This window comes from Streptomyces sp. NPDC048442 (assembly GCF_040651475.1).
Taxonomy (GTDB): Bacteria; Actinomycetota; Actinomycetes; order Streptomycetales; family Streptomycetaceae; genus Streptomyces.
The window spans coordinates 276,894-322,606 of the sequence record NZ_JBEZKB010000008.1 but is presented as its reverse complement, the minus strand read 5'-3'; the positions used below and the strand labels follow the sequence as shown (position 1 = coordinate 322,606).

General features: G+C 70.6%; 36 protein-coding genes and 1 riboswitch (1 of these 37 only partly in view). Of the genes, 13 read left to right on the top strand and 23 right to left on the bottom strand.

Translation table 11 applies throughout. The annotated features are described in order from the left end of the window. Window positions 1–133 precede the first annotated feature (133 nt). Window positions 134–2,617 carry a DNA helicase PcrA gene (gene pcrA / locus AB0D18_RS15845; protein WP_362417543.1) on the bottom strand — a complete coding sequence of 828 codons (2,484 nt, stop codon included), beginning with the start codon at window positions 2,615–2,617 and terminating at the stop codon, window positions 134–136. A 227-nt stretch (window positions 2,618–2,844) separates the two neighbouring features. After that, window positions 2,845–3,013, top strand: a riboswitch (cyclic di-AMP (ydaO/yuaA leader). On the opposite strand from pcrA, the gene AB0D18_RS15840 reads away from it, so the two are divergent. Then, complete coding sequence (locus AB0D18_RS15840; protein ID WP_362417541.1) at window positions 3,011–4,273, top strand: NlpC/P60 family protein; 1,263 nt, start codon at window positions 3,011–3,013, stop codon at window positions 4,271–4,273. It overlaps the preceding riboswitch by 3 nt. Before the next feature lie 16 nt (window positions 4,274–4,289). On the opposite strand, the gene AB0D18_RS15835 is transcribed toward AB0D18_RS15840, so the two are convergent. Continuing rightward, on the bottom strand, window positions 4,290–4,643 hold the full coding sequence (locus tag AB0D18_RS15835) for a hypothetical protein (protein ID WP_362417538.1): 354 nt from the start codon (window positions 4,641–4,643) through the stop codon (window positions 4,290–4,292). Window positions 4,644–4,901: 258 nt separating this feature from the next. On the opposite strand from AB0D18_RS15835, the gene AB0D18_RS15830 reads away from it, so the two are divergent. Continuing rightward, the gene (locus AB0D18_RS15830) at window positions 4,902–5,984 is read left to right on the top strand and encodes an NlpC/P60 family protein (RefSeq protein WP_362417597.1); all 1,083 of its coding nucleotides are present in this window, start codon (window positions 4,902–4,904) and stop codon (window positions 5,982–5,984) included. 82 nt (window positions 5,985–6,066) lie between these two features. Next, window positions 6,067–6,231, top strand: a complete 165-nt coding sequence (locus AB0D18_RS15825; protein ID WP_362417535.1) for a hypothetical protein — start codon at window positions 6,067–6,069, stop codon at window positions 6,229–6,231. 35 nt (window positions 6,232–6,266) lie between these two features. Here the strand turns inward: AB0D18_RS15825 and AB0D18_RS15820 are convergent, their stop codons facing one another. From AB0D18_RS15820 to AB0D18_RS15810, 3 genes are all read right to left on the bottom strand, one after another. Beyond that, window positions 6,267–7,385, bottom strand: coding sequence for an alpha/beta hydrolase-fold protein (locus AB0D18_RS15820; protein ID WP_362417532.1), 1,119 nt, complete (start codon window positions 7,383–7,385; stop codon window positions 6,267–6,269). Window positions 7,386–7,523: 138 nt separating this feature from the next. Continuing rightward, window positions 7,524–8,222 (bottom strand): response regulator transcription factor, encoded by a 699-nt coding sequence (locus AB0D18_RS15815; RefSeq protein ID WP_362417529.1) that lies wholly within the window; start codon window positions 8,220–8,222, stop codon window positions 7,524–7,526. Further along, window positions 8,219–9,520, bottom strand: a complete 1,302-nt coding sequence (locus AB0D18_RS15810; protein WP_362417526.1) for a PspC domain-containing protein — start codon at window positions 9,518–9,520, stop codon at window positions 8,219–8,221. Before AB0D18_RS15810 ends, AB0D18_RS15815 begins: the two co-directional genes overlap by 4 nt. A gap of 153 nt (window positions 9,521–9,673) precedes the next feature. On the opposite strand from AB0D18_RS15810, the gene AB0D18_RS15805 reads away from it, so the two are divergent. Together AB0D18_RS15805 and AB0D18_RS15800 are read left to right on the top strand one after the other, a co-directional pair. Continuing rightward, window positions 9,674–10,981, top strand: coding sequence for a PspC domain-containing protein (locus AB0D18_RS15805; protein WP_362417523.1), 1,308 nt, complete (start codon window positions 9,674–9,676; stop codon window positions 10,979–10,981). Continuing rightward, window positions 10,968–11,231: a hypothetical protein gene (locus AB0D18_RS15800; RefSeq protein ID WP_362417520.1), complete on the top strand. Its 264-nt coding sequence runs from the start codon at window positions 10,968–10,970 to the stop codon at window positions 11,229–11,231. Before AB0D18_RS15805 ends, AB0D18_RS15800 begins: the two co-directional genes overlap by 14 nt. Here the strand turns inward: AB0D18_RS15800 and AB0D18_RS15795 are convergent. From AB0D18_RS15795 to guaA, 5 genes are all read right to left on the bottom strand, one after another. Beyond that, window positions 11,138–11,659 carry a DoxX family protein gene (locus AB0D18_RS15795; RefSeq protein ID WP_362417517.1) on the bottom strand — a complete coding sequence of 174 codons (522 nt, stop codon included), beginning with the start codon at window positions 11,657–11,659 and terminating at the stop codon, window positions 11,138–11,140. The two genes, AB0D18_RS15800 and AB0D18_RS15795, sit on opposite strands and share 94 nt — an antisense overlap. Before the next feature lie 126 nt (window positions 11,660–11,785). Further along, the gene (locus AB0D18_RS15790; protein ID WP_362417514.1) at window positions 11,786–13,063 is read right to left on the bottom strand and encodes a hypothetical protein; all 1,278 of its coding nucleotides are present in this window, start codon (window positions 13,061–13,063) and stop codon (window positions 11,786–11,788) included. Window positions 13,064–13,227: 164 nt separating this feature from the next. Continuing rightward, window positions 13,228–13,758 (bottom strand): hypothetical protein, encoded by a 531-nt coding sequence (locus AB0D18_RS15785; protein WP_362417511.1) that lies wholly within the window; start codon window positions 13,756–13,758, stop codon window positions 13,228–13,230. Window positions 13,759–13,783: 25 nt separating this feature from the next. After that, window positions 13,784–14,581 carry a class II aldolase/adducin family protein gene (locus AB0D18_RS15780; RefSeq protein ID WP_362417509.1) on the bottom strand — a complete coding sequence of 266 codons (798 nt, stop codon included), beginning with the start codon at window positions 14,579–14,581 and terminating at the stop codon, window positions 13,784–13,786. A gap of 179 nt (window positions 14,582–14,760) precedes the next feature. Next, window positions 14,761–16,335, bottom strand: coding sequence for a glutamine-hydrolyzing GMP synthase (guaA, locus tag AB0D18_RS15775; RefSeq protein ID WP_362417506.1), 1,575 nt, complete (start codon window positions 16,333–16,335; stop codon window positions 14,761–14,763). Window positions 16,336–16,682: 347 nt separating this feature from the next. Here guaA and AB0D18_RS15770 point away from each other — a divergent pair, with 347 nt between their 5' ends. Then, entirely contained in the window at window positions 16,683–16,985 is a 303-nt protein-coding gene (locus AB0D18_RS15770) for a chorismate mutase (RefSeq protein WP_362417503.1), read from the top strand. Between the two features lie 337 nt (window positions 16,986–17,322). Here AB0D18_RS15770 and AB0D18_RS15765 read toward each other — a convergent pair whose 3' ends face one another. The 7 genes from AB0D18_RS15765 to AB0D18_RS15735 form a co-directional block, all read right to left on the bottom strand. Continuing rightward, the gene (locus AB0D18_RS15765) at window positions 17,323–19,209 is read right to left on the bottom strand and encodes a GMC family oxidoreductase (protein WP_362417500.1); all 1,887 of its coding nucleotides are present in this window, start codon (window positions 19,207–19,209) and stop codon (window positions 17,323–17,325) included. A gap of 72 nt (window positions 19,210–19,281) precedes the next feature. Continuing rightward, window positions 19,282–20,898, bottom strand: coding sequence for a succinic semialdehyde dehydrogenase (locus AB0D18_RS15760; RefSeq protein ID WP_362417497.1), 1,617 nt, complete (start codon window positions 20,896–20,898; stop codon window positions 19,282–19,284). A gap of 140 nt (window positions 20,899–21,038) precedes the next feature. Next, a complete protein-coding gene (locus AB0D18_RS15755) occupies window positions 21,039–22,670 on the bottom strand; it encodes a serine/threonine-protein kinase (RefSeq protein ID WP_362417494.1) in 1,632 nt (543 codons plus the stop codon). 125 nt (window positions 22,671–22,795) lie between these two features. Beyond that, window positions 22,796–24,706 carry a serine/threonine-protein kinase gene (locus AB0D18_RS15750; protein ID WP_362417594.1) on the bottom strand — a complete coding sequence of 637 codons (1,911 nt, stop codon included), beginning with the start codon at window positions 24,704–24,706 and terminating at the stop codon, window positions 22,796–22,798. A gap of 191 nt (window positions 24,707–24,897) precedes the next feature. After that, a complete protein-coding gene (locus AB0D18_RS15745; protein ID WP_362417491.1) occupies window positions 24,898–27,813 on the bottom strand; it encodes a protein kinase in 2,916 nt (971 codons plus the stop codon). A gap of 234 nt (window positions 27,814–28,047) precedes the next feature. After that, window positions 28,048–30,408 carry a serine/threonine-protein kinase gene (locus AB0D18_RS15740; protein WP_362417488.1) on the bottom strand — a complete coding sequence of 787 codons (2,361 nt, stop codon included), beginning with the start codon at window positions 30,406–30,408 and terminating at the stop codon, window positions 28,048–28,050. 195 nt (window positions 30,409–30,603) lie between these two features. Continuing rightward, a complete protein-coding gene (locus AB0D18_RS15735; protein ID WP_362417485.1) occupies window positions 30,604–32,310 on the bottom strand; it encodes a glycerol-3-phosphate dehydrogenase/oxidase in 1,707 nt (568 codons plus the stop codon). A 314-nt stretch (window positions 32,311–32,624) separates the two neighbouring features. On the opposite strand from AB0D18_RS15735, the gene AB0D18_RS15730 reads away from it, so the two are divergent. From AB0D18_RS15730 to AB0D18_RS15720, 3 genes are all read left to right on the top strand, one after another. Continuing rightward, complete coding sequence (locus AB0D18_RS15730; RefSeq protein WP_362417482.1) at window positions 32,625–33,887, top strand: nucleotide sugar dehydrogenase; 1,263 nt, start codon at window positions 32,625–32,627, stop codon at window positions 33,885–33,887. A 140-nt stretch (window positions 33,888–34,027) separates the two neighbouring features. Continuing rightward, entirely contained in the window at window positions 34,028–34,624 is a 597-nt protein-coding gene (locus AB0D18_RS15725) for a hypothetical protein (RefSeq protein ID WP_362417479.1), read from the top strand. Then, window positions 34,624–34,860, top strand: a complete 237-nt coding sequence (locus AB0D18_RS15720) for a hypothetical protein (protein ID WP_362417476.1) — start codon at window positions 34,624–34,626, stop codon at window positions 34,858–34,860. The genes AB0D18_RS15725 and AB0D18_RS15720 overlap by 1 nt, the downstream gene beginning before the upstream one ends. A gap of 80 nt (window positions 34,861–34,940) precedes the next feature. On the opposite strand, the gene AB0D18_RS15715 is transcribed toward AB0D18_RS15720, so the two are convergent. The 4 genes from AB0D18_RS15715 to AB0D18_RS15700 form a co-directional block, all read right to left on the bottom strand. Beyond that, window positions 34,941–36,068, bottom strand: a complete 1,128-nt coding sequence (locus AB0D18_RS15715) for a GuaB3 family IMP dehydrogenase-related protein (protein ID WP_362417473.1) — start codon at window positions 36,066–36,068, stop codon at window positions 34,941–34,943. A 105-nt stretch (window positions 36,069–36,173) separates the two neighbouring features. Continuing rightward, window positions 36,174–37,679 carry an IMP dehydrogenase gene (gene guaB / locus AB0D18_RS15710; RefSeq protein WP_362417470.1) on the bottom strand — a complete coding sequence of 502 codons (1,506 nt, stop codon included), beginning with the start codon at window positions 37,677–37,679 and terminating at the stop codon, window positions 36,174–36,176. Window positions 37,680–37,864: 185 nt separating this feature from the next. Further along, window positions 37,865–38,452 (bottom strand): sigma-70 family RNA polymerase sigma factor, encoded by a 588-nt coding sequence (locus AB0D18_RS15705; RefSeq protein WP_362417467.1) that lies wholly within the window; start codon window positions 38,450–38,452, stop codon window positions 37,865–37,867. A 287-nt stretch (window positions 38,453–38,739) separates the two neighbouring features. Continuing rightward, window positions 38,740–39,351, bottom strand: coding sequence for a response regulator transcription factor (locus AB0D18_RS15700; RefSeq protein ID WP_003948568.1), 612 nt, complete (start codon window positions 39,349–39,351; stop codon window positions 38,740–38,742). 341 nt (window positions 39,352–39,692) lie between these two features. On the opposite strand from AB0D18_RS15700, the gene AB0D18_RS15695 reads away from it, so the two are divergent. After that, the gene (locus tag AB0D18_RS15695; RefSeq protein ID WP_362417464.1) at window positions 39,693–40,070 is read left to right on the top strand and encodes a WhiB family transcriptional regulator; all 378 of its coding nucleotides are present in this window, start codon (window positions 39,693–39,695) and stop codon (window positions 40,068–40,070) included. A gap of 85 nt (window positions 40,071–40,155) precedes the next feature. Here AB0D18_RS15695 and AB0D18_RS15690 read toward each other — a convergent pair whose 3' ends face one another. Continuing rightward, a complete protein-coding gene (locus AB0D18_RS15690; protein WP_362417461.1) occupies window positions 40,156–41,052 on the bottom strand; it encodes a LysR family transcriptional regulator in 897 nt (298 codons plus the stop codon). 82 nt (window positions 41,053–41,134) lie between these two features. On the opposite strand from AB0D18_RS15690, the gene AB0D18_RS15685 reads away from it, so the two are divergent. The 3 genes from AB0D18_RS15685 (at window position 41,135) to AB0D18_RS15675 (ending at window position 44,203) form a co-directional block, all read left to right on the top strand. Further along, entirely contained in the window at window positions 41,135–41,806 is a 672-nt protein-coding gene (locus tag AB0D18_RS15685) for an MOSC domain-containing protein (protein ID WP_362417459.1), read from the top strand. Window positions 41,807–41,907: 101 nt separating this feature from the next. Beyond that, window positions 41,908–43,419 (top strand): multicopper oxidase domain-containing protein, encoded by a 1,512-nt coding sequence (locus AB0D18_RS15680; RefSeq protein ID WP_362417456.1) that lies wholly within the window; start codon window positions 41,908–41,910, stop codon window positions 43,417–43,419. Window positions 43,420–43,429: 10 nt separating this feature from the next. Further along, window positions 43,430–44,203, top strand: a complete 774-nt coding sequence (locus AB0D18_RS15675; protein WP_362417453.1) for an SDR family oxidoreductase — start codon at window positions 43,430–43,432, stop codon at window positions 44,201–44,203. 35 nt (window positions 44,204–44,238) lie between these two features. Here the strand turns inward: AB0D18_RS15675 and AB0D18_RS15670 are convergent, their stop codons facing one another. Beyond that, window positions 44,239–45,713, bottom strand: the 3' portion of a protein-coding gene (locus tag AB0D18_RS15670) for a right-handed parallel beta-helix repeat-containing protein (protein WP_362417450.1). Its footprint extends 109 nt past the window's final position; only the last 1,475 of its 1,584 coding nucleotides appear in the window; its start codon lies beyond the right edge, outside the window; the stop codon is at window positions 44,239–44,241.

The following is a 45,713-nucleotide window of genomic DNA, read 5'->3' as shown; positions in this document are numbered from 1 at the left end:
GGCCCGCACCCGAACCAGCCCTCTGGCAGCACTTCGCCCCACCGGATAAATCCGGTGGGGCGAAACACAGGGCCCACATTCGCCAACAGCGTCCGGACATCCGGTGCGGGCCCTCTCCCGTACGGAAGCGGAGCTACAGCTTCTCGACCGGCGCGTACCGCAGCAGCAGCTTCTTCGGGCGCTCGCCGCCGAAGTCGATCGTGGCCTGCGCGTCCGAGCCGGATCCGGTCACCGTCATCACCGTGCCGAGGCCGAACTGGTCGTGCGTGACACGGTCCCCGACCACGAGGTTGATCACCGGCTTGTCCGACGCACGCCGGGTGGCGAAGCCCGAAGGGCCGCCGCGGGAACGGGAGTTGGACAGCGAAGACGACAGCGAGGATGCCACCGAGCCCGCCTTGGAGCCGGAGACCGGGCCCGCCGGGATCTGCGCGCCGGTGCGCTTCCACTCCAGATGGGTGTCCGGGATCTCCTCCAGGAAGCGGGAGGCCGGGTTGTACGAGGGCTGGCCCCAGGCGCTGCGCATGGTCGAGCGGGTGAGGTACAGGCGCTCGCGGGCGCGGGTGATGCCGACGTACGCCAGGCGCCGCTCCTCCTCCAGCTCCTTGACGTTGCCCAGCGAGCGCATGTGCGGGAAGACGCCGTCCTCCATGCCGGTCAGGAAGACGACCGGGAATTCGAGGCCCTTGGCGGTGTGCAGCGTCATGAGGGTGATGACTCCGGAGCCGTCCTCGTCCTCGTCGGGGATCTGGTCGGAGTCGGCGACGAGCGCGACCTTCTCCAGGAAGTCGGAGAGGGTGGCGGGGGTCTCCTCCTCGTCGTTCTCCTGGCGCTCCTGCTCGAACTCCAGGGCCACGGCGGCGAGTTCCTGAAGGTTCTCGATGCGTGTCTCGTCCTGCGGGTCGGTGGACGCCTGCAGCTCGGCGAGATATCCGGTCCGCTCCAGTACGGCTTCGAGGACGGTGGCCGGTCCTGCCCCGGACTCCACGATCGTACGGAGCTCCTCCATCAGCGTGTTGAACCGCTTGACGGCGTTGGCCGAGCGGGCGGCCATTCCGTACGCCTCGTCGACGCGGCGCAGGGCCTGCGGGAAGCTGATCCGCTCGCGCAGCGACAGTGCGTCGATCATGGCTTCGGCGCGCTCGCCGATGCCGCGCTTGGGCACATTGAGGATGCGGCGCAGCGGGACGGTGTCCTCGGGGTTCGACAGCACGCGCAGGTAGGCCAGGATGTCCCGGACCTCCTTGCGCTCGTAGAAGCGGACGCCGCCGACGACCTTGTACGGCAGGCCGACCCGGATGAAGATCTCTTCGAAGACGCGGGACTGTGCGTTCGTACGGTAGAAGACGGCGACGTCGCCGGCCTTGGCGTCGCCCGCGTCGGTGAGGCGGTCGATCTCCTCGGCGATGAACTGGGCCTCGTCGTGCTCGGTGTCCGCGACGTACCCGGTGATCAGGGATCCGGCACCGGCGTCGGTCCAGAGGTTCTTCGCGCGGCGGTTCTCGTTGCGCTCGATGACGGCGTTGGCGGCGGTGAGGATCGTCTGGGTGGAGCGGTAGTTCTGCTCCAGCAGGATCGTCTTCGCGTCCGGGTAGTCCTCCTCGAACTGGAGGATGTTGCGGATCGTCGCACCGCGGAAGGCGTAGATCGACTGGTCGGCGTCACCGACGACGCACAGCTCGCCGGGGGCCTTGTCCTCGCCGGACGGGCCGACCAGCTCCCGTACGAGCGTGTACTGGGCGTGGTTGGTGTCCTGGTACTCGTCGACCATGACGTGCCGGAAACGCATCCGGTAGTGCTCGGCGACGTCGGGGAACGCCTGCAGCAGGTGCACCGTGGTCATGATGATGTCGTCAAAGTCCAGTGCGTTCGCCTCGCGGAGGCGGGACTGGTACATCGCGTACGCCTGGGCGAGGGTCTTCTCGAAACCGTCGGCGGCCTGGCCCGCGAAGGCTTCCTCGTCTATCAGCTCGTTCTTGAGGTTGGAGACCTTGGCGCTGAAGGACTTCGGCGGGAACTTCTTCGGGTCGATGTCGAGGTCACGGCAGACCAGGGCCATCAGACGCTTGGAGTCGGCGGCGTCGTAGATCGAGAAGGAGCTCGTGAAGCCGAGCTTCTTGGACTCGCGGCGCAGGATGCGGACGCACGCGCTGTGGAAGGTGGACACCCACATCGCATTGGCGCGCGGCCCCACCAGCTCTTCGACGCGCTCCTTCATCTCGCCCGCGGCCTTGTTCGTAAAGGTGATCGCGAGGATCTGGCCGGGGTGCACACCGCGGGCCGCGAGCAGGTGCGCGATGCGGTGGGTGAGCACGCGGGTCTTGCCGGAACCGGCTCCGGCCACGATGAGCAGCGGTGATCCGGCATGCACGACGGCGGCGCGCTGGTTGTCGTTCAGCCCGTCGAGCAGAGCGGCCGGGTCGACCACCGGGCGGGGGGCGCCGTCCCGGTAGTACGCGTCGCGGGGCGGCGGCGGACCGTCGAACGCGCCCTGGAAGAGGTCGTGCGGAACCTCCTCCTCAGGGGCACCGTCATCGGTGTCCTCCGGGGGAGGCGGGGCCGCGTCGTCCTTGTGCTGGAGGCCGGCCAGGAAGCTGTCGTCAAAGAGGCTGCTCATCGCCTACCGAGTCTAGGCGGCCCCACTGACAGCGGGCCCCGGATTCCGCCACACCGTCCGTGACCCCGCACTCACACCCCTTCCGAAGATCACGTCCCGAGGGTCACGCCCCGAAGGTCACGAAAATGTATCGGGCATATCGAACATCAGGCTTCCCACCCGTCACAGGGATTGGCTACGGTGCTGCGCGAGCGGCCCGTACCCCCCTCGGCGAACCGCGCCGGAACGGTCCCCTCACGCCGAATTCGCGCCGCCCGCAGGGTGGTTCGGAACCGGGGACCCACACGCATCACCGGGGTGAATCGGCCCGTACCCCCACATACGCGGGCCGTAGGGCGCGCCTTCCATGAGCCCGAACCCGACAGCTAACCCGGTAGGCGGTCCACGGAAGGAATGCCTGCTTTGGCATCGCATCGCAAACCGCGTACCCGCGCCACGTCGCTGATACGTTCCACCGCTCCCGGGGTCGGCGTCACCACCGCCGCCCTGGTCACCGTCGGTCTGGTCGCCCAGTCCGCACAGGCCACGCCCGCCTCGCCCAAGCCGTCGGTCGAAGAGGTGCAGAAGAAGGTCGACGACCTCTACCGGCAGGCCGGGACGGCGACCCAGAAGTACAACGCGGCCAAGGAAGCCACCCGGCAGCAGAAGGAGAAGGTCGGTGCGCTCCTCGACGACGTCGCGCAGCGCACCGACGATCTCAACGAGGCCAGGCGCTCGCTCGGCACCTTCGCCGCCACCCAGTACCGCAGCGGATCGGTCGGTCCCACGGCCGCGCTGCTCCTGGCGCACGACCCTCAGTCGTATTTCGATTCCAGACGGCTGATGGCGCGGGCCACCGACCGGCAGAAGAAGCTCGTCGCCGACTACGGCGCACAGCAGCAGGCCGCCGCGAAGCACCGGGCCGTGGCGACCCGGGGGCTGGAGCGGCTGACCACCTCGCAGGCCTCGCTGCGGGAGTCCAAGCAGGAGGTGCAGGACAAGCTCGGGCAGGCGCGCGGGCTGCTGTCGCGGCTGACCACCGAGGAGAAGGCCAAGCTCGCGGAGCTGGAGCGCAAGCGCGAGGCGGAGGCCAAGCACAAGGCGGACGAGCTGGCGCGGCAGCAGGCGGAGGCGGCGAAAGAGTCGGCCAGGGAGAAGGAGCGGGAGAAGGCAAAGGAGAAGACACCCGGGCAGGGGTCCGGATCCGGATCGGGGTCAGGCACGGGTACGGGCTCGGGTACGGGTACGGGTACGGGTACGGACACTGGCTCGGGGTCCGGCAACGGCTCCGGCTCCGGCTCCGGCTCCGGCTCCGGAAGCTCGTACTCCACCAAGGCCGCGAAGGTGCTGGACTTCGCCCGCGCCCAGATCGGCAAGCCGTACATCTGGGGTGCGACCGGCCCCTCCTCGTATGACTGCTCGGGGCTGACCCAGGCCGCCTGGCGGGCCGCCGGGGTGACCCTGCCGCGGACCACCTGGGACCAGGTGAAGGTCGGCACCCCGATCGCGACGAAGGACCTCAAGCCAGGTGACCTGGTGTTCTTCTACGACGACATCAGCCACGTCGGCATCTACAAGGGCAACGGGATGATGATCCACGCGCCGAAGCCGAACGCGAAGGTGCGCGAGGAGTCGATCTACTACATGCCGATCTACGGGAGCGTACGGCCGGCCTGACCGGCCCCGCCGGGACTCAGGTCCAGAGGACGGCGACGAAGATGTTGACGACCGTCAGCCCGCCGACCGCGCCGAACAGGGCCTTCTCCACCTTCTCGTCATCGCGCTTGACGTAGACGAGGCCCAGGATCACCACCAGGATCGCCAGCTTGATGCCGAGCTTGACGTTGTTGAGGGAGTGGTCCTGGGCCTGGTTGAGGCCGACCAGGGCGATGCCGGTGACCAGCATGGTCAGCGCACCGTGCAGCATCGGGGGCGTGAAGCGGGCGGTGCCCGCGCCCATCGCCTTCATCTGGGTCAGGAAGCCGCCGAGGAGCGAGGCGATGCCGATGATGTGCAGTCCTACGAAAACATTGATCAGTACGTCCATGGGGCGGAGCCTAGCCAGGCGTTAGCAGGGGGACGGTGGCAGGGCGGACCGTTCCGCCCCATCGGTCACAGTGGGCGCGGAATTGGTACCTCCGCATCCTTACTGTCGATCATCGGCGACCAGTAATCGACGTCTTCCTGCCATTAGCGCTCATTCGAAGGCTGTGCCGTGACGTCCAGGTTTAGCGTCCCTCCCCAGACGGCCGACTCCCCTCCCCCACCCGGCCGGACGGAACCGTGGAAGGACGTGAACGCCCTCGTGGCAGCGCACCGGAAGCCCAAGCAGCGCTCACTCACCGGCAGCACCGCTCGTACCGCCCGTACCACCGCGTTCACCCTCGCACTGGCAGGGGCCGCGGGCGCCACCGTGCTGGAGGGCACCGCGCAGGCGGAGCCGACGCTCACTCCGGCACAGATCAAGTCGAAGATCGACAAGCTGTACCACGAAGCCGAGGTCGCCACCGAGACGTACAACGGCGTGCAGGAGAAGGCCGAGCGGACGAAGAAGTCGCTCAACCAGCTGCGGGACGAGGCGGCACGCAGGACGGAGCGGCTCAACGCCGCACGCGGCTCGCTCGGCTCGCTGGCCGCGTCCCAGTACCGCACCGGGGGCATCGAGCCCGCACTGCAGGTCGTTCTGACCTCGGACCCCGACCAGTACCTGGAGCGGGCCTCGATCGCCGGGCGGGCGGGCGACCGGCAGGCCGCCAAGGTGCAGGGCGCACAGCGGCAGGTCGCCGAGATCGCCCGACTGCGCGGCAGCGCCGACCAGAGGTTCACCGAACTCGCCGAGCAGAAGGGCGAGTTGAAGAAGCAGAAGGCGAAGATCCAGGAGAAGATCTCCGGCGCCGAGCAACTGCTCTCCCGGCTCACCGCCGACGACCGCGCCCGGTACGCCGCCCAGGATGGGCACGGCGAGGCGGGTGGCGGCGGCGACCGTGCCAGTCGCGGGGATCGCACCGAGATGCCGCGCGGCAGCGTCCGGGCACCCAACGCCCGTGCCTCGCAGGCCGTTTCTTTCGCGTACTCCGCTCTGGGAAAGCCCTATGTCTGGGGTGCCACGGGCCCCGCCTCCTTCGACTGCTCGGGCCTGACCCAGGCCGCCTGGCGCTCTGCCGGGGTGGCGCTCCCGCGCACCACCTACACCCAGATCAACGCGGGAGAGCGTGTCTCGCGTTCCCAACTCGCGCCGGGAGATCTGCTGTTCTTCTACTCCGGCATCACCCACGTCGGGCTGTACATCGGCGAAGGCAAGATGATCCACGCCCCGCGGCCCGGCGCCCCGGTGCGGATCGCACCGATCGACGAGATGCCGCTGACGGGGGCGACACGGCCTGCGTGATCGACAGGGTCGGGCGCGCTTCGCGGGGTAACCGCCTCTATGAGGCCGTGGCCGCCACGGCCTCATAGAGGGAGGCACAGTCATGCCGGGCATCATCAACAAAATCAAGAGTTACGCGCGCAGCCCGCAGGGCCGCCGCACCATCGCCCGAGGCCGCCGCGAGGCCGCCGACCCGCGCCGGCGCTCACAGGCCAAGCAGCTCCTGAACCGACTGCGCGGCGGGCGCAGCCACGGCCGACGGTACTGAGGACCGGAGCCGCTACTTGCCGAACCGGAGCGTCGCTACTTGCCCAGCTGGTCCGACAGCCACCGGAAGACCTCCGGCACCTGCTGCTTCCACACGCTGGTGCCGTGGGGCCCGGTCAGCTTCATGACCCGCACCGTCGTCGGCGCCTTCGCCACCCCCTTCATGGCGTTCCCCGCCTCGAAGCCGTCGCCCGCCGCACCCGACATGAACAGGGCGGTGCGCGGCGGCTTCCCGCCCTTGGTCGCCGCCTTCAGCATCACGTACGGGTTGTTGGCGTGCCGCAGTTCGGGGGTCGCGGCGGTGAGGGCGGCGGGCTCGCCACTCGGGTCGTTGAAGCCGGAGAGGCTGACGCCCGCGCGGTAGCGGTCCGGGTGGGCGACGGCGAGCTTGGCGGCGCAGTGCGCGCCCGCCGAGTAACCGCCGACGGCCCAGTCCGCGGCCTTGTCCGAGGCGCGGAAGGTGTCGAAGACCATCTTCCGCACGTCGACGCTCAGCCAACTGTCCGCGTTGACCTTGCCGGGGATGTTGGCGCAGCCGGTGTCGGTCTGGTCGCCGAGCAGGGTGGTGCGCGGCGAGACCAGGATGAACGGCTTGACCTTGCCCTGCTTCATCAGGGGCCCCAGCTGCTTGTTCACCTCAAGGGTGCCGAACCAGGCCTTCGCGGATCCGGGGTAGCCGGGCAGCAGCTGGACCACCGGGAACTTCTTGTCCTCGTACGCCGGGTCGTCGTACTGCGGCGGCAGCCACACGTACACCTCGCCCTCGGCCCCGGAGATCCGGCCCTTGAGCTCGGTGACCTGGACGCCCGGCCCCATCCTGGCGTCGTCGACCGGCTTGAACTTCGCGACTTCCTTCGGCTGCTCGGACAGCTTCTGACCGCCCGTACCGTCGGGGCCGAGGTCCGTGGCCGTCCCCGCCCGGTCCGTCGTCCCGAGCAGGTCCTCCCAGGTGTCGTAGAGCCCGTTGGCGTTGTTCACCCCGACGAAGACCACCATGATGGCGGTGACCTGCGCGAACCCCAGCATCAGCAGCCGTACGAAGCCGCGCACGGCTGCGGGTCCGCGCACCCGGCTCCACAGGGCCAGCGGCAGGACGACCGCGACCACGAGCAGGGCTATCGCGGTCACGAAGAAGGGGGTCCCCGTCAGACTCATCACGTGGGTACTAGATGGCCTGATCGCCGCCGCGGTTGCCCGCTTTCACGTGTCTGTCACCTGACTCACACCCCTGCCGCACCTGAACGCCCGGTGAAGCCGCAGGTCAGACCAGCCGCCGGGCGATCGCCCAGCAGGTCAGACCAGCCGCCGGGCGGTCGCCCAGCGGGTCAGCTCGTGCCGGTTGGACAGCTGGAGCTTGCGCAGAACCGCCGAGACGTGCGACTCGACCGTCTTCACGGAGATGAACAGCTGCTTCGCGATCTCCTTGTACGCATAGCCGCGCGCGATCAGACGCAGCACCTCACGCTCCCGCTGGGTGAGCCGGTCCATGTCCTCGTCGGCCGGCGGCGCATCCGTCGACGCGAACGCGTCCAGGACGAACCCGGCCAGCCGCGGCGAGAACACCGCGTCCCCGTCCTGCACCCGGAACACCGAACTCACCAGGTCGGCGCCGGTGATCGTCTTGGTGACGTAACCCCGCGCACCGCCCCGGATGACGCCGATGACGTCCTCCGCCGCGTCGGAGACCGACAGCGCCAGGAACCGCACCGGCCGCTCGGCGTCCGACATCAACGGCGCACACCTGCGCAGCACTTCGACCCCGCCGCCGCCCGGCAGGTGCACGTCGAGGAGGACCACCTCGGGCCGGGTCGCCGTGATCACGGTGACGGCCTGGTCGACGTCGGCGGCCTCGCCGACCACCTCGACGCCGGTCGCCGCGGTCTGGCCGATCTCGGCCTGCACCCCGGTGCGGAACATCCGGTGGTCGTCGACCAGCACCACCCGTACGTGCCTGGCCTGTCCCTGCTCCGTCTGTGCGCTCTGCTCGGTCATGCGTCCGCCGCCCTCTCCGTCTCAAGCTCGACTTCCGTGCCCCCGTCGGGCGCGGAACGCAGCCGTGCCGTGCCGCCGTGCCGTTCCATCCGGCCGATGATCGATTCTCGTACGCCCATCCGGTCGTCCGGAATCGCGTCGAGGTCAAAGCCGGGTCCCCTGTCCCGCACGGACACGAAGACCGTGCGGCCCTCGACCTCCGCGAAGACCTGTACCGCCCCGCCCTCGCCACCGTACTTGGCGGCATTCACCATTGCCTCGCGTGCTGCCTGCATCTGTGCCGAGAGCTTGTCGTCCAGCGGGCAGTCGCCGACCACCACCACCTCAAGAGGCACTCCGTGCTTGTCCTCCACCTCGGCGGCCGCGCGCTTCACCGCTTCCGCGAGAGTGGTGGGTTCCTCGTCCTCGTCCTTGCCGGTGCCCTCCGGCTTGTACAGCCAGTTGCGCAGCTCCCGCTCCTGGGCGCGGGCCAGCCGCCGTACCTCCGAGCCGTCGTCCGCGTTGCGCTGGATCAGCGTCAGGGTGTGCAGTACGGAGTCGTGGACGTGGGCGGCGACCTCGGCCCGCTCCTGGGCGCGGATGCGCATCAGGCGCTCCTCGGACAGGTCCTGCGTCATACGGACGAGATATGGGCCGGCCAGCAGCCCGATGCCCGCGATCACGGCGAGCGCGGCCGTCAGTACGTTGCCGAGCTGGGCGGCCGAGCCGCGCACGACCAGGAAGACCGTGAGGCCGACCCCGACCAGGGCGACGCCCGCGAGACCGCGCAGCACCTGGAGCATCCGGCGGCGGCTGCCGCCCTCCGTCCAGTGCGCGCGGCGGGCGTTGTCGGCCTGCCGCCACACCAGTACGACACCGGCACCGGTCAGCAGCAGCGGCCACACGTACCGACCGGAGCCGGCCGTGTCCACGCTGCTGACGAAGATCGCGGCGCCGATGCACAGAGCGACCAGTGCGGCGATCTGCCCCTTGTCCGGGACCCGCAGCCTGCGCCGCCCGTCGGGGAGGGTCTCGAAGGCGCTGCGCGGCTCGGCGCCCACCCCTCCGACCCCCAGCGGCACGAAGAACCAGAACACCGCGTAAACCAGCGCGCCCAGCCCCTGCATCAGGAACAGGGCGAAGAACGCGATCCGCACCCAGGCGACCGGCAGCCCCAGGTGCCCGGCCAGACCTCGGGCGACCCCGCCGAGCATCCGCCCGTCCGCGCTGCGGTAGAGCTTGCGCGGGGGCGGGGCCGCCGAGTCCTGCTCGGCGGCGGGTGGGCGGGCCGCTCGGCGGCTCGGGGCGGTGGACGACATGCCTTGATGGTCACACGGTCGCAGGGCCCGGCACATGGGGGAAAACCCCAGAATCCCCTGAGGGAAACCGCAGGGTGGGGCCTGCGGAAATCAGGGATCAGCCAGGGTCGCCCCAGGTGCCGCGGGCGACGGATGCCGGTCACCATGGGTCGTATGACAGTCCACGACGAACCGGTGGCCACCGCGGCCCCGGGCCCGGCGGGTCCCGCGGATCCGGCCGACGGGCCGAAGCCCCAGCTGCGCCGCAGCCGCCGTCACAAGACGGTCGGCGGTGTCTGCGGCGGCCTCGGCCAGTACTTCGACGTCGACCCGGTGATCTTCCGAGTCGTGCTCGCGGTGACCGCCGTGACCGGCGGCATCGGACTGATCGCGTACGGCTTCGCCTGGCTGCTCGTACCGCAGGAGGGCGACGAGGAGAACGAGGCGAAGCGGCTGCTGACCGGCCGGGTCGACGGCCCGGCCCTGATCGCGGTGCTGCTCGCTCTGGTCGGCTGCGGCATGTTCCTGTCGATGCTGCACAACGGCGGCGTCTTCGGCTTCTCCGTCATGCTCATCCTGGTCGTCGGCGCCAGCGCCATGTGGTCCCGGCAGCGCCGGGCCACCGCTGCCTTCTCGGAGGAGCCGGGGGCGACCCAGGTCGCGGACGTGGCGGCACCCCCGGAGACCAAGGCGCCGCCGATTCCCGGCGCCCCGTCCTGGTGGCGCGACCCGATCGTCAAGGACGGCACGACCGGGCCCGTCCCGCACGGCTACCTCTGGGGGCCGTCCGCGGAGGCCGTCGACGTCCGCCCCTCAAAGAGGAACGGGTACGGGGTGCGCCGTGACCCGCGTCCCCGCTCCTTCGGCGGCCTGACCTTCTTCGCCGCGCTGCTCGCCGGTGCGGTGGGCACGGCCGCTACCTGGCACGCGGGGCCCCTGGGCACCAGCCTGGCGACCGGTCTGGCGTGTGCGCTCGCGGTGTTCGGGGTGGGCCTGGTGCTCGCGTCGTTCCTCGGCCGGGTGGGCGCGGGCACGATCTTCCTGGGCCTGCTCACGGCCGGTCTGCTGACGGCCGCTTCGGCCATCCCCAAGGACATCACCACCGACTGGGTCCGTAGCGACTGGCGTCCGGCGACGGTCGAGGCCGTCCAGCCCATGTACGAGCTCGGCGCCGGCGAGGGCCACCTCGACCTCAGCAAAGTGGTCGTGCCGAAGGGCAGCACCGTGACTACCAGGGTCGAGGTCGGTGCGGGCACCCTGCGCGTCGTCGTCCCCAAGAACGTGACCGTGCAGGTCGACATGGAGGTGGGGGTGGGCGACATCGAGCTGCCCGGACAGAGCCCGGAGGACATCGACATCCGCACCGATCAGCAGCAGGTCCGCACCCTCTACCCGCCGTCCGGCGGGAATCCCGCGGGCACGGTCTCCCTGCACCTCGAAGTCGGCGTCGGACAGGTGGCGGTGGAACGTGCTGCGTCATGACTTCCTGCCCGGACGCGCGGTCCTGGGCCTCACCTTCCTGACCGCGACCGTGCTGTACGCCGCCGACGCGAGCGGCACCTGGGACACCCCGTGGTGGACCCTGCTCCCGGTGATCTTCGGCGGCCTCTTCGTGTCGGCGGTCGCCGGCTGGATCGGCTACGGCATCCGGCGGCGCCGCAAGGCCCGCATCGCGTCCAGGGAGAACACCGACGCCCCGGCCAGCACCAACGGCAGCCACGCCATCAGATAGGCGAGGTCGTTGCCGTAGTAGTACGGCGTGGTCTGCCAGCTGACGGTGAGCCAGAGGCTGAGCGAGATCAGCGCCCCGCCGACGGCGGCGACGCGGGCGAAGAGGCCGAGCAGCGTGCCGATGCCGACGAGGAGTTCCCCGATCGCGATGGCGTGGCCGAAGCCTTCGGGGGCCTTCAGTGCCAGGTCGACGAGCCAGGGCACGGCGGAGCTGTCGCGCACCGACGTCATCAGGGCGCCGATCGAGCCGTCACCGCTCGCGGCGAGGAACGCGCTGTCGGTGAGCTTGTCGAGGCCCGCGTAGATGAAGGTGATACCGAGGAAGAGCCGCAGGGGCAGCAGCGCGAAGCGGCTCGCGCTGTGCTTCCAGCCCCGCGGTTCGTTCGTCCCGTACGCGCGTGTGCCGCCCGTCCCGTACCCGTATGCCATCGCCGGCCCCGCCTTCCCTCACGCCTCACGTCCCGTCACTTGACCATACGTTCGACGGGCGGGTGGGGCTCAGCAGCGGCCGCGGCGGTGTGGTGGTGCGCGGTCGGTGTGGTGGTGCGCGGTCGGTCAGTCGGTGACGTCGATCAGGCAGCAGTTCGTCTCCACGCCCGCCGCCGTCACCACCTGTACCTCGACCCGGCCCGGCTCCACCTCGACGGGGACCGGCACGGTCAGTGCGCTGTCGGTCGGATTGGCGAAACCGCCGGGCACCGGCACCAGCGGGACGTGCACATGGACCGTCCCGATCCGTACCACCATGCGGGCCAGCCGGTCCGGGGTCTGTGCCCCGGGCGGTACGAAGCCGGCGCCCCGGATCTCGATGTCGTCGCCCGTGCGGACGGGGCCGTCGAGGTCGCCCGCCTCCCTGGCACGGACCACGGACAGCACGACCGGACGCCCGCCCTCCGCGTACTTCCCGGCGAAGTACGTGGCCGCCGACACCACCACGAGGAGGGCGAGCCCCCACGGCAGGTCCGGCAGCTGCTCGGGCCGCCTGGCGAGTCGTACGGCGGAGAAGACGACTGCCACGGTCGAAACGAGAACGTACTGGACGTCGCCGAAGTTCCCCCGCCCCGAGTCGTCGGTCAGCAGGTCGGCGACGCGCGGCCGGTCGGCCCGTACCTTCTGGAGGGTCTGCTTCAGCACACGCACGCCCACCACCCGCCGTACGATCACGGCGATCGCGCAGGTCAGCGCGAGGACGGTCAGCACACCGGCGCCCCGAGCCAGTTCGAGCCCCGCGATCAGGGCGTCACGGTCGGCCGGGTTCGACGCGCCGGCCAGCTGCACGGCGAGCACCAGCACCGCGAAGACCGTGAGCAGCACCCAGGACGCGGCGACGGCGCGCGAGGTGGAGAGCCGGTTGTCCTCGCCGATCAGCGGGGCGAGCAGCCCGCCGCGCGCCCGGTGCGCCCTGGCGGCTCCCGTCAGCAATGTGGCGGTGACGAGCGCGGCGACAAGTCCGGCGGTACGGGCGACGGTCCACCCCGCGCCGATGGCGGTGAACGCCTCGACCAGTGCGAGGACCACCACGGCCCCCCACACCACGAACAACGTCCGGCGCCACAGCAGTCGCAGCCAGACCTCACCCGCCTCGCGGGAGCGCTCCGCGACGTCCCGTGCGGACTGGGTCAGTTCGTCGGACACCCACTGCCGGGACGCTCCCGCGGAGTGCGCGACGGCGGAGGGCAGCCCCTCCCCCGTCGCCAGTTCGTCGCGCTTGGCCAGGAAGGCGGCCACCGCGCGCCGGTGGCCCTCACGGGCGCCGTTCGGGCAGTCGCCGCAGACACAACCCCCGCCGTGCCCGCTGCCGTGCGTGCTCTGTCTTGCCTCTTGCACTGCCACGGCAGTTGCCGCCCTTTCCCCGTACATCTCACTATCAACGTGTGAACGCACATGTGTTGAAAGGAAATTGTGCCGTACGGAGGGGCAGGCGCGGCCCATGGGGAGGTGGGGTGGGGTGACGGCCGGGTCAGCGCCTTGACGCCGCGGGGTCAACGCCTTGCGGGTCAGCGCCTTGACGCCGACCGGATGCCGCGCCACACGAGCAGTGCGCCGCACAGGGCGACCAGTACGCCGCCGAGCACCCACCGCAGGGCGCCGTGCTTCACCGTGTCCGCCGTGTCCTGGTGCTTCCCCCGCGCCTCGACGTGCTGGACGTCACCGATCCAGCTCTGGAGGCGCACGGTGTCTCCCACCGAGACGGCACTGGACACGGGTCCGTCGTCCTTGAAGCGCACCGGCTCGTAGACGTCGTCGGGGAACTCGGGATCACGCACGTCCAGCCTGACCCCGCCCTCGTCACTCTTCGCCGTGACCACGGCATCGACCCGCTCGATACAGGACCCGATCGCCCTCGCCGAACCGGAGCTCTCGTCGCACACCTCGGCGTCGGCGTACCAGCGCTCCCATTTGAGGTCGTTCGACCACCACAGCGCCGTGTACAGGCCGATCGCGCCCACGAGGAGACCGAGCGTCACCGGCACCGGCCCGCGCCGCCACCCTGCCCGCCACACCGCACGCACCTCGGCGATCTTCACTCCCGAACCGTACCGACCTGCACCCTCACCCCAGAAGCTCGGGTTCCACCCGGCTGATCCGGCGCCACATCGACTGGTAGTTGATCCACGCGACGAGGTCGCTGCCGATCTGGTCGCGCGTCTCGACGGCCTCCTTGTGGCCGATCAGCACCGGCTTCCCGGCCGCCCGCGCCGCCAGCTGCACCTGGCAGGAGCGCTCCAGCGTGTGGAACCACCAGGCTGCCGCGTCCACCGAGTCCCCGACCGTCAGCAGTCCGTGGTTGCGCAGTACGACCGCTTTGTTGCTGCCGAGCGCCCCGGCGATCCAGCGGCCCTCGGTCGGGTCGACGGCGACGCCCGTGTACGCGTCGTAGAGCGCGTGCGACTCGTAGAAGGCGCAGGACTCCTGGGTGATCGGGTCGAGGAGTTCCCCGAGGGCGGCGAAGGCCCTCCCGTGCACGGAGTGGGTGTGCGCGACGGCGACGACGTCGGGGCGCGCCTTGTGCACCTGGGCGTGCACGGTGAAGGCGGCCTGGTTGACGTGCCGGCTCCCCTGCACGACCTGGCCGTCCCCGTTCACGAGGATCAGATCGCTCACGGTGACGTCGGCGAAGGCGAGCCCGAAGGGGTTCACCCAGTAGCAGTCGGCGTACTCGGGGTCGCGTGCCGTGATGTGCCCGGAGACGCCCTCCTCGTACCCGTACGAGGCGAACACCCGCAGCGCTCCCGCCAACCGCTCCTTGCGGTACCGGCGTTCGTCGGCCGGGTCGTCGTGGACGGGCGGCATCGCGAAGTCGAGCCGGTCCAGGGGTACGGGCGGGGGCGCGGGTATCTCGGCGGTCATGGGGCGGAAGCTACCTCCTGGTACGGCCGGAAACCAGGGGGTGCGTGCACGGCGGCCCGCCATTTCGAGCACGGCGGCCCGCGCCTCCATACACGGCGGCCCTGCGCCTCCGTACACAGCGACGCCGCCGCCACCTCATAGAGGCGACGGCGGCGTCGGCACGGTTCAGCGCGTGGGGACTACTCCCACTCGATCGTCCCCGGGGGCTTGCTCGTGACGTCGAGCACGACCCGGTTGACGTCCGCCACCTCGTTGGTGATCCGCGTCGAGATCTTCGCCAGCACCTCGTACGGCATGCGCGTCCAGTCCGCCGTCATGGCGTCCTCGGACGAGACGGGGCGCAGCACGATCGGGTGGCCGTAGGTGCGGCCGTCGCCCTGCACGCCCACCGAGCGCACATCGGCGAGCAGCACGACCGGACACTGCCAGATCTCGCGGTCGAGACCGGCCGCCGTCAGCTCCTCGCGGGCGATGGCGTCGGCCTCGCGCAGCAGGTCCAGGCGCTCCTTGGTCACGTCACCGACGATGCGGATGCCGAGGCCGGGGCCGGGGAACGGCTGGCGCTGGACGATCTCCTCCGGGAGACCCAGCTCCTGGCCGACCATCCGGACCTCGTCCTTGAACAGCTGGCGCAGCGGCTCGACGAGCTCGAACTCGATGTCGTCGGGGAGCCCGCCCACGTTGTGGTGGGACTTGATGTTGGCGGTGCCGGTGCCGCCGCCGGACTCGACGACGTCCGGGTACAGGGTGCCCTGGACCAGGAAGGCGACCGCGGGGCCCTCCTCCTGGAGGATCTCCAGCTGCGCCTGCTCGAAGACGCGGATGAACTCGCGGCCGATGATCTTCCGCTTGGTCTCCGGGTCGGAGACGCCCGCGAGCGCGTCGAGGAAGCGCTTCTCCGCGTCGACGACCTTGAGCTGCACGCCCGTGGCCGCGACGAAGTCCTTCTCGACCTGCTGGGTCTCGCCCTTGCGCATCAGACCGTGGTCGACGTACACGCAGGTCAGCTGGTCACCGATGGCCTTCTGGACGAGGGCCGCGGCAACCGCGGAGTCCACGCCGCCGGACAGGCCGCAGATGGCGCGCTTGTCGCCGACCTGCTCGCGGATCAGGGCGATCTGCTCCTCGACGACGTTGTGCGTCGTCCAGGTCGGCTCGATACCGGCGCCGCGGTACAGGAAGTGCTCCAGGACCTGCTGGCCGTGCGTGGAGTGCAGCACCTCCGGGTGGTACTGGACGCCGTACAGCTTCTTCTCGTCGTTCTCGAAGGCGGCGACCGGCACGACGTCCGTGGACGCGGTGACGGTGAAGCCCTCGGGGGCGGCGGAGCAGGCGTCGCCGTGCGACATCCACACCGACTGCTCGTCCGGCGTGCCCTCAAAGAGGGTGGAGCCGGACTTGGAGACCTTCAGCGGAGTACGGCCGTACTCGCGGGCACCGTTGTCGTCGACGGTTCCGCCGAGCGTGGTGGCCATGATCTGGAAGCCGTAGCACATGCCGAAGACCGGGACCCCGGCCTCAAAGAGGGCGCGGTCGATGGACGGGGCGTCTTCGGCGTACACCGAGGACGGACCGCCGGAGAGGATGATCGCCTTCGGGTTCTTCGCGAGCATCTCGGACACCGGCATGGTGCTCGGGACGATCTCGCTGTAGATCCGGGCCTCGCGGACACGGCGGGCGATGAGCTGGGCGTACTGCGCGCCGAAGTCGACGACGAGGACGACGTCGGGGGCGGCGGGGGGCGCTGCGGGCACGGGCGGCCTTCCGGCGGTGAAAGGGGGTCGGGAGTGTCGATTCTACCGGGAGCGACCGATTCCCCCTGCTGTACCACTGTCCGGGCCGCCCACCGGACCCCTCTCGTCTCATCATCCGGGCCCGCGTTGGCCCCTTGTGTGCGGGTGGGGCCATAATGCCTCCCATGCGCATGCACACGACCTTCGTCTTTACCTATGGCACCCGGCCCGTCCGGCTGCCACGGTCGTGCTGCTTGTAGCAACTGACAAGCGACTTCCCAGGCGCCCCGGGCCGACAGGCCCGGGGCGTTCTGTCGTTTCCGGACCTGGTGGCCGTACGGGCGCTCCCTCACCCCAGGAGTACGGACATGAGCACCGCGCCCACCACCGCCTCCACCACCGACGTCACCGGCGCCCGCACGGAGGACGCCGCCGCCCTCATCACCGGCGCCCGTGAGCGCATCGACGCCCTCGACGACCGCATCATCGGTCTCGTCCAGGAACGGATGGCCGTATCGGCGGTCATCCAGGAGGCCCGGATCACCTCGGGCGGCCGACGGGTCAACCTGTCCCGCGAGATGGACGTCCTCGGCCGCTACAGGGACGCGCTCGGCAAGCCCGGCACGTCCCTCGCGATGACGCTCCTGGAGCTGTGCCGCGGCCGCGTCTGAGGCCGGACGGCTCCCCCGGGCCACCTCCCGCCCCCTGGTCTGCCTGCCGCCGGGGGGCGCGTGCGTTCCTCCGGTCACTCGTACGGCGCGTGACCGGAGAGAAGGCACCTTCGTTGGTCCCGGTGCCACGCGTGGCCCCGGCTGGGGCGTGTGACGTACGGGCTTGAAGCCGGTACGTCGTGGGACCTCGCTCCAGCGTGTGCGACCGGACGGCAGGGGACAGCCGGACCGGTCGCCCCAGGCGGTCGGCTCCGGGGACGCCCGGAGCCGGTCGGCAGGGATTTCCCCCTCCACACCTTCTGTATGTCCGGGGCACACCTTCTGTGCGCCCGGACTCCTAAACCTTCTTCGGCTCAACCTTCTTCGGCGGGACCGCCGGAATCTCCAGCAGCGGGAGTGGCAGCCGCAGTGCGCCGAATGCCTCCGCCGGTACGGCCGGGGACTTCGGCTCGACCGGTGCCAGGCGTACGTACGCCGCACCCTGGGCGGGACGCGGGTCCTGCTCGCCCTTGTTGGGCCACAGCGACATCGCGCGCTCGGCCTGCGCGGTGATGGTGAGCGAGGGGTTCACACCGAGGTTCGCGGAGACCGCCGAGCCGTCGACGACCGAGATGCCCGGGTGCCCGTAGAGGCGGTGGTAGGGGTCGATGACGCCGTCGTCGGCCGTCGCGCCGATCGGGCAGCCGCCCAGGAAGTGCGCGGTGAGCGGGGTGCCCATCAGTTCACCGACGTTGCTGCCCGCGAAGCCGTTGATCTCCTCCGCCAGGAGGGACGCGGCACGGCTGGCCTCGGGGATCTGCTTGGGATTGGGGGCGCCGTGGCCCTGGCGGGCGGTCAGCAGGCCCTTCCCGATGCCGCCCGGCTTGCGGTACGTGGTCAGGGAGTTGTCGAGGGACTGCATGACGAGGCCGATGATGGTCTTCTCCGACCAGCGGTGGTTGGAGAGGGAGCGGGCGGCGAGCGTGGGGTGCCTGACCACGTTGACGGCCCAGCCCAGTGCGCGCGGGAACTTCTCCGCGTACGGCACCTGGAGGATCGACATCGCGCCCATCGCGTTGGAGCCCTTGCCGTAACGGACCGGCTCGATATGAGTGTTGGCGTCCGGGTGGATCGAGGAGGTGATGGCGACGCCGCGCGTGAAGTCGACCTTCCTGGATCCGTCGGAGATACCGGGCTGCGCGCCGTGCTTCCGGCGGTAGCGGCGGTCGGTGGTCTGGGAGCCCACCAGGGCCTCGGAGTTGGTACGGGTGAGCTCGCCGAGCTTCGCGGAGATGCGCGGCAGGTGGCCGCCGTCCTTCATGGTGTGCAGGAGGGTCTGGGTGCCGTACGTGCCCGCCGCGACCACTACCTGGCGGGCGCGAAGTACCTTGCGGGTCCCCTTGCGGCGCGCGTCGGTGGGTGCGGTGGCCACGCGGTAGCCGCCGTCGGGGTGGTCGGAGAAGCCGAGGACGGACGTCATGGGGTGGATGACGGCACCGGCCTGTTCGGCGAGGTGGAGGTAGTTCTCGTTGAGGGTGTTCTTCGCGCCGTGGCGGCAGCCCGTCATGCACTCGCCGCACTCGGTGCACCCCTTGCGAGCAGGGCCTTTGCCTCCGAAGTACGGGTCGGGAACTTCCCGGCCAGGACCGGCCGTTGGAGAAGGAGAAGCACAGTCGCCACCGGCGTCCCGTCCGTCGCCGTAGAAGACGCCCACCGGGGCGAGATGGAAGGTGTCGCCCACTCCCATCGCCTCGGCGGTCGACTTCAGGTGGACGTCGGACGGGGTCATGGTCGGGTTGATGCGCACGCCCAGCATCCGCTTGGCCTGGTCGTAGTACGGAGCGAGTTCGTCCTGCCAGTCGGTGATGCCCGCCCACTGCTGGTCCTCGAAGAAAGGAGCGGGAGGTACGTAGAGGGTGTTGGCGTAGTTCAGCGAACCGCCGCCGACACCCGCCCCTGCCAGGACCATGACATTTCCCAGCAGGTGCACGCGCTGGATCCCGAACAGGCCCAGCGCGGGAGCCCACAGGTAATTCTTCAGGTCCCAGGAGTTCTTGGGCAGGGTGTCGCGGGTGAAGCGGCGCCCGGCCTCCAGGACGCCGACGCGGTATCCCTTCTCCGTGAGCCGGAGCGCGGAGACGGCACCGCCGAAGCCGGAGCCGACGACGATGACGTCGTAGTCGAACTCCTCGCGGTCGAACTCCTCGACTGCGTTCTGGTTTTGGGCAGAGCTCTCCTGCGGCACTGGCACTCCTCGTTCTTTGAAAAGTGAAAAGTGAAAAGCGAAGGGTGAATGAGGGCGACGGGGCGGCCGCCGTCAGCGCAGGCGCAGTGCCTTCATCACCTTGAGGCTGGTGGTCATGAACGCGGCGTACTTCTCGTCGTCCATCCCGAAGGACGGCGCGAGCGGGATCAGCCGCTGCTGGGCGACGGTCTGTGCCTCGGTGTACTTGAGGATTCCCTCGGAGCCGTGCCTGCGGCTCAGTCCGGACTCCTTCATGCCGCCCATCGGGGCACGCACGCTGGCGTACGCGGGGCTGTACCCCTCGTTGATGTTGACGGTGCCGGTGCGCAGCTTGGAGGCGACGGCGTGACCGCGCTTGCCGTTCTTGGTCCATACGCTCGAATTCAGGCCGTACGGCGTGCCGTTGGCCTCCGCGACGACCTCGTCCTCGTCGCGGAACCGGTAGATCGAGACGACCGGGCCGAAGGTCTCCTCGGAGCAGACCGCCATCGGGGACTCGACGCCCTCCAGGATGGTCGGCTCGTAGAAGTAGGGGCCGACGTCGGGGCGGGCGGTGGCGCCGGCCAGGACGGTGGCGCCCTTGTTGACGGCCTCCTCGACGTGCCGGGACACGGTCTCCAGCTGGCGCGGGCCGACGAGGGAGCCCAGGTCGGCGCCGTACGCGAGGGAGTTGCCCAGCCGCATCGCCTTCGTACGGGCGACGAAGCGCTGCACGAAGTCGTCGGCGATCGACTCGTGGACGTACAGCCGCTCGATGGAGATGCAGAGCTGGCCGGCGGAGGCGAAGCAGGCGCGGACGGCTCCGGCGGCGGCCTTCTCCACATCGGCGTCCTCAAGGACCAGCATGGCGTTCTTGCCGCCGAGTTCGAGGGAGACGCCGACCAGGCGGGCGCCGGCGCTCTGGGCGATCTCACGGCCGGTGCGGGTGGAGCCGGTGAAGGAGACGTAATCGGCGTGCTTGACGACCTCGGGGCCGACGACGGGGCCCTCGCCGAGGACGACCTGGAAGACCTCGGGCGGCAGGCCCGCCTCGACGAGCAGGTCACGGCCCCACAGGGCGGACAGCGCGGTCTCGGTGTCGGGCTTCATCACCAGGGCGTTGCCCGCGACGAGGGCGGGCAGGCAGTCGCCGACCGACAGTTCGAAGGGGTAGTTCCACGGCGAGATCTGACCGACGACACCGCGCGGCTGACGCTGCTCGGTCACCTTGGTGAGGACCGGTACGGCGCCGGTGTGGTGCTTGGCCTTCAGGTACGCGGGGGCCTGGCGGCCGTAGTGCCGGGCGGCCATCGCGACGGCCTGGACCTCCTCGTGCGCATGGAGGCGGGCCTTGCCGGTCTCCAGCTGGACGAGGTCGAGGATCTCGGCCTGCCGCTGGAGGACCAGGTCGTGGAAGCGCAGCAGGACCGCGGCCCGCTGCTTGACGGGCACGGCCGCCCAGGCGGGCTGTGCGGTGCGGGCCCGTTCGAAGGCGGCGGCGACGTCCTCGGGCGTGGACTCGGGCAGGTCGGCCAGCTTCTCGCCGGTGAGCGGCGCATGGCTGGCGGTCCGTCCGGAACCGACCACTCCGCGCGTCAGCTGGGCGACCACTTCGGGAGTGATCACGTCGGCCGCGGTGCGGGCGCCTGCGGGCGCTTTGGCCACGGGGTTGGTGCCGAGGGATGCCGTGAGGGCCTGCGAGTCCGTCATACGAGCGAGCGTATGGCCCGGCGGACACTTTTGGTACCCGTCGGTAATGGCTTTTCACCGGCCCCTCACGACCGCGCCAGCAGTTGCTGGCACATAGCCCCTGATCAGGTGGCTTGCCGAGTGATCGACCGACTCGGAGCCTAGAGCTCCAGGATCTTCAAGTACTTCATGACGTCGTCGAACAGCTGCTCGCCCTCGGCCGTGAACTTGCTCGCCGACGGCGCGTTCACCTCGATCCGCCAGTACGCCTTCTTGTCCTTGCCGACCACGACCCGCTCGTGCCTGTGGCGGCGGGTCGGGTCGGCGCCGCTGTCGGAGTAGTCGGTGTAGTCCACGACCGCGTCGTACGCGGGGTGCTCCTGCTGCTTGCTCTCGAAGACGCGCACCTTGGCGTTCTTCATCTCGGTCTTGTCCTTGCCGCCCTGCGCGTAGTAGGTCTCGCGCGCCTTCATGGCCGGCGGCTGGTTGTCCTTGTCGATCTCGACCCGGACGATGTGGACCTGGAAGACGTTGCCCGGTTCGTAGTAGTCCTCGGTGTTGTCCGCGCTGTCGTCGTACGACTTGTAGTCACCGGGCAGGTGGAACTCCGCCGTGACGCTCTGCAGCGCCCGGTGCATCTTCCAGCCCTCCGGCGGTTTGTCGGCCGCGAAGGGGTTCACCAGGAGCAGTACGAGCGCGAGCGCGACCACCAGCGCACCGCCGAGCAGCCCGAACCGCGCCTTCTTGCTGCGCCGGAGCACCGGCGGCACCCAGTCCGCGGCGGTCCCCGGCTGGATCACCCGGGTCACGGCCGCCGGGGGCGGCGGCGCCTGCCCCGTGGCCTTCTCCAGCGCCTGGCGCACCTCCGCCGGGTTCGGGCGGGCCGCCGGGTCCTTGTGCAGGAGCCGCATCACCAGCGTGCCGAACGCCCCGGAGCCACGGGCGGGCGTCTGCGGGTCGGCGGACAGCACGGCCTGGAGGGTGGCGGGGGTGTTGGAGCGGCGGTACGGCGACATGCCCTCGACCGCCGCGTACAGCACGACGCCCAGTGACCACAGGTCGGAGGCGGGGCCCGGTCGCTGCCCCAACACCCTTTCCGGGGCGATGAATTCGGGCGAGCCGACGAACCCGCCGGTCTCGGTGAGTCCCTGCTCGCCCTCGACCTGTGCGATGCCGAAGTCGCTGAGCACCACCCGGTCGCCCTGCCCGAGCATCACGTTGTCGGGCTTGACGTCCCGGTGCAGCACTCCCGCCTGATGGGCGGCGGTCAGCGCGTCGAGCACGGCGAGCCCGATGCGGGCGGCCTCCCGTACGTCGAGGGTGCCCTCCTGCAGCCGGTCGGCCAGCGAGTGCCCCTGGACCAGCTCCATCACGATCCACGGCTTGCCGTCCTCGACGACCACGTCGTGCATGGTGACCACGGAGGGGTGCTCGATGCGGGCGGCGGCCCGTGCCTCGCGCTGCATGCGCAGGTAGACGTTCTGCCGCTCGCGGTCGGGCAGATGGTCGGGGACGCGGGGCTCCTTCACCGCGACGTCCCGGTCGACGACGTCGTCGTGGGCGCGCCAGACCGTACCCATGCCGCCGTGGCCGAGCCGGGAGACCAGCCGGTAGCGCCCGCCGATGGTGCGGCCGGCCTCCGGGTCGGTCAGCTGGGTCGCCTGGGTGGGCACATGTGCCTGGGTGGGGCCCTGCGGTGCGTCGTACTGCGGTGATTGGGGTGCGTGCGGTGCGTTCGGCGGTCGGAGCCCGTAGCTGGTGGGCTCGTACGCCTGTCCCCCGTCGTTCGTCATGCACCCATCCTGACGGGCGCCCGCTTCCGGTGACCACTGGGCTGGTTGAGCGATACAGAGCCGTGACCGTGTCAACACCCCTGCATCACGTGCGCAGACGGGTCCGGGACGGGTCCGCGGCGGGGCTACTGCGTGGTGCTCCAGCCCTGCGTCAGGACGTCGAAGCGTTCCTTGGTCACGCCCCGCTCCGCCGCGGGTCCGGTCACGTACATCGCGTACTCGGGGCCGGTCTCGTCGATGTAGAGCATGTCCAGCGCGTAGCGCGGGCCCGCCGACCTGCCGCCCTCCCGGAACGTGAACTCCAGTACGCCGCTTTTCCGGTCGCGGTAGGTGTCCTGCTCCAACCGCACCCGGCGGAACTGGGGCAGGGTGTTGCTGATGCCCTTCTCCAGCCGGACCAGGTGGTCGTAGGGGTTGCTGTAGTCGGGCGAGGGGTCGACGTTGATACGGATGAGGTGGCGCCCGTCGTCCGGCGTGAAGTCGTACTGGCCGGGCTTGGCGTCCACCCGCTTCCAGCCGTCGGGCACGGGCAGGCTGAAGCCGTCCCCCTTCACCATGTGCCAGCCGGCCGGAGCCTCGCCCGCCTTGGGCTTGTCCTTGCCGTCGGCCGGGTCGTCGCCCTTGGCCCCGCCGTTGTCCCCGCCCTTGGCCGGGGCGTCGCCACCCTGTTGACCCGAAGAGGTGGAGGCCTGGTTGCCGCCGGTGGACGAGGAGTCGTTGTCCTTCCACTGGAGGACTCCGAATACGGCTCCACCGCCGATGACCGCCGCCGCAAGCACCAGGAGCAGCACCTTCCCGCGCCGCTTGCCCGGCGACGGCGACGGCTGCTGCTGCGTGTGCTGTTGCTGCTGCGTGTGCTGCGGCTGTTGCTGCTGCATGTGCTGCTGCTGTTGCTGTTGCTGCTGGGTGTGCCGCTGCATCTGCCCCTGCGGCGACGTGTGGTCAAACGGCGGCGTGTGCCCCGTCGGGGGGTGCCGGTAGGCATGCGGGTACTGCTGCTGTGCCCCGTACGCCGATGCGGGTCCCCCGCGCGACCCGTACCCGGACCCCGGCCCCTCCTCCCGCACCGCCATCGGCGTCGTCGGCGGAACCGGCACGGACGACTGGAGTTCCTCCTGCGACACCTGCCGCGTCGGCACGTACTCCTGCGCCGCCCTGGGCCGCCGCCCCGCCCGCGCCTCCCGCAGCATCTGCTCCGTCTCGGCGGCACTCGGACGCTCGTCGGGCTCCTTGCGCAGCAGCGCGACGATCACCGGTGCGAGCGCTCCCGCGTTGTACGAAGGTGAGGGGTCCTCCGCGACCACCGCCTGCATGGTGCTGATCGGCGAGGTCCTACGGAACGGCGAGCGCTCCTCGACCGCCGTGTACAGCGTCGCGCCGAGCGCCCACAGGTCGGAGGCGGGACCCGGGCCCTCGCCCCGGATTCGCTCGGGTGCCAAGTAGTCCAGCGAGCCGACCAGTTCACCGGTCCTGGTGATCGTGGAGTCGCCCTCGATGGCGGCGATCCCGAAGTCGGTCAGCAGCACCCGGCCGTCCTTGGCCAGCATCACGTTGCCCGGCTTCACGTCCCGGTGCAGCACGCCGACGCCGTGCGCGGCGCGCAGCGCGGCGAGCACCTGAAGGCCGATCCTGGCCGCCTCCTGCGGGTCGCAGCTTCCGGTCTCCTTGAGCCGGTCCGCGAGCGAGGGCCCGTCGACGTACTCCATGACGATCCACGGCCGGTCGTCGTGCTCCAGCACGTCGTGGACGGTGACGACGCCGGGGTGGTTGATCCGGGCGGCGGCCCGCGCCTCCTTCTGCGTACGCGCGTGCAGTACGACGCGGTCGGCCTCGGCGGCGTACAGACCGGCCCGCAACTCCTTGATGGCGACGGTGCGGTGCAGCACCTCGTCGCGGGCGCGCCAGACGCGGCCCATGCCGCCGCTGCCGAGGACGTCACCCAGGCGGTAGCGCCCGGCGAGCACCTGGCCCGTTTCCGTACCGCTGCCCGTACTGCTGCCCGCGCCGCCGCTCGTACCGCTGTTGGCGTTCTCCATGATCCGGCTCACCGCCCCGTGTCTCAGGGGCACCAGGTTACGGATCAGGGTTCCGGAGGTGGAACACAGGGGCGATCACGAGACCGCACCGTGACACGTTCGTCCCCTACGCACCGTGATACGCCCTGTGTACGACGCCACTTGCGCTGCCCGCACCGCTCGCGCCACTTGTGCCGCCCGCACCGCTCGCGCTACTTGGTCGACCGGTAGTGCAGCACCGCCGCCTCGTACACCTCGCTCACCTCGTCACGCTGCGACTCCGGGCCGATGACCTGGATGATGTGGTACGTCCCGCCGACGATCATCGCCTTGTTGCGCACGAAGACGTCCCGGCCGCTGCTGTCCTTCCAGGTGAACTGGCCCTCCGCCGCCGCCTGTTGGCCGACGCTGATCCGCCGCAGCCCGGACTGCTGGGCCCAGGTGGAGTCGCGCAGGGGCTGCAACTCCTGCTCCTCCTTGAGCTGGTACACCATCGGGTCGCCGCCCTTGGCCTTGACGGTGTCCCGGCCGGGAACGACGACGATCTCGATGTCGTACCCCTGGTAGCGGACCTGGCGGCTGCCGTTCATCGGCGTCCGCCGCCAGTTCTTGTCGACGGCGATCTGGAAGCCGCCCTCGTCCTTGCGCAGGACATACCCGGAGGGCAGGCCCGAGGCCGGGTTCTGGGTGGGCGGGGGGTCGGCTGCCGGGGACTTCCCCTGGCCCTGATCGTTGCCCTGCCCCTTGCCCTGGTCGTTGCCCTGGCCCTTGCCCTGACCGCCGTCCGTCCCGCCGGTGGGCGGGTCGTCGGAGCGCTCGGGTGCGGGCTGCTGCTGGTCGGGCTGCGCCCCACCGGACTGCACTCCACCGGACTGCGCGGGCTGGTCGCTGCCCGTGTTCTGCCCGCTCGGCTCCTCACTCCCGCCGCCCTTCGGCAGGAACATCACGGCGTACACGACGGCCGCCGCGAGCCCGGCCAGTACGAGCACCAGCAGCCACCGCCCCATCGAGCGCGGCTGCCGCGCCCCGATGCGCGGCTCCCGCTGCACACGCGGGGCGCGCGGCGCCCGCTCGCGGGCCGCCTTCTCCCGGCCCTTGTCCTTGCCCTGCTTGTGCCGGTGCCGCCCGTGCTGCGACGCACCGCGCCGCTTGCGTACGAGCTCGCCCCTGCGCCGTACGATCGGCAGCCGCGTGGCGTCCGGCGGCGACGGCAGCGGTACGACCTTGGTGCCCGCGTCAGGCTCCGGCGCGGACCGTACGAGCGAACGCAGCCAGCCGCGCAGCTCCTCGAAGTCCGGCCGCTCGGTGGGGTCCTGGCGCAGCAGCGACTCGACGACCGGCCGCAGCGGACCGCACTCCTCCGCGAAGGCGGGCGGCTCGGCGCACACCATCTGCACCAGCTCGGCGGTGTTGTCCTCCGGGTAGGGCGCATGCCCCTGCACGACACGGAACAGCAGTGCGCCGAGTGCCCACAGATCGGTGGCGGGCCCGATCGGCGGCGCCAACTGCCAGTTCTCGTACACGGGCCCGGCCTGCTCGGGCGCCCACCGCTCGGTCACGGCGCCGATGACCGCGATCCGGGTCTGGCGGGCGCGCTCCGCCGCGAGCGGCGTGCTGGGGCCCCGGTAGGGCAGCCCGGCGATGACGTCGTCCCAACGACCGCTGCCGCCAGGCGACTTGGCTGGAACCGGAACGGTGGACGGGGCGGCCGCGACGGACGGGGAGGATCCGGCGGGCGGGGCGCCCTGGCCGACGCGTACACGGTCGAGTTCCTGCCCGTGCCCGGACTCCGCAGGGTGGCTGTGCCGCAGTTCGTCGGCGCGCAGTGCCTCGCCGCCACCGCCCCGGGGCATGACCCCGTGCCAGGCCGTCCCGGGACCTTGTCCCGTGACCCGCTCGACTCCCTCGCCGGGGTTTCCCCGATCGCCCAGCTCCCCTCGCTCACTTCGGGAAGCCGTGCCGGAGGGCAGGCTTCCGAAGGGCGAAGTGGTTCCCTGGCGAGGCCGGTTCGGCGAATCGCCGTAGGGAGAGACGGGGCCGGTACCGGCCGCTGCGGCGCCGTACGGTGACACCGCGCGGGTGCCGGTGCCTGTGCCTGTGCCAGTGCCGGTGCCTGTCCCCGAGTCCGTTCCTTCTGTGGCGGCCGTGCCGGACCCCGCCGCCGGGTCCTGGAGGTACGGGCTGCGCGGCGGGTCGACGGCCTGGCGGCGCTGGTCCTCGGTGGCCCTGGCCGCCGCCCGCGCACCCGCCCGGTACGCGGCTATCGCCCCGGCCCTGGCCGCCCGCGCGTCGCCCGCCGGGGGCGAGGCAGGAAGCACCGGCTCCACTCCTGCACCCCCGGCCGGCTGCCCTGCTGCCCGGCCCAGGAAGTCCGTGGGAAGCGCCGGAAGCGCGGGCCGACCGGAACCGGACGCACCACCCGGCGCCACATGCCCGCGCGGCACCGGCACCGAGGCCTCGCCCCAGCCGTCCGTGCCACCGCCTGGCCCGCCCGGTGGTCCCGACGGCGACACGGGGGCGGGTCCCGCTCCCGCCCCGGGGATCGGCGCATACCCGCACAGCGCCTCCTCGGCCGCGCCCGCCGCCAGCCCCGTCAGCACGATGCGGCCGTCGTCGCAGACCAGCACCGTGCGGACGGTGATGTTCCGGTGGGTCCAGCCGTGCGCGTGCAGCACCCGCAGCGCGGTGAGCACGTCGGAGGCGACCTCGGCTGCCCGGTACGGGCTGAGCGGGGCCTCGGCGAGCAGTGCCGCGAGCGGCCGCGCCGCCACCAGTTCACTCACTATCCACAGCGAGCCGTCTTCCTCGAAGACGTCGAAGACCTGGTCGAGCCGGGGGTGGTCGGGGATCTGCGCGGCGGCCTGCGCGGCCTCGATGGCGCGCCGCACGGCCGGATCGCCGGACCGGCGCGGCGCGCCCCGCCCGCCTGCGGGCCTCCGGTGCACCGGCCCGCCCTCGCCGTCGACGAACTCCGCGTCGACCACCTCCGGCAGCGGTACCTGCCGTACGAGAACCTCCTGGCCGCTGTACCCGTCAAAGGCCCGCGTCTCCACCAGGTCGTACTCGTCGGAGGGCGGCAACGGCAGGCGGTAGCGGTCGGCAAGCACCCGTCCCGCGTAGTCGTCCACGACGCCTCCCCAAAGCGCGCTTTTCCCCGCTGTCCCCGGTCGTCTGCGCCGACCACCGGGACTGATCTTCGTGACCATCGGGACCGCTCGAAACCATCAATTCCGGTCGTTTACCGGCGTATTGCGGCTGCGTACGGTCCACGGCGTCTCACGATACGTGGCAATACCCCGTCGCGAGGCGGTGTCAACGCATCCGGGTCAACTCCGGGTCAAACGCGCTTCCATGCGCCCCGGTCAGTCGGTCGGCTTGAACGTGGCGAACGCGGTGTCGCGCAGCTTGGTGCACTCCGCGCCGTTCCACTCGGCGTCCGGGCAGCTCACCATGATCGAGTAGCCGTGCGTCGCGTCCACCCGGAAGCCCCGGTTGAGCACGTGGACCCGCTGGCCCTTCTGGTCGCGCTTGAACTCCCAGTCGGCGGTGGTGGGGTAGCCGTTGTAGGAGACGGGCCTGATGCCGATCTGATCGAAGTTGGTGCTCAGGGCCGCGGTGGTCGCGACCGACTTGGCCCAGGCGGCAGCCGCGTCAGTACCGGGGCTGCCGTTGAAGTCGACCTGAACGCGCGGGAATCCGCCGTCCTTCTTGTTGTATATCCCGCCGGAGTTCTGACCCGCTATGGCCGTTTTCCGGTACCCGTCGGGCATGGCCATCGAGAAGTGGAACTGGCTGTCGCTGACCGTCGTGAACCCGGCCGGCACCGCGTCACCGGCAGGCTTTTCGGCGGACGGGCCACCGGGCGGCTTGGTTTTGCCGGTGTTCCCGCCCGTGCCGCCGCCCGCCCCGTTGCCCTTGTCCGGGTCGGTGCCCTTGCCCTTGTCGGGGTCCTTGTCCGCGTTCTTGCTGCCGCCGGCCGTCGCCCCGCCAGAGGTGGACGTGCCGTTCTTGCCTTCGTCGCCGGGCGTGTCCTTGTTCAGCGCGAGCGCGATCACCGTGCCCAGCACGGCGAGCGCGGCCACCAGCGCGACCACGAGCAGCGCCCGCTTGCGCGTGGCGGGCGACATGCCGCCGACGGTCCCGGGCGACGTACCGCCGCCGCCCGAACCGGAACCGGACGACTGCATCGCTGCAGCCGGACCGGCCACCGCCGGAGCGACCGGAACAGCGGCCGCAGCAGCGGGCGCGGCCTTCGCGGGCTTCTCCATCCGCACGGCGGCCGGCTTCTTCGCCTTCGCCGTACGGGGCGCCTTCGCCGAACGGGGCTCCTTCGTCGTACGGGGCGCCTTCGGCTCCGCAGAAACCGGCGGAAGCGGCGGAAGCGGAACCACCTTCGTGGCGTCCGACCGCGCCAGCTCGTCGCCGGCCTCGTCCGCCTTGTCCAGCTGGGTGAGCACGTCGTTGAGGAGCGCCCGCGCGCCCGCGTCGTCGAGCCGCTGCGCCGGGTCCTTGACGAGCAGCCCGTAGATGACCTCCTCCAGCGGTCCCGCGTTCTTCGGCGGGTCGACCGGCTCGGTCATCACGGCGGTCAGCGTCGCGATCGCGGACCCCTTGTCGTACGGCGGAACCCCTTCCACCGACGCGTAGATCAGACCGCCCAGCGACCACATGTCGGCGGCGGGACCCGGCTTGTGGCCGCGCGCCCGCTCCGGCGAGATGTACGAGGGGGCGCCGACCAGCATGCCGGTGGAGGTGATCGAGGGGTCGCCCTCGACCTGGGCGATGCCGAAGTCGGTCAGGACGACCCGGCCGTCCTCGGCGATCAGTACGTTCGACGGCTTGACGTCGCGGTGCAGGATGCCCTGCCGGTGCGCGGCACGCAGGACGTCGAGGATCGCGAGCCCGACCTCGGCAGCCCGACGCGGCGTCAGCAGGCCGTCCTCACGGATCGCTTCGGCGAGCGACTTGCCCTCGACCAGCTCCATGACGATCCACGGCCGGTCGTCCTCGTCGACGACGTCGAAGACCGTGACGGCGCTGTTGTTGCGAATCCGGGCGATCGCCTTCGCCTCGCGCAGGGTGCGGGTGATCAGGCGGCGCTTCTCGTCCTCGTCGATGGCGGTCGGGAAGCGCAGCTCCTTGACTGCGACGGTCCGGCCGAGCGTCTCGTCGACGGCCCGCCACACGGTGCCCATGCCGCCCCGGCCGAGCACGTCACCGAGCCGGTAACGCCCGGCCAGCAGGCGGCCCTCGACCTCCTTGGAGGTGTCCGACGCGGCATCCCTGGCAGCTTCCGCCGCCGCCTTCTCGTCGGCCAGCGCACCCCGGGACTCAGCATCCCGGAACTCGGCGTCCCCGGCCCCGCGAGTCCCCGCGCTCCCGGACTTGGCACCGCGAACCCCGGCACTCCCGGACTTGGCACCGCGAACCCCGGCATCCCCGGACTTGGCACCACGGCCGCCGGCGCTCCCGGACTTGGCAGCTCCGGCAGCTCCGGCACCTCCAGCGCCCCCCGCTACGGCATCCGCATCCGCATTCCCGGACACGCCGTCACGGACCCCCGCATCCCCGGACTCGGCGTCACGGGTCGCCGCATTCCGGGACCCAGCGTCCTTGGCAGCGTCCTGAGAATCGGCACCCCCGGCGCCCCCGGACACGGCATCCTTCTTGTCGGACACGGCATCCTGCGTGCTCTTCCGCGACTGCTCCGGCTCGTCCGACATGCGTCCCCTCTGCGATCCCTGATCTTCGCCCCGTGCCCCGGCCCGTACGAACACGTCGCAGACCTTCTCGGCGGCTTCCCCGGCGATGCGGCAACCCGCCCTGGCAGAGCCCCCATTGTCCCCCACGCGCGGACCGCCAACACCCCCGGGGCGCGGGCGGTCCGCCGCGCCCCGCGCCCGCCCCCGTACCCACCCCTACAAAGGGACGATGTCCGGCGCCCCCAGCCTGGCCGCGTCCGCCGTCAGGTCGTCCGGCTGCCGCTGCGACTCCCGCTCCGACTCGACCCGCTTCTCGTAGTGCTCCACCTCCCGCTCCACCTGCCCCTTGTCCCAGCCCAGTACCGGAGCCATCAACTCGGCACACTCCAGCGCGCTCAGCGTCCCCCGGTCGAACGTCTCGATCGAGATCCGGGTGCGCCGCGTGAGTACGTCGTCCAGGTGCCTGGCCCCCTCGTGCGAGGCCGCGTAGACGATCTCCGCCCGCAGATAGTCGTCGGCCCCGGTCACCGGCTCACCGAGCCCCGGGTCCTGCGCGATCAGCTCCAGCAGTTCCTCCGTCAGGGACCCGTACCGGTTCAACAGGTGCTCCACCCGCACCACATGAAGGCCCGTCCGGGCGGCGGTCCTGGCCCGCGCGTTCCACATCGCCTTGTACCCCTCGGCGCCCAGCAGCGGCACGTCCTCGGTCACGCACTCCGCGACCCGGACGTCCAGCGCGTGCACCGCCTCGTCGACGGCGTCCTTCGCCATCACGCGGTAGGTCGTGTACTTGCCGCCCGCGACCACCACGAGCCCCGGCACCGGATGCGCCACCGTGTGCTCCCGGGAGAGCTTGCTGGTGGCGTCCGACTCCCCGGCCAGCAGGGGCCGCAGGCCCGCGTACACCCCCTGCACGTCGTCCCGCGTCAGAGGCACGGCCAGCACCGAATTCACGTGCTCCAGCAGATAGTCGATATCCGCACTCGAAGCCGCCGGGTGCGCCTTGTCCAGATCCCAATCGGTATCCGTGGTTCCGACAATCCAGTGCCGCCCCCACGGAATGACGAAAAGAACCGATTTCTCGGTCCGGAGAATCAGCCCGGTCGTCGAATGAATTCGGTCCTTCGGCACCACCAGGTGAATTCCCTTGGAGGCCCGGACGTGGAACTGTCCGCGCTCCCCGATCAGCGCCTGGGTGTCGTCGGTCCACACCCCGGTCGCGTTCACCACCTGCTTCGCCCGGATCTCGTACTCGCCCCGGGCCTCGACGTCCTCGACGCGCACACCGACGACCCGCTCGCCCTCCCGCAGGAAGCCGATGACCCGGGCCCGGTTGGCGACGTGCGCACCGTAGGCGGCGGCGGTGCGCACCAGCGTCGCCACATAGCGGGCGTCGTCCATCTGCGCGTCGTAGTACTGGAGCGCCCCGGTGAGCGCGTCCTTCTTCAACGCCGGTGCCACGCGCAGCGCGTGCCGCCGCGTCAGGTGACGGTGCATCGGCAGCCCGCGCCCGTGCCCCGACGACAGCGACATGGCGTCGTACAGCGCCACGCCCGAGCCCGCGTACCACCGCTCCCACCCCTTGTGCTGGAGCGGATAGAGGAAGGGCACCGGCTTGACCAGGTGCGGAGCGAGGCGCTCAAGCAGCAGCCCGCGCTCCTTCAGCGCTTCCCGTACGAGCGCGAAGTCGAGCATCTCCAGATAGCGGAGCCCGCCGTGGATCAGCTTGCTCGACCTGCTGGAGGTCCCCGAGGCCCAGTCCCGCGCCTCGACGAGCCCGGTGGACAGGCCCCGCGTGACGGCGTCCAGCGCCGTGCCCGCACCGACCACGCCCGCGCCCACCACCAGCACGTCCAGTTCCCGCTCGGTCATCGCGGCGAGCGCCTCTGCGCGCTCGGCCGGTCCCAGTGTCGCTGTCCTCACTGCTGCCTCCCGTTGGTGCGGTTGGTGCGGTTGGTGCTGTCCTGTTGGGCGGGTGTGACCGGGGCCACTCCACTGATTCTCGCCGCAGGCCGGTGCTTCAGCCACCGCCTGTGGACAACCGGGGGCACGGCCCTCGCCGAGACCACCCACACGAGGACGCCAAATCCCTCATAACGGTCATATTTACGCCTAGTCTGACATTTCCTCGGCTCGAATTGTCCACAGGGCTTGCGCACTGTCCCACCTCCGGTTATTGGAGGCGGCCCGGCAGATCCGCGACCCGGAGGGACCTCAAGGGAAGGACGGCTCACACCATGCCCGCAGACCTCGCCGTCATCGGACTCGGCCACCTCGGTCTCCCCCTCGCCCAGGCCGCCGTCGCCGCCGGCATCGCCACCATCGGTTACGACACCGATCCGCACCCCGTCGCCGAGCTCTCCGCCGGCCGCCCGCCCGTGGACGGCTCGCTCTCCGCCGCCGAGATCCGCCGGATGCTCGCCGGGGGCTTCCGGCCGACCACCGACCCGGCCGAGCTGGGCCGGGTCCGTACCGCCGTCATCTGCGCCCCGACCCGCCTCGGCCCGGACCGCACCCTCGACCTGTCCGCCGTCGAGGCCGCGGCCCGCACGCTCGCGTCGCGCCTGCGCCCGCACACCACCGTGCTCCTGGAGTCGGCCGCCTACCCGGGGGCGACCGAAGAATTCCTGCGCCCCCTCCTGGAGGCGGGATCCGGCCTGCGCGCGGGCCGCGACTTCCACCTCGCGCACTCCCCCAGCCGGCTGGACCCCGGCAACCGCACCCACGACTACGCGCACACCCCCAAGGTCATCGGCGGCCTCACCCCCGCCTGCACCGAGTCGGCCGCCGCCTTCTACGGCCGCCTCACCGACAAGGTGGTACGCGCCCGCGGCCCACGCGAGGCGGAGACCGTCGGCGTCCTCGAAACCAACTTCCGGCACGTCAACATCGCCCTCGCCAACGAGATGGCCGTCCTCTGCCACGACCTCGGCGTCGACCTCTGGGACGTCATCCGCTGCTCCGAGACCAAGCCGTACGGTTTCCAGGCCTTCCGCCCCGGCCCCGGAGTCGGCGGCCACAGCGTCCCCCTGGACCCCAACTACCTCTCCTACGGCAGCCGTACGCCCGGCCACCCGCTGCGCATGGTCGGCCTCGCCCAGGAGATCAACGGGCGGATGCCGCAGTACGTCATCCAGCGCTGCGCCACCCTCCTCAACGAGCACGGCAAGTCCGCGCGGGGCGCCCGCGTCCTGCTCCTCGGTGTCACCTACAAGCCCGACCTCGCCGACCAGGAGGGCTCCCCCGCCCCCGAAATCGCCACCCGGCTGCGCGACATGGGCGCCCATCTCACCTACCACGACCCGCACGTCCCGCACTGGCGCGTGCGCGACGTCCCCGTCCCCCGCGCCGACTCCCTCTATGAGGCGGCGGCAGCGGCGGACCTGACGATCCTGCTCCAGCACCACCGGACGTACGACCTCCAGGGCCTGGCGGTAAAAGCCCAACTCCTGCTGGACACAAGGGGAGCGAGCCCGGCGGGGGCGGCTTACCGGCTCTAGCGCACCGGTACCGGTTCCCCTCGCGCAAGGAATGAACCCGAAATCCGCACACCCCCTGTCAGCGACGGCTGCTAACGTCAGGCCGCACATCCGAACTTATGCACGCTTTACGCGCGTCCGCTCCCAGGGGGGAACCACCCATGTCCTATCCCGCTCAGCCGCCCCAGCAGCCCGGTGGCAATCCGTACGCCCAGGGCCAGCCCGCCCCCGGCCAGTACCCGCAGGCTCCCGGGCAGTACCCGCAGGCGCCGGGCCAGCTCCCCCAGCAGGGGCAGTTCCCGGGCCAGCCCGGCGGTGGCCAGTTCGGCGGCGGCTTCCCGCCGCCCGCTCCGGCCCGCCGCGGCAACGTGGGCCTCGGTCTCCTGGCCGCCTTCGTGGTCGCGCTGATCGCGGCAGGCGTCTACGGCGCGATCATGGGCGCAGTGGAGGCAGAGGTGGGCTACGCCGCGGTGGGCGTCGGCCTCCTCATCGGCCTCGTGGCGGGCAAGGTCGGCGGCTTCAACCCGGCGATCGCCGTGGTGAGCGTGATCCTCGCCCTGGTCGCGGTCTACCTCGGCCAGATGCTGGGCTACGCGATCTTCATCTCCAAGGCGGCGCCCATCGGCGTCATGGAGATCTTCACCCAGCACTTCGGCGAGCTGAACACCGGCTGGAAGAAGGAGCTGGACTTCATGTCCTTCGTCTTCTTCGCCCTCGGTGCCGTCGGCGCCGTCTCCGGGGCCAAGAAGGCCTCCTAGTGGACGCGCACCTCTTCGTGCTGGTCCTCGGCCTCGCGGCCCTCGCCTACGGAGCCTGGCTGGCTCTGACCGCCCCGGCCCGCGAGCGCCAGGCGGTCAGCAACCTGGAGCTGCGGGCCGCGGCGCGGTGCGAAATGGCCTCACCCGGCCCCCTGCAGACGACGACCGGTTTCCGCGTGCTCGGCACGATCGCCGCGGTCGGCGGCGCCGTCCTGGCACTACTGAGCCGGCTCTAGCACCCGGCACACACGCCAGTGGCCCGGCACCACCTCATAGAGGCGGCGCCGGGCCACTGGCGTACGTACGACAAAAGCGATCAGCGGCGGTGCTGCGAGTCCGCCACCGTCACCTCGACGCGCTGGAACTCCTTGAGCTCGCTGTAGCCCGTCGTCGCCATCGAACGGCGCAGTGCGCCGAACATGTTCATCGAGCCGTCCGGCACGTGCGAGGGACCGGTCAGGATCTCCTCGCTGGTGCCGACCACGCCCAGGTTCATGCGCTTGCCGCGCGGCACGTCCTCGTGGACGGCCTCCATGCCCCAGTGGTGGCCCTGGCCGGGCGCGTCCGTGGCACGGGCCAGCGGGGAGCCCATCATCACGGCGTCCGCACCGCAGGCGACGGCCTTCGGGATGTCGCCGGACCAGCCGACACCGCCGTCGGCGATGACGTGCACGTACCGGCCGCCGGACTCGTCCATGTAGTCACGGCGCGCGGCGGCCACGTCGGCGACGGCGGTGGCCATCGGGACCTGGATGCCCAGCACGTTGCGCGTCGTGTGCGCGGCGCCGCCACCGAAGCCCACCAGCACACCGGCAGCACCGGTACGCATCAGGTGCAGGGCCGCGGTGTACGTGGCACAGCCGCCCACGATGACCGGGACGTCCAGCTCGTAGATGAACTGCTTGAGGTTCAGCGGCTCGGCGGCACCGGAGACGTGCTCGGCCGAAACCGTCGTCCCCCGGATCACGAAGATGTCGACACCGGCGTCGACCACGGCCTTGGAGAATTCGGCCGTACGCTGCGGAGACAGCGCGGCGGCGGTGACCACGCCCGAGTCGCGCACCTCCTTGATGCGCTGCCCGATCAGCTCCGCCTTGATGGGCTCGGAGTAGATCTCCTGGAGGCGGCGGGTGGCGGCGCCCTCGTCGTTCAGTTCGCGGATCTCGGCCAGCAGCGGCTCCGGGTCCTCGTACCGCGTCCAGAGGCCTTCGAGGTTGAGTACGCCGAGGCCACCCATCTCACCGATGCGGATGGCGGTCTGCGGCGAGACGACCGAGTCCATCGGAGCGGCCAGGAACGGCAGCTCGAAACGGTAGGCATCGATCTGCCAGGCGATCGAGACCTCCTTCGGGTCCCGCGTACGCCGGCTCGGCACGATGGCGATGTCGTCGAACGCGTACGCCCTGCGGCCGCGCTTGCCGCGCCCGATCTCGATCTCAGTCACGTTGTGTGGCCTTTCCCTCTTGGTCTGCCGTTCCAGTATCCCCGACACGCCCGAAAGGGACGGCCCGGGGAATCCGGAGCCGTCCCTTCCGAGACGAATCGAGTGTTACTTGCGGCTGTAGTTCGGCGCCTCGACCGTCATCTGGATGTCGTGCGGGTGGCTCTCCTTGAGGCCCGCGGACGTGATCCGGACGAAGCGGCCGTTGTCCTGGAGCTCCGGCACCGTACGCCCGCCGACGTAGAACATCGACTGGCGCAGGCCGCCGACCAGCTGGTGCACGACCGCCGAGACCGGGCCCCGGTAGGGCACCTGGCCCTCGATGCCCTCGGGCACGAGCTTGTCGTCGGTGCGCACGCCCTCCTGGAAGTACCGGTCCTTGGAGTACGACTTGTTCTCGCCGCGGGTCTGCATGGCGCCCAGCGAGCCCATGCCGCGGTACGACTTGAACTGCTTGCCGTTGATGAAGAGCAGCTCGCCCGGCGACTCCTCGCAGCCCGCGAGCAGCGAGCCCAGCATCACCGTGTCCGCGCCGGCGACGAGCGCCTTCGCGATGTCGCCGGAGTACTGCAGGCCGCCGTCGCCGATGACCGGAACCCCGGCCGCCTTCGCCGCGAGCGACGCCTCATAGATGGCGGTGACCTGCGGGACGCCGATACCGGCGACGACGCGGGTCGTGCAGATGGAGCCGGGGCCGACACCGACCTTGATGCCGTCGACACCGGCGTCGATGAGCGCCTGCGCGCCGTCGCGGGTGGCGATGTTGCCGCCGATGACGTCAAGGCCCGAGGTGTTCGACTTGATCTTGGAGACCATGTCGCCGACCAGGCGGGAGTGGCCGTGCGCGGTGTCGACGACGATGAAGTCGACACCGGCCTCGGCCAGCGCCTGGGCGCGCTCGAACGCGTCACCTGCGACACCGACGGCGGCACCGACGAGCAGCCGGCCCTCGGCGTCCTTGGCCGCGTTCGGGTACTTCTCGGCCTTGACGAAGTCCTTGACCGTGATGAGGCCCTTGAGGATGCCCGCGTCGTCGACCAGCGGCAGCTTCTCGATCTTGTGACGGCGCAGCAGCCCCACCGCGTCCACGCTCGAAATGCCGACCTTGCCGGTGACCAGCGGCATCGGCGTCATGACCTCGCGCACCTGACGGCTGCGGTCCGTCTCGAAGGCCATGTCGCGGTTGGTCACGATGCCGAGCAGCTTGCCCGCCGCGTCGGTGACCGGCACGCCGCTGATGCGGAACTTCGCGCACAGCCGGTCCGCCTCGGCGAGCGTGGCGTCCGGGTGCACGGTGATCGGGTCGGTGACCATGCCCGACTCGGAGCGCTTGACCAGGTCGACCTGGTTGGCCTGGTCGGCGATGGAGAGATTGCGGTGCAGGACACCGACACCGCCCTGGCGGGCCATCGCGATGGCCATCCGGGCCTCGGTGACCTTGTCCATCGCGGCGGACAGCAGGGGGATGTTCACCCGTACGTTCCGCGAGATGAGGGAGGAGGTGTCGATCTGGTCGGGGGCCATGTCGGACGCGCCGGGAAGCAGCAGCACGTCGTCGTAGGTCAGCCCGAGCATCGCGAATTTCTCCGGCACTCCATCGACGTTGGCAGTCATGACACCTTCCCAAATGGTCTTGCTCGGCGCGGATGTCCATGCTAACGGGAACCAGAGGTGTCAGATTCCACGATCATGACAAGCGGCCGAGTTTGTACGTTTCTCCTGCGCGGCCGTACGGCGATTCGGTACGCGGCGTGGCACGGGCGGAGCAGACGGAGGCCGGAAGCCGGGCGGCGGACGGGCTACTGCTCGGCGAGGGCGCGGAGGCGGCTCAGTGCCCTGTGTTGTGCAACACGCACGGCCCCCGGGGACATTCCGAGCTTCTGGCCCGTTTCCTCCGCGGTCAGGCCGACCGCGACCCGCAGCACCAGCAGTTCGCGCTGGTGCTCGGGAAGATTGGCGAGCAGCTTCTTGGCCCAGGCTGCGTCGCTGCTGAGCAGCGCCCGCTCCTCGGGGCCGAGGGAGTCGTCGGGCCGCTCCGGCATCTCGTCGGAGGGCACTGCGGTCGATCCGGGGTGACGCATGGCCGCCCGCTGCAGATCGGCGACCTTGTGCGCGGCGATGGCGAAGACGAAGGCTTCGAAGGGGCGCCCGGTGTCCCGGTAGCGGGGCAGCGCCATCAGCACCGCGACGCACACTTCCTGCGCCAGGTCCTCCACGAAGTGCCGGGCGTCGCCGGGCAGCCGGGAGAGCCGGGAGCGGCAGTAGCGCAGCGCCAGCGGGTGGACGTGCGCGAGGAGGTCGTGCGTGGCCTGCTCGTCGCCCTCGACGGCCAGGTGCACCAGGGCACCGATGGCCCCCTGGGCCGCGACCGCCTCTTCGTCACGCATCGGTCCATGGTGCCTTGACGTGGCGGCTTCCGCGCCACCGCGTCCGTAGTTGTGCACTGAAGCGTTATGAGCAGGTACGCCAGGACTCATCTCCCGCGCCCTCCCCTTCCGCTCGACCGATCCGTTCCCGAGGAACCCCATCCCTCAAGGATGCGGCATCGGCCGCCGAACCGGGATCGGGCGTCCTGCACCCCGCCCGCAGAGGACGGGCGGGGGACCATCTCACGCGCACAGACCGGCAGGGCCGGACCCCGGGCAGGCCGTGGCCCGCCCGGCGAACAGAGTCCCTAGCGGACCAGGCCCCAGCGGAACCCGAGCGCCACCGCGTGCGCACGGTCCGAGGCGCCGAGCTTCTTGAAGAGCCGGCGGGCGTGCGTCTTGACCGTGTCCTCGGAGAGGAAGAGCTCGCGGCCGATCTCGGCGTTGGACCGGCCGTGACTCATCCCTTCGAGGACCTGGATCTCGCGCGCGGTGAGCGTCGGGGCGGCGCCCATCTCGGCGGACCGCAGCCGGCGCGGGGCCAGCCGCCAGGTCGGGTCGGCGAGCGCCTGCGTGACGGTCGCGCGCAGCTCGGCGCGGGACGCGTCCTTGTGCAGGTACCCGCGGGCCCCGGCGGCGACCGCGAGCGCGACCCCGTCGAGGTCCTCCGCGACCGTGAGCATGATGATCCGGGCGCCGGGATCGGCGGACAGCAGTCGGCGGACGGTCTCCACGCCACCCAGACCGGGCATGCGTACGTCCATCAGAATCAGGTCCGAACGGTCGGCGCCCCAGCGGCGGAGGACTTCCTCGCCATTGGCAGCCGTTGTCACGCGCTCGACGCCGGGCACGGTCGCGACCGCACGGCGAAGCGCCTCTCGGGCAAGCGGGGAGTCGTCGCAGACGAGGACGGATGTCATGACCGACCTCCGCCACTCGCACAGCTGATGCGCGTCACCTTGGGCCTCCAGGCTGAATACAAGTCGTCACCTGTGCGGTTGACGCTCTCGGACATCTGCCCGATCGCCCTTTCCTTCAACCGCCTCAGCCAACTCAACGACGGTCACTCGAAAGAGTTACGGCCTGAGAATCGGCCCCTCGAAGTCTCAGTGCCCCATTTAGTCGGTTTTCTTCCCTTTTGCTGGTGTCTATGGCTAGATTCGCAATGAGTCATATTTACATCTACTCACACCGTAGATGTCGGAAGATGTGATGATCTCGGTCATCGTTCCGCCTCAGCACAGACGCAAGGGGACAACCAATGGCAGATTTCTCCCGCCTTCCCGGACCCAACGCCGACCTGTGGGACTGGCAGCTCCTCGCCGCGTGCCGTGGTGTCGACAGCTCGCTGTTCTTCCACCCGGAGGGCGAGCGCGGGGCCGCGCGGAGCGCACGTGAGAACTCGGCGAAGGAGGTCTGCATGCGATGCCCGGTGCGCGCACAGTGCGCGGCGCACGCACTCCAGGTCCGCGAGCCCTACGGGGTCTGGGGAGGCCTCACCGAGGACGAGCGCGAGGAGCTGATGGGCCGGGCCAGGCACCGCCTGGTGCCGGCAGGCGCGGCCGGAGCCGCGAAGAAGCAGGCTCCGGCGAAAGGCGGCGGCGTGGAGCACTCGCGCCGCGTCACCCTCGTGAAGTAATCCGTGGATCAACCCTCGAAGGTCCGTGGATCAACCCTAGAAGGAACGTTTCTGCATCAAACCCACCCGCCCGGCGGGCAGCCGCTCAGCGGGCGGCGGCCAGTGCCAGCTGGTCGAGGGTGGCCGCCACGGCCGGCACCTGCGCCAGGTCCGGCAGCGTGAGCGCGACGATCTCGCGCTGCACGGCCGGCTCCACGGTCACGGTGCGCGCACCCATGGGGCGTACGGACTCCATGGCGAGCTCGGGCAGGACGGCGACGCCGAGTCCCGCGCCGACCAGGCCGATGACGGCCGGGTAGTCGTCGGTGGCGAAATCGATACGCGGCACGAAGCCCGCGCTCTCGCACACCTCGACCAGTTGGCGGCGGCAGCGCGGGCAGCCCGCGATCCAGGGCTCCTCGGCGAGCTCGACGATGCCCACCGTCCCGGCCTCGGCGAGCCGGTGCCCTTCGGGGACGAGGCCGACGAGACGGTCGGTGAGCAGGGGGCGTACGACCAGGTCGGTCCAGTCCTCGGTGGCCCCGCCCGGTCCGTAGCGGAAGGCGAGGGCGATGTCGCAGTCGCCCTCGCGGAGCATCTCGACCGAGCGCGGGGGTTCGGCGTCGACGAGGGAGACCCGGGTACCGGGGTGGGCGGCGCGCAGGGCGGCGAGCGCGGTGGGGACCAGGGTGGAACTGCCGGAGGGGAAGGAGACGAGGCGCACCCGGCCGGCGCGCAGGCCCGCGATGGCGGCGACCTCCTCCTCGGCCGCGGTGAGCCCGGCGAGGATTCCCGAGGCGTGCCGGACGAGGGCCCCGCCTGCCTGGGTGAGGCGCATTTCGCGGCCGGTGCGGATCAGGAGGGGGGTGCCCGCCGACTGCTCCAGGGCCTTCATCTGCTGGCTGACGGCCGGCTGCGTACAGCCGAGCTCGCGGGCGGCGGCGGAGAAGGACCCGGTGGAGGCGACTGCGCGCAGGACGCGGAGGTGACGGGCTTCGATCATGGAGGGAGTATAAGGCTTGCTTGGGGAGTGAGGCCAATTAATGGCCGCGGCTTTGAGTCAGGGCTCGGCTACGTTCTCTGTCATGGAGCTACTGAGTGTGAATCTGGGGCGGGCCTCGGCCAGCGAGTACACCGACCAGGCGGAAGGGAAGACCGGCATCGGCAAGCGGCCGGTGACGGGGCCGGTGGAAGTGCGGGAGCCGGGGCCCGACGGGATCGGCGGCAGCGGGCTCGTAGGCGACGACGTGTGCGACCTGCGGCACCACGGGGGGACGCGGAAGGCCGTCTACGCGTACGCGCGCGAGGACCTGGACCGGTGGGAGAGCGAGCTCGGACGGCCGCTGCGCGGCGGGGAGTTCGGCGAGAACCTCACCACCGCGGGCCTGGACGTGAACGGGGCCCGGCTCGGCGAGCGGTGGCGGATCGGGGCGGACCTGGTGCTCGAAGTGACCGCCTCGCGCATACCGTGCCGTACGTTCGCGGGCGCACTGAACGAGGAGAAGTGGGTCAAGCGCTTCACGGAGAGGGCGGCTCCGGGCGCGTACCTCAGGGTGGTGGAACCCGGTGCCGTACGGGCGGGGGACCCGATCGAGATCGCGCACCGGCCCGCGCACGACGTGACGGTGGCGATGCACTTCAAGGCGTACACGCTGGAGCGGTCGCTGCTGCCGCGGCTCCTGGAGGCCGGGGACGCGCTGTCGCCGCACACGCGGGAGAAGGCCCTCGCCTACCTGGAGAAGCACGGCGGCGCATAGGTGGTGGGTGAAGTCCCCTAGGCGGGACGGGCGTTGGGATCGGGGGCGGTTGCGGGGCCGTCCCCGATGTCCGGGAGGGGCGCCGGGGCGAGGGTCGGAGCATGTCCCGGTGGAAGCGCGTACTCATCATTCTCGGCTCGGTCGCGGCCGTGTTCCTGGCCGCTGTCGGCTCTCTGTTCGTCGTGCTCTGGTCGGGGGCCGAGGTGAGCACGGTCGGGAAGGTGGAGTTCCGCAACGAGCTCAAGGTGCCGCCGCTCGCGAAGTCGGTCGTCGAGAAGGACGGCACCCGGGTGTTCGATCTGCGGATGCAGGCGGGGACGACGGAGTTCGAGAAGGGGACGAAGACGCCGACCTGGGGTTTCAACGGGTCGTACTTCGGGCCCACACTGCGGGCCGCGCGCGGCGAGAAGGTGAGGGTCAGGGTCAGCAACGCCCTTGGCGAGGCGTCGAGCGTGCACTGGCACGGCATGCACGTGCCCGCGAGGATGGACGGCGGCCCGCATCAAGAGGTCGCTCCGGGCAAGACCTGGACGCCGAACTGGAAGGTCGACCAGCCGGCCGCGACGCTCTGGTACCACCCGCATCCGCACGGGAAGACCGAGCAGCACGTGCAGCGCGGGCTGGCGGGGATGTTCCTCATAGATGATGCGCGCGCGACGGCGCTGAAGCTGCCGAAGCGGTACGGGGTGGACGACGTTCCGGTGGCGGTGCAGGACGTGAGCTTCGACGGGGCGAAGTTCGATCACGGGAAGGTGTTCCTGCAGAACACCGGCTTCCTGGGCGAGCGGACCATGGTCAACGGGACGCTCGATCCGTACAAGGTGGTCGGCGACGAGCTCGTACGGCTGCGGCTGCTGAACGCGTCGACGGCGAGGATCTACGACTTCGGGTTCGGGGACGACCGCGACTTCGCGCTGATCGGGACCGACGGCGGGCTGCTGGAGAAGCCCGAGGCGATGAAGCGGGTGCAGCTGTCGCCGGGTGAGCGTGCGGAGGTCGTGGTGCGGATGCGGGCGGGTGAGAGGGCGGTGCTGCGGAGCTTTCCGCAGAGCAATTACGGGGACGGGTTCGAGCAGCGGTTCGCCGGCGGGGACGATTCGTTCGACGTGCTGGAGCTGCGTGCCGCCGCCTCTTTGAGGAAGTCGCCGGGACTGCCTGGTGCACTCGGCAAGTTGGAGGTCCCGCAGGAGAAGGATTCGGTGCGGGGGCGGTTCTTCGGGCTGCGGATGTCGGGGATCAACGGCAAGAAGATGGACATGGGGCGGGTCGACGAGACCGTGACACGGGGCACGGCCGAGACGTGGACCGTACGGAACGAGGACGGCGTGCCGCACAACTTCCATGTGCACGACGTGCAGTTCAGGGTGCTGGCGGTGGACGGGAAGCCGCCGACGGGGGCGCTGCGCGGCGCGAAGGACACGGTGTTCGTGCCGGGCGGCAGCACGGTGAAGCTGGCGATGCGGTTCGACGGTCCTGCCGATCCGGACACTCCGTACATGTACCACTGTCATCTGCTGTATCACGAGGATCTGGGAATGATGGGGCAGTTCGTGGTCGTGGAGAAGGGGCAGCAGGCGGGCCGTCCGGCGGCCGGGGATCATGCAGGGCACTAACGTGGAGCGCATGACGACTGCACTGATCACGGGAGCGACCGCGGGCATCGGCGCCGCCTTCGCACGGCGACTGGCCTCCGACGGACACAACCTGGTGCTGGTGGCACGCGGCAGAGAGCGCCTCCGGGAGCAGGCGACGGAGCTGCACGACAAGCACGGCGTGGAGGTGGAGGTGCTGACCGCCGACCTCTCCACGGACGACGGCATCGCGGCCGTCGAGGAGCGGCTCGCGGACCGTACGCACCCGGTGGACCTGCTGGTCAACAATGCCGGGTTCGGCAACAAGGGCGAGTTCCTCGAAGTGCCGATGGCCGACGAGCTGACCATGCTGAAGGTGCACTGCGAGGCGGTGCTGCGGCTGACGTCGGCGGCGGTGAAGGGCATGAAGGAGCGGCGGCGGGGCGGGGTCGTCAACGTCGCCTCGGTCGCTGCTTTCGTGCCGCGCGGTACGTACGGGGCGAGCAAGGCGTGGGTGGTGCAGTTCACCCAGGGCGCGGCGAAGGACCTCGGCGGGAGCGGGGTGCGGCTGATGGCGCTGTGCCCCGGTTTCGTACGGACGGAGTTCCACGAGCGGGCCGGGATGGGGACGGACAACATCCCGTCGTGGATGTGGCTGGACGCGGACAAGCTGGTGGCGGAGGCGCTGAAGGACCTGGCGCGCGGGAAGTCGCTGTCGATTCCGGACCCGCGCTACAAGGCGCTGATGGGCGTGGTGAAGGTGGCGCCGCGCGGCCTGCTCGGGGGGATCACTTCCCGAACAGGCCGCAAGTACGGTCCGCAGTAGGCGCTTTGAGCTGCCTGGCCGTCTGAACTGTTCGCCTACTTGACGCCTGGGCCCGCGTACGCGCCGATGTTCGGGGCCGTGCCGGGCTTCAGGCGGTTGCCGAAGTAGTCCTTGCCGCCGTTGTCGGGGATCTGGACTCCGGCGGCGAGGGCGGGCGAGCCCGGGGAGAGGCGGAAGTCGGGGCGCAGCAGCGGGTTCGTGGTGATGCCGCCGGGGTTGGGGACCGTAGTGGGGACGCCGTGGAAGGCGTTGTGGCCGAAGGTGATGGACGGGATCTTCACGTCGTACGCGTAGCCGCCGGTGCCTTCGCTCACGAAGAGGTTGTTGCGGATGCTGAGTTCGTGCTGGGTGGAGGCGGCCGCGCTGTCCTCTATGAGGCGGGCGGGGACCTTCTCCTTGTTGTAGAAGCTGTTGTTGTAGATCTGGGTGTTGAGGATGGGGCCCCAGCAGTTCTGGACGAGGCGGGCGCCGTCGTTGCGGCTGACGTTGTAGCGGACCACCGTGTCGAGGGTCTTGGCGCCGCTGTACGGGCAGATCAGCAGGAAGCCGCCGACGTTGTCGTGGCTGTAGTTGTACTGGAAGACCGTTCCCTTCGAGGCGCCGTCGGCGTCGAAGGACATGCCGTCGTGGGTGTTGCCGCCGCCGGAGACGTCGTTGTGCTGGACGAGGGTGTCGTCGGTGTTGAAGGTCCAGATGCCCGCGTTGGCGGAGGGCGAGCGCAGCTGGAAGCCCTCTATGAGGTTGCGTTCGACGACGGCGCCGGTGGTCGTGTCGAGTTTGATGCCGTCGCCCGCGAGGGACTTGAGGGTGTTGTGGTGGATGCGGACGCCGGTGGAGGGGGTCCATTCGCCGGGGTAGGCGTGGGGGTCTTGCTGATTGCCGACCAGGGCGCGCTTGGAGTACGTCGACTTGAAGTAGATGCCTTCGCGGTCGACGTCCTCTATGAGGTTGTGGTGGATGTTCAGACCGTCGTACTTACTGGCCTTCGCCTTGCCCTCGACCGCTATGTGGATCGCGCTGGAGCCGGTGAGGGTCTTGAAGTCGCCGCCGCGAATGTGGTGGAGGTAGAGGCCCGCGAGCTCGAAGTTCGGGGCGGTGCCGTAGTCGGTGAGGCGCAGCCGGACGCCGTTGCGCTCGCTGCCGGGACTGGCGGAGTTGGTGATCTCCAGATCGGTGAGCTTGATGTGCTGGGTGTTGGCGAGGAGTACGACGTCGTGGGCGCCGGCGCCGTCGAGCTTGGCGCGGCCAGCCGAGGCGGGGCCGTAGTCGGAGATGGTGAAGGGGCGCCCGGCCGAGCCGGATCCCTTCGGCTGGAGGGAACCCTGGCAGGTGGCCCCGCGTTGGAAGAGCAAGCGGTCGCCGGGGCCGAAGGTGTGGGCGTTGGCCTCGGCGAGGGTGGTCCAGGGGCGGGTGCGGGACCCGGTTCCGGCAGTGGTGGCGGAGCAGTCGACGTAGTGGGTCCGACCGGAGGAATCGTGGGCCGGGGCAGCAGCGGCCGGGGCAGCGGCGG

Coding starts and splice junctions, on each gene's coding strand:
- pcrA (WP_362417543.1), bottom strand. CDS start 2,617: ATGAGCAGCCTCTTTGACGACAGCTTCCTGGCCGGCCTCCAGCACAAG.
- AB0D18_RS15840 (WP_362417541.1), top strand. CDS start 3,011: ATGCCTGCTTTGGCATCGCATCGCAAACCGCGTACCCGCGCCACGTCG.
- AB0D18_RS15835 (WP_362417538.1), bottom strand. CDS start 4,643: ATGGACGTACTGATCAATGTTTTCGTAGGACTGCACATCATCGGCATC.
- AB0D18_RS15825 (WP_362417535.1), top strand. CDS start 6,067: ATGCCGGGCATCATCAACAAAATCAAGAGTTACGCGCGCAGCCCGCAG.
- AB0D18_RS15820 (WP_362417532.1), bottom strand. CDS start 7,385: ATGAGTCTGACGGGGACCCCCTTCTTCGTGACCGCGATAGCCCTGCTC.
- AB0D18_RS15815 (WP_362417529.1), bottom strand. CDS start 8,222: ATGACCGAGCAGAGCGCACAGACGGAGCAGGGACAGGCCAGGCACGTA.
- AB0D18_RS15810 (WP_362417526.1), bottom strand. CDS start 9,520: ATGTCGTCCACCGCCCCGAGCCGCCGAGCGGCCCGCCCACCCGCCGCC.
- AB0D18_RS15805 (WP_362417523.1), top strand. CDS start 9,674: ATGACAGTCCACGACGAACCGGTGGCCACCGCGGCCCCGGGCCCGGCG.
- AB0D18_RS15795 (WP_362417517.1), bottom strand. CDS start 11,659: ATGGCATACGGGTACGGGACGGGCGGCACACGCGCGTACGGGACGAAC.
- AB0D18_RS15780 (WP_362417509.1), bottom strand. CDS start 14,581: ATGACCGCCGAGATACCCGCGCCCCCGCCCGTACCCCTGGACCGGCTC.
- AB0D18_RS15770 (WP_362417503.1), top strand. CDS start 16,683: ATGAGCACCGCGCCCACCACCGCCTCCACCACCGACGTCACCGGCGCC.
- AB0D18_RS15760 (WP_362417497.1), bottom strand. CDS start 20,898: ATGACGGACTCGCAGGCCCTCACGGCATCCCTCGGCACCAACCCCGTG.
- AB0D18_RS15755 (WP_362417494.1), bottom strand. CDS start 22,670: ATGACGAACGACGGGGGACAGGCGTACGAGCCCACCAGCTACGGGCTC.
- AB0D18_RS15750 (WP_362417594.1), bottom strand. CDS start 24,706: ATGGAGAACGCCAACAGCGGTACGAGCGGCGGCGCGGGCAGCAGTACG.
- AB0D18_RS15740 (WP_362417488.1), bottom strand. CDS start 30,408: ATGTCGGACGAGCCGGAGCAGTCGCGGAAGAGCACGCAGGATGCCGTG.
- AB0D18_RS15730 (WP_362417482.1), top strand. CDS start 32,625: ATGCCCGCAGACCTCGCCGTCATCGGACTCGGCCACCTCGGTCTCCCC.
- AB0D18_RS15725 (WP_362417479.1), top strand. CDS start 34,028: ATGTCCTATCCCGCTCAGCCGCCCCAGCAGCCCGGTGGCAATCCGTAC.
- guaB (WP_362417470.1), bottom strand. CDS start 37,679: ATGACTGCCAACGTCGATGGAGTGCCGGAGAAATTCGCGATGCTCGGG.
- AB0D18_RS15705 (WP_362417467.1), bottom strand. CDS start 38,452: ATGCGTGACGAAGAGGCGGTCGCGGCCCAGGGGGCCATCGGTGCCCTG.
- AB0D18_RS15700 (WP_003948568.1), bottom strand. CDS start 39,351: ATGACATCCGTCCTCGTCTGCGACGACTCCCCGCTTGCCCGAGAGGCG.
- AB0D18_RS15695 (WP_362417464.1), top strand. CDS start 39,693: ATGGCAGATTTCTCCCGCCTTCCCGGACCCAACGCCGACCTGTGGGAC.
- AB0D18_RS15690 (WP_362417461.1), bottom strand. CDS start 41,052: ATGATCGAAGCCCGTCACCTCCGCGTCCTGCGCGCAGTCGCCTCCACC.
- AB0D18_RS15685 (WP_362417459.1), top strand. CDS start 41,135: ATGGAGCTACTGAGTGTGAATCTGGGGCGGGCCTCGGCCAGCGAGTAC.
- AB0D18_RS15680 (WP_362417456.1), top strand. CDS start 41,908: ATGTCCCGGTGGAAGCGCGTACTCATCATTCTCGGCTCGGTCGCGGCC.
- AB0D18_RS15675 (WP_362417453.1), top strand. CDS start 43,430: ATGACGACTGCACTGATCACGGGAGCGACCGCGGGCATCGGCGCCGCC.